Raw genomic sequence first — 57,671 nt, forward strand, 5'->3', positions numbered from 1 at the left:
GGAAAAACCGAGTCCAAAGCCGATATCCGCTGAATTCAGCGGGCTGTATGCCAGCGCCAGGGTCAGCTCCGGCCCCAGTTGGTTATTGCCGATAAGGTGTGCCACCGGCATCACATAATTAAACAGCCCCGTGCGCGGATCGACACGGCCTGCGGCGGTGCTCTGAAAATTCGCGGCCTGAGAAAAAAAGTCTGTGCTCATATCAAGTCACCTTATTTAATTTTTTATATTTTTTAATATTCAGAATTTCAATATTGTTATATCCTGATGTTAAATAGCCATTTTTAATAATTATTAAAATCACAAGAAGTTTATATACGATGTATTTAGTTAAATATTTTAAACAATAAAATTGCCAAAGTTAAATCCACAAAAAATTGACAAAGCACCCATCAACTCATTAAATTCACATAATTAACGTTAGTATAAAATCAAATAATTTCCATAATATTAAAACCAAATGAGAAATAAAAAACTCAAAGAGAATTCATTTATATATTAAAAATATCTTATTCCATTGTTATTAAAAATACATTTAGAAAATACAAATAAGTCACCCATGAAATATTAATATGTAATTAAAATGTTTTTTAAATTTTTCTCTTCAATACCCTACCCTTTTCAGAATACTAGCTATACTCAAAATATACTTTCAATTCTTAAAGTCATTAGTTGTAATTTCAAATAAATTAAGTAGAACAAACATTGCAAACATAATTTAATTTTTATTATAGACAGTTAAAAATTCTCCATAGGCACAAAACTCATTTTTTATTTTTTCTTGAACGAGGAAACCAAAATGAAACCACAACAAAAAAATAACAATCCAAGTGAAGAAATAAAGAACTTAATGGAATTTAGCATAGAATTATCCTCTGGCCATCAAAATGACACTATATATGCCAATGGCAATATGCAAGCAGGTGTTAGAATCAATATCAAAGCAAATTCCGCAGGTGGACACATTATTCATCTATCTGATGAACAACTAAATAGCATCGAATTAATTAACTACGTGACCAGTGAAAAATTAGTGGGGAAATGGTCATATAGCTCTGTTGAAAATGATTATAATCATACGTTTCGCCCTCCTTACTCTACTCCTGATGATAAAGACTTTTCTTCATCATATAAAAGTATAAAAGATGATAAATTAGATAATGATCCTGACATTCAAAAAAAATCATATTGGATTACAACAACAGAAGTTGCCCCAATCAAAATAGCAGCACAAATTACACTTGATGGAATAACATATGCAACGAATCAAGGTTATTTTGATTCATCCGCCGATATTAATGGCTACAGCCCCATTGTTTACCATGCCAGAAATCTTATGATACCACCGTCTGAAAAAACCAATTCTGGTATATACGACGTTACTGTAATTACAAAAGAGTATGACACTGAAATTGAGCGGCATACAGAGCATTATAATTGGGAACAATACAATTATTATGTCAGACCCAAACCAGACGTTGGCGGATTTAAGGTGAAGAGTGTTGAGATTGCTGACACCTATAATGATACCGAAGTTAATGATAATGATTACCACGGTTTCACTCACCGTACAGAATCTCAAAATCTCCATCTCTGCTTTTTATGGGGCACAGAAAAAATAGAAAAGAGAAAGGCAGGGAATCAAACTAGAGAAAAAAAATATAGTCGACCCGACTTCTATGACTCAAAAACTTATATAGCCACTCCGGAAGTCGAGATCCTGACGACACCAAACAACGATACCATTTCTATAAGTAGGCTATACTTTCAGTCACCAGAAGAGGGTTTCTGGGAAGATTTTTCCAATAACAAACCCAAATTTAAATTTATTGATGAGTATGGTAATCAATCTAATCAAATAAAAATCGAAATGGAAGATTATCAGAGCTTTTATCTAGAGGATTGGAAATATTAATCTACTTTTTCTTAAAGTTAGAAAAATATTATAAAATCTTGGATTCCTCTAAGAAGTGTGATTTCTAAGAAAGTCGGTCAGTTACTATAGTAGACACCTTTCTCACTAAAGGCGAGTACGCTATGATTTATATATAACTGACAGAAATAGAAAAATATCAGACTATTAGTTTAAAAGAAACCGATTTTACACAACGCTTTATTTCTATATTAGTAAGGTGCCGGATCTAAAGGTTAACTTGGTGGCAAACCGTTTAAATAATCGTTCTCGTAAAGTACGTGATTACAAAACACTGAATGATTTATTTTAAATAATTTCAAGCATTGCACTATGATAATTTAATAATTAATTTTACAAAATATAATTTTATACAAACCCAACATTTGATTTTTAATTAAAACACCTTTCACCCCTATAAATAGACGTTATTTTATAATTAAAAAAACAAAGCAACAAAAATAAATATCAAAAACAAGAGTCTACTTAAAAAATATTATTACATGAAAAATTTAATTTTTATTTTCAGGAGAAAACGAAATGACAAACTCACATAAATACAATAGCATCACAAAAAACAAAATAACTGACTTGCCAATTTTTGAAATCCACTTAATTGTAGGTGGCGAACAAGCAAATATATATGCCAACGGGAATATGCAAGCAGGTGTTTATATTAGAATACAAGCAAAGGATGAAGAGGGCAATATAACTCCCTTATCTAAAGAACAATTGAATTTGATTAAACTAATTAACTACAATGACGATAAAGAACTACCAAAATGGTGGTCATACAGTGATATTGAAAATCATTACAACCATACATTTCCTTCAGGGAATGTGATGACTAAAAAAGAGAAAGAATTTAATTTATCATATAGAGAAACAATATCCCATACGTTAAATGAAGATTCTATATATAATCAAAAAAAAACGTATTGGGTTACAACAACAAAAGTTGACCAAATCAGAATAGCAGCAAAAATTACAATTGATGGAAAAACATATTCAACAGATAAAAGTCGTTTTATAAATTACAATTCAAATGATAAAAGATGCGTTGCTATTATTAGTCATCAGTCCATAATTTATCATGCCGATAATCTTATAATACCACCGCCTGAAAAAACCAACACAGGTCTATACGATGCTACTGTAATTACAAAAGAGTATGACACTGAAATTGAGCGGCATACGGAGCATTATAATTGGGAACAATACAATTATTATGTCAGACCTAAACCAGAAGTTGGCGGATTTAAGGTGAAGAGTGTTGAGATTGCTGACACCTATAATGATACCGAAGTCAATGATAATGATTACCACGGTTTCACTCACCGTACAGAATCTCAAAATCTCCATCTCTGCTTTTTATGGGGCACAGAAAAAATAGAAAAGAGAAAGGCAGGGAATCAAACTAGAGAAAAAAAATATAGCCGACCCGATTTCTATGACTCAAAAACTTATATAGCCACTCCGGAAGTCGAGATCCTGACGACACCAAACAACGATACCATTTCTATAAGTAGGCTATACTTTCAGTCACCAGCAGAGGATTTTTGGGAAAATTTTTCCAATAACAAACCCAAATTTAAATTTATTGATGAGTATGGTAATCAATCTCATCAAATAGAAATCGAAATGGAAGATTATCAGAATTTTTATCTGAAAGATTGGAAACCATAGTCATGTTTTGGCATGAAGTGTATATCACACAACCTGTGGCCTGAAATAAAGCAGGTCACAGGTTTTTAATTAAGTAGACTTTCCAGTTGATTCTTTGCTGAGTTTATTCAGCCGGATGTAAATCCACCCATAATAACTGGCTATCAGTGACTAACGGCTTAATCGCACCTTCGCGTATATCATCAGGCAACCACCATGCACCTTGCCCAAAAGCCAGCTGCACATTGTTTGTGCCCGTTATTTCCCAACGCCCTTTCAGGACATAAAGCACACCGCTGTGAGATGTTGGTAATTTGCGCTCATCAGTCACAAAAGAAATTTCAGAAACCCACTCAGAATTACGGGTCATGATATTGAAACACTGAACAGAACCATCCAATAGTTCAGCATTACCCGGAGTATTACCGGAAAAATGGAAGGGAGCTATTTTTTGTACCAGTTCATGCTCAAGGAACCCTGGACTGGTTAAACGAAGCCCCTTACCTTTTAATAATACAATTGAACGATCAATCCCCGGGAAGTGCCCCAATACCCCATTTTTATGGATAGATGTGAAGCAGGCACGCCAGGCAAAATCATCAGCATTCGGCCAACAAACAATATCTCTTACTTCCCCGATGCCCCCAACCCATTGCTCTCTTGGTAACTCTGTATAATCGAAACACTTCATTCTCATGCTCCTATTTTTCCACTGCTTTTATATTTTATTTACACCTAAAGAGGCAATTTATGTCGAATTGTAAACTTCTCAAAGAATTTTATATGTCGCAATAGAAAAACAGTTAAAATGTGACTGATTACCCGTATTCCTTTAACAACATACGGCACAAACTTCCTAATGTTTTCATAGCAGCAGCCTGAGTTTCGTTCCATGCAAACGAAGTATTCAGACGGAAAGCATGATCAAACTGAGAACTGGTAGAAAACATACTGCCGGGCGCAATACTGATATTTTTGGCCAGCGCCAGCTGATACAGCCGCCTGGCATTGAAAGGCGGTTCAAATTCCAGCCAGATAAAATACCCGCCCCGTGTACTATTCACTTTGACGGAATCGGGAAAATATTCACTCACCGCCCGTAGCATCTGAATCTGCCTTTGCTCCAGTTGACGCCGTAGCCGTCGTATATGGTTATCATATCCCCCCTGAGACAGGTATTCAGCAATCGCCAGTTGAGTCGGGATACTGGCTGAAACAGTACTTGTCATCTGGAGTTGCTGAATTTTCAGGGCATGTTTTCCTGCCGCTACCCAGCCAACCCGGTATCCGGGAGCAAGGCATTTTGAAAAAGATGAACAATGCATGAAATTATTTTCTTTATCCCATGCCTTGACCGGCATTGGCGAGTTCTGATCAAAATAGAGTTCGCCATAAACATCATCTTCAATTAGAACAATTTCATTTTCATTCAGAATTTCCACCAGCCGTTGTTTGTTTTCTGCCGGCATACTGACGCAAAGCGGGTTCTGGAAGCGGGACATCAACCAACAGGCTTTTATCGGGTATTTTCCTGCCACTTCTTCCAGTACATCTAAATCAATCCCGGTTTTCGGATCCGTTTTGATGGCAATTGCTTTCAGGCGCAAACGTTCAATGGCCTGTAGCGCACCATAAAAAGCGGGTGATTCAATCACTACCCAGTCGCCGGGAGAAGTGACAGACTGAAGGCTGAAACTTAAAGATTCCATTGCGCCTGCGGTGATCACAATTTCATCAGGAGAAACATGCATACCCTGTGAGGCATAACGACGGGAAATATTGCGGCGCAACTGTTCATTTCCCGGAGGTAAATTCACCAGTGAACTATGGGGGGCAAAACGACGGGCTACAGATGCTAATGTCTTGGCTAATTTGGGCTCCACCAGCAAGGATGGGTCGGGAAAGGCAGAGCCAAAAGGTATGATTCTGGGGTCTTTACATGCCTGTAAAACATCAAAAATTGAGGCGCTGATCTCTACATTTTCGCTCAAATTCAGCCTGTTTCCCCCTTTTGCAGCGGCAAACGGCTTTATCCGGGGAGCGACATAATAGCCTGACTGTGGGCGTGCTACGATCCAGCCCTGACTTTCCAGTAATTGATAGGCCTGCAATACTGTCATCAGGCTCAGCCCTGACGATTTTACCGATTCCCGTAAGGAGGGTAGCCTATCTCCCACCAGCCAGATATTATCTTCTATCTGTTGGCGGATGGTCACTGCCAGTTGCTCGTAGCGTGTCATATACCGGGTCTTCCTTAGAGTGTTATAGGTCATTAACAGAGCATTACCACTATTATACACTTCGTCTTTCAAGTTGCCTCTTTGTTGACAACGCTCGCTCACCCCGGTCACATAGTTGTGCTCAATTCTTGCGATATTTATTTCAATAACAGAATGTTACCTATTCCAATAATGCGTACTCACTTTTCTCAGAGGATTATTTTCATTTCAGAAAACGGTTTTCAGGATAACAATGATCCAAAACCCGGCACGCAGGTATTCAGCCTAAGCTGCTTCAGGAGCATATAGGCTGTCGCTACAGAAGCTGAAATTACAGGTAAGCCCATACGGGCTTCTATCACAGGCACTGAGGCCAGTGAGGGCATTTGTACACAGGCAGAAGCGACTATCACATCCACATTGCTGTTCAGTCTTTTTGTTATTTCCGCGGGTGCCAGCGGATCCTGACGTCCGACCGCCAGATTATCCGCAATTTCCAGTGAAATACTGTCAATGACTTCAATACCTTCATTTTCGATATAATCGATCACCAGCTGCGTTAACGGTTTCATATAGGGTGTCAGTATTGAGATCCGTTTTGCCCCCAATGCGTGAAGCCCATCCACCAACGCGCCGGCACTTGTGATCACCGGTGCCGGATATCCGTTTTCTGATGTCCTCAAATGTAAACGTTTTTCAGAAATCCGGTGGTATCCTTTGCCCATACTCATGATTGCCACCAGACAGGCATATCCCAACACATCTACTGAAGCATCTGACAGCTCCAGTGCGCAGCGATCACTGTCTGCATCCATTGCCGCCAGTTCATCTTTGCTGACGGTTTTCATTCTCATACGACTGGAATGGAAGGTAAAACGCTCAGGCGCTACCGTTTCACGGGCACGTAAAATAGCCGGAACTTCTGTTTCCATTGTGGTATTTGAGGAGGGTACAATCAGCCCGACCCGAAAACGACGCTGTTCACTCATGGAATATCCTCCCGGATAGGATTACCCCCATCAACAACTGGATTAAAGTCAGTCTGTTCAGGTTCATCAGTAAATCTGACTGCATTCATAGCACGTCGGCTGACGGCCAGATCGAAAATATCAAAACGATTGTAATGCCCTGTAATATCGTGCATCTGGCGGGGCTGAATGCAGCGATTCAAATCAATTTCAGCATAAACAATCCCTCCTTTATCAATCAGAGGAGTGCCAATCACACGCCCATCCGGCCCGATAATTCCCGTAAACGCGCTATTACGACGTGCCAGCAGATGTTTTGCTTCAGGGTGGCTGGCAGTCATAGCCTGCACAATTTCCGGCGATATAGTGGAACAGGAAACAATAGTAAAAACTTTGCCCTCAAAGCAATGCGCGGCGGCCCGTAAACGAATGGCTTCTGCCATGTCATAATCTGGCGGGGCGACAGGCAGAGAAATGTAACTGGCGACATGCACCAGCTCCCCCTGTGATAGCAAAGTAAAACGCGCCAGTGGATTGGTATTCTCACCACAGGCCAGTACACCCAGTGGGCCAATACTGGTGTTATGTACGGTCAATGAAGAAGCATCACCATTCGCCCATGTCAGTTTTTCTGCCCATGTCGGTACCAGTTTACGATGCCGTCCCAAAATTTTTCCTTCGTCTGAAATGGTCACCAGAGTGTTATAAATTGTCGCAACACCATTGGGATTGCGTTCATTGATGCCAACAACAACATTGATATGATGACGAGCTGCGGCCTGTGCCACTTTAAGGATCTCAGCACCCGGTACTTCAATGGCCGATTTGCACAGCTTTTCAAACCACGGACTACCCTGCACAGGGTTCATGATCCAGTTCCAGTAGGGATAACCGGCAATAAAAACTTCAGGAAAAGCCACCAGACTGGCTCCGTTATTCGCTGCCTCATGAATCAGCCGGCAAACGAGATCAACCGTGGCTTCCGTATCCAGAAAGATGGGAGCAGCCTGTACCGCAGCTGCCTTGAATTTAGGAAGAGTCAGCATGTCAGATTCCTGTATGAGGTTTATACGGCGATGACGGGATGACGCAAGTCCCCGATTTTCTCAAGATGAGCTTCAATAACATCCCCCGGCCATAACCACTCTTGCGGGTTACGCCCGGCCCCTACGCCTGACGGTGTTCCCGTGGCAATAATGTCGCCCGGCTCCAGCACAATACCTTTACTGATATCAGCGATCAGGGCATCGACCTTGAATAACATATGGCGGGTATTGGAATCCTGTTTGGTTACCCCGTTAACTTTCAAGCTCAATGCGAGGTCATGCGGGTCGGGGATTTCATCGGCCGTCACAATACAGGGGCCAAAAGGCGCATAAGTATCCTGCCCCTTAGAATAGATCCACTGCCCGGCACGACGGCAGTCACGGGCACTCATATCAATAATCAGGCTATAACCGAAAACATATTTCAGGGCATCAGCTTCCGATACGCCTTTGGCCCGTGTTCCGATGATAACGGCTAATTCCACTTCCCAATCCAGTTGCCGGGTAATTTCGCTGTTATGCTCGATGGCATCCCCCGGCCCAATCACCGTAGAAGGAGGTTTAGAGAAGATAACCGGTTCTTTGGGCAGATCTTTTGCCGTATCCAGCGAACGGCTGGATTCTTCAACATGCTCAACATAATTCAGGCCAATGCCGAAAATGTTTTTACGCGGACGGGGAATAGGAGCAAGAATTTTGACATTTTCCAGTGGCCGGATGACACCAACCGGCCATAATCCGTCAAATGAATTCAGCAACATTGCAGTACTACTGATGGCGAGTGGCCCCAGTTCAATAAAATCCAGCATATTATCCGGTAATGAGCTGCCACTATGAGCCGCCAGTTTTGCCAGATCAACGACATTATTATTAACTATCGCCCCCAATCGAGCCTCAGCCGTTATCTCGGTACGATAAGTAATTAAACGCATTTTATTCTCCCACTCGCTGATGCCCGTGATTCTCATTCAGGGCTTCTTCATAATACAGCTGTAATGCCCGCATCACCGGCAAGTCGCTGAAACAAAACAGGCAGGCATCTTCGGTTTGTGATGCATTCGCATGTTCATGATATTTCCATGAAGGTACACAAAAGATATCCCGCTCCTGCCAGTCGAACCTCTGACCATCAATAATAGAATATCCCGCTCCTTTGGCGACCTGATAGATGAAACTACCGGTATGCCGATGAGCCTTACCAATAAATCCGGGGCGCAACAGCTGCATACTGGCTCCCAGAGTCGGCATAACATGCCCGCCAGTCAGAGGATTGGTGTAGTACATCAAGATGTCATCAAACGGTGATCCCCGTGATATGCTGGCATAACGTTGCAGAGCGGCGTAAGTTGGCTTCCATTGATATCTGAATAATGGGGAATAGGGTTTATCCCAGCCCACATTTTGTGGGCGTAAAGCAGGAGCGCCCCACAGCGCCACCGAGGAATCCACCGGTTCAGTCACAGCCTGACGCAGATCAGGGTGAACCTTATAAAACCCGGCTTCCAGAGTATTCACCAAAGGCATATCGAGTCCATCCTGCCAGATGCACGGAGAACCATCAGGCTCAACCCCGTGCTCATGCCAGGTTCCATTGGGTGTCAGCACAAAATCATTCGCTTCCAGCAACATCTTCTGACCATCAACAATCGTATAGGCACCACTTCCTTCCATGATAAAACGCAGAGCCGAAGAAGAATGAGCATGGGCCGAAGCAGACTCTCCCGGTTGCATAGTCTGAAGCCCGGAATAAAGTAAACCGACGGCAGGGCCTTCACCGGATTTACCGGGATTTTCCAGATAGACGACCCGACGACCGGCTTTTTCCGGAGTCACTAGTTCAGCGGATTTAAGAACATGTTCACGTAAGTCACGATAACGCCAGAGTACCGGAACGGAAGTGGACTGAGGTTGCCACGGCTCTATTTTGTTGGCGATTGTCCAGAGTGCCCCTGTGTGATATTTTGCCAGCTCTTTGTAATAGGCCAGCAATTCAGGGCTATCGGCGACATTGGCGCGCCCGAGGATATCTTCTCTGTACTGATCGTGGCTTTCTTGCCTATTCTTCTCATACTCCTGCACATTTTCTTGTTGAGACATTAGGTATCTCCTATACGGATAATAACTGCCATTTGAAAATCGGCCTGAAATTCAGAGGATACTCTTCTGGGCAAACTGGCGTTCCAGTTGCTCTTTGCCGTAAAGGTACGGTTCCGGCCAATTGATGTCTGTCCAGCCATATCTGGCACATTCATGCAGCAGCCATGCGGCATCGGATAAAAATGGGCGGGATAAAGCACACAGATCTGCCCGACCGGAAGCGATAATGCTGTTAATCTGATCGGCATCGGTAATCGCACCCACGGCGATAACAGGTACATTTCCTTCATTACGGATACGATCAGCCATTGGCGTCTGATACATCCGTCCGTAAACGGGTTGTTGTTCAGCGGCAACTTCCCCGGTTGAACAGTCCACCATATCAGCACCCGCCTCATAGAAAGTACGGGCGATGATGACAGCTTCATCAATGGTAGTGCCCCCCTTTATCCAGTCAGTGGCCGAAATACGTACGGATATCGGCAAATCAGCCGGCCAGACACGACGAACAGCGCGCAAAACCGCTAATGGGAAACGTAGCCTGTTTTCCAGTGCCCCCCCATATTCATCGTCACGCAGATTGGTGACAGGCGAAATAAAACTGGAAAGCAGATAACCATGAGCTGCCTGAATTTCCAGCCAGTCAAAACCAGCGGTGATAGCTCGGTGAGTTGCTTCAACAAATTGCGAAATAATTTCATTCATTTGTTTCTGAGTCACCGCAGTCGGCACCTGTGAAATGCCATGCAAATAAGGCATGGATGAAGCAGAAACCAGCGGCCAGTTTCCTTCCGGCAAAGGATGATTAACCTGTTCCCAACCCCGTTGAGTAGACCCTCGCCTTCCGGAGTGCCCAAGCTGAATGCCTATCCGTGCATCCGTATTCTGATGGATAAAATCGGTGATAGTTTTCCATCCCTGCACTTGTTGCTCATTCCACAAACCGGGGCAGGCAGGCGTTACCCGCGCCTGTGGTGAAATCGCGGTCATTTCGGCAATCACTAACCCCACGCCTCCCAAAGCTCTGCTGCCAAGATGAATCTGATGGAATGCCCCCGGAATACCTTCCACTGCCTTGTACAGCAGTGTTGGCGAAACCACGACTCTGTTTTTCAGCCTAATCCCTCGAACCTGATAAGGCGTCAGTATGGGAGGGATCAGCGGGGAAGATTGATCAGGCTGCCGATTGAACCAATATTCATAGTTTTCCAGCCATGATTTATCCCGCAGCCTCAGGTTTTCATGGGAAATACGCTGCGAGCGGGTAAGTAAAGAATAGGCAAACTGCTCTGGCGGAAAATCTTCATAACGGGCCACATTTTCAAACCATTCTGTGGAATTACGCGCCGCATTCTGGATTTTCAGCACTTCCACACTACGTACTTTCTGGTAATGAGCCAGCCCTACCGATAAATTCCCCTTATTGGCTTTCAGGCTGTTGGCAAGTTCAATGGCATCCTCCAATGCCAGTTTGGTACCGGAACCAATGGAAAAATGCGCGGTATGGGCCGCATCGCCCATCAATACAATCGGTACATTTTTGCCATTATCACCTTCTGGTTTAATCCAGTGTACCCAGTGGTTACAGAGGATCCGGGGGAAACGGATCCAGATTGCAGCCCCGCGTAAATGGGTAGCATTGGAGATCAGGCCATGCCCATCCAGCCATTGGGCAAAGATACTTTCACAATACGCGATGCCCTCCTCCTGCGACATTTTGTCAATCCCTGCAGCCAGCCACGTATCTTCCGTTGTTTCAACAATGAATGTGGATAACCCTTCCTGAAACTGGTAAGCATGAGCCTGAAACCAGCCATGTTCTGTTTCAGCAAACAAAAAGGTAAAAGCATCAAATACCCGATGGGTTCCCAGCCAGACAAACCGGCAATGACGCTGTTCAATATCAGGCCAGAAATCTTCAGCATGTCGGTTACGGATTTGGCTGTTGATCCCATCGGATGCAATCAGCAAATCAGCATGGTATTGGCGGGATACTACCTGCTCATCCTGAACCTGCGTCTCAAATACCAGCTCGACTCCCAGTTCCTGACAGCGATCCTGAAGAATATTCAGTAATTTTTTACGACCAATCCCAATAAAGCCATGACCACCGCTGCGGTTTACGGTTCCTTTGAAATGGATATCGATATTTTCCCAGCGGCTGAATGCAGCACTAATAGATTTGGCAGATACCGGATCAGCCATACTCAGGTTTTCCAGTGTGGCATCTGAAAATACGACTCCCCAACCAAAAGTATCATAGGGGCGATTGCGCTCAATCACGACAACACGGTTATCAGGATTTTGTAACTTCATCAGCAAACCGAAATATAAACCCGCAGGCCCGCCGCCAATACACACGATGTTCATATTTTTTTTGTTCATGCTGGTTCTCCTGTCACACCTCTTATGGGCACGGGTTAAGGCATGGTGATTGGATGAATGATTATTGGATAAATGACTGGTTAGATAATTAATGGCTGGTTAATTAATGGATAATAAAATTCATCGGGTATGGGTATTGCCTGATGCGTATCCAGTGAGGTCGTGACATAAGTCTGAATTGCACTCATCCTTAATTCGCCTTCCTGACTGAAACAGCGCTGGCGTAGCTTGAGTGATTTTTTACCAATCTCTTCAACATTCAGTTCCAGCCAGACTTTATCGCCCATTTTGCTGATCGCCTTAAACTCCGCTTCCAGATGTACTGTTGGCAAGCCGAAACGGTGCTTAGCAATGTAAGCGGCATATCCCTCTGGCGTTAGCTCATCGAACCAGTCTTCCAGTAAGTTGTTGAACATCACAAAATATTGGGGATAAAAAACAATTCCCGCCGGATCACATTCAGAAAACCGAATTTTGTGAGACTGTACAAATTTATGCAGGCTCATTACTGACTCCTCCTCCGTTCTTTTTCAGGATGCTAGTTTCAAGATACTGCTGATATTCATGCAACTGACGTCCATCCTCATCGGCCAGTGCGGCTTCACGTAATTGTCTCAGATTGTGTGCCGACAGCTTCTTCCGATGGCAATCGACAAAGTTCATCAAAGTCTGAAAATTTTTCAGACCACGGGAGTACGTATCACCATATCCCTTCAGCAGTTGCTGACACTTCACAACTTCCACAGCCAGTGCCGGATCATGTTTTGCTGCTGCCACGACTCGTCGTAGCCAGTTGTCAATTCCTGCTGTTTCACGTTGAAAACGCAGGGTACGGCGGCGTATCCGACGTAAACCCGCCAGCATGTAAAGCAGTAAATATCCCCATATTGAGCTGGTCTTAATGACGTGACCGCGACTGAACAGCTTTGTCAGTATCCGGTTTATAGTGTGAGGACGGGATAACCAGCGGCCAAAACCGGCGGGTAAGGTGTCACAGATTTCTTCTGTTCTGGGATGCAGAAATTCATTAATTTCGACGAGCTGATACCTGTTTGCCCGTACATCCTGATGAACCCGTTTGAAACGGCTGGCACGGGTTTTCAGATCCGCCACCCGGATGATGTCTTCGTAAGTCATCCAGAGTGCCAGATGACGAGCCGCTTCACGCAGTAACTGTTGATTACTCTCTCCAACTTGACTGACCAAATGTTGCAGCCGATCAAGATATAAACTGGCATATTCCGGATCCTGATAATCTATCAATCGTCTGACAGCTTTGAGCGCCATTTTATGGATACAGGGCGGTAGATTTTCCTCAATACGTAATAAAAGCGCGTTCACATCATTATTATTAATGGGCTTGTTATTAATGGAATGGCCATTGTTCGAACTGCTATGTTTAACAAAAGTGTCATGTCCGGCATCGTTTTTATGCGCCGAATCACTGCGCCCGGAATGGTGATTACAGCCAGCAGGTTGCCCACCGGAAAGGGTTGCCTGTGCCCGGCTCAGTCCCAGACCAAATGCCTGTAAACTGGGTTTTATCCCGACTCCGCTCCTGATAATCGCCTGTTCAAACTGAATACTGCTGAATGGCAGGAGGCCTGTGCCACAGAGTGCTCCAAACAGGACAGAACTCATGACGCTGCCACACTTTTCCGCCATCTGCGCCATATCAAAATGGATAAAACAGCGGGCTGCCTGCTGTGACTGTCGGATTAACCGACGGCTATCCACCCGTCCATCACCCATTGCTGATTTTTCTTGCATAGTGAAAGCCCGATGCGTTGAGGCGATCAGCGTTGTACGATCCGGAGTCACAAAACCGCGCTGGACTGCACGTCCGGCTTCCATTAATTCAGAAGCCAGCACAATATCCACATCACCGGCAGTCGGCATTAATGCCAGTACCGGAGCCGGCGCATCGGGATCGTCCGAACCGGGGAACAGTTCAACGTAATATATTGTGGCTCCCGTCCGTTGCGCGACACCGGGTACTGAGGTCGTCTGAGCAAAGTAGCCATATGCTTCGGCCAGACTGACAATCCAGTCAGCCAGCACACCGCCTCCCTCACCTCCCATTGCCAGAATGGCAATTTTGATTGGCTGGGTTTTCATTTTCATCATCAACGAATTCATGGATGGCGATACCAACATGGTTTCCCCCTCAGGAATGACAGCGACAGTTTGTTAAACCTTATTTTGTTCACGACGCCTTATATCCCGGCGTTGCAGATAATGGATGAAACGTTTGCGAATACGGTACAGCAGCCGCTCCCAGCGGGAGGGATTAGTCACAATTCTGGCTCTGAAAAAAGAGGGGCATAGCACAGCCGCATGGGCAATTTCCCCGCACAATCCACATCCCACGCAACTGTTCAATACAGTGACTACAGGGTCAGTACGTAACGGATCAGGGTTTGTCTTAATGGAAAGGGAAGGACAGCCGGACAGACGAATACAGGAGTGATCGCCTGTGCAGGTATCAGGGTCAACGCCAAAACGCTCATGTACCACTCTTCGCCCAGCTGCCAGCACTTCTTTGTTTTCTTTTTTTATCCGGCGCTGTTTATTCAGCATACATTCACTTTGCGCAACCAAGACTTTCGGACCCTGTTCTGTGGTTGTCAGGGCTTCCCGTAACGTTTTGATCATGCGTTTAAGATCATAGGTACGCCTGATTGTACGTATCCATTTCACCCCAACCCCTTTAACGGCTTTTTCGATGCCATGCCCCGTGCTACGACTGGCATTAAAGGCAGCTGAAGATGGAATATCCTGCCCGCCAGTGGCAGAGGTATAGCTGTTATCCACAATAATGGTCAGATTATCGCTACGGTTAAAAACACTATTGGCAATACCGCTCGTCAAACCGTTATGCCAGAACCCGCCATCCCCCATCACGGAAATTGCCCGCTTATCTGAGGCTGACGCACTCAGTGCTGAAGCACTGGCTGTACCTAATCCATACCCCATTGTGGTATTACCCAGATTAAATGGCGGCAGAATAGCAAACAGATGGCAGCCAATATCCGCACTAATATGGTGTTGCCCCAATTCCCGTTCCAACAGTTTCATCGCAGTAAAAATCGGGCGTTCCGGGCAACCGGTACAAAAACCGGGAGGGCGGGCATGAACCGCATTGCCTGATGTTTCATTTCTCGCATCCGTGCCTTCCGTTTCCCCACCCGGTAAAGTCACTGATGGAATTTGTACCTGACAGGCGGCGGCAGGCACTTTGGCTTCAATCCGGTCATAACGCTCCAGAAAAGCACGAATTCCTGCCAATACCGTGGCTGTATCATATTCCCCCGCCATCGGTAGTAGATCCTTACCGTGTAGCCGAACCGAAATATCGTGCTGATGCAGGATACTGGCGACATTCTGCTCGACAAAGTTGGGTTGCCCCTCTTCCAGAACCAAAATTGCCCGTTTACCGTGGCAAAAACGGGCAAACTCCTCATCAATTAATGGGTAAGCCACATTCATCACATACAGTGGAATAGAACTTTCACCAAATACATCCGCCAGACCCAGTAAATTCAACGCCCGGATCACGGTGTTATAACACCCTCCCTGTAAGGCAATGCCTATATCATCCGCACCTTCAGCAAAGAACTCATTCAACGCATGCTGCTGAATAAAGCGCACGGCGGCAGGCCAGCGTTCCTGAGTTTTCTCTTTTTCATGCAAAAAACTGGCTGGCGGCAGAACAATACGGTTGAGGTCACGGGTCGGGTTTTCCAGTGCATTTTCAACCCTGAATGCCGATAACTGATTATCAGCACAGACAAACCGCCCATGTACATGGCAGGCACGAATACGCATCTGCAACATAACCGGTGTATGGCTGGCTTCCGACAACTCAAACCCCATCTTCACCGCTTGCACAATCGATGGCAGATTAGGGCGTGGGTCAAGCAACCAAATCTGTGATTTCATTGCAAATGCGTGGCTGCGTTCCTGCATAATTGAGGAGCCCTCACCATAATCTTCACCCACTATGATCAAGGCTCCCCCTACAACACCACCAGATGCCAGATTTGCCAGCGCATCAGAAGCAACATTTGTGCCTACTGTTGCCTTGAATGTCACAGCACCACGTAATGGATAGTTAACTGAGGCAGACAATGTGGCAGCGGCAGTGGCTTCACTGGCGCTGTTTTCAAAACGAATACCATATTCAGACAGGATATCCTGTGCGTCAGCCAGAACATCCATCAAATGAGAAATGGGTGCTCCCTGATAACCAGCAACGTAGGCAACACCGGATTCCAGCAGCGCTTTTGTGACAGCGAGTATGCCTTCTCCGCTGAAAACTTCGCCCTGTTTCAATCTTAACTTTTCCACTTCCTTCACGAAGGATCGTTCTGCCATGTCCACCTCGCATTTTATGCATCTTTTTTAATGCCACTGGATTTCGAATTACATCGCGGCAACAGAGGAATAACTTCCCGATAGATAACCGTATATTGATAAAAATGATGACCGGAGTGACTTAAGTGCAACCAATAAATAAGTTCAGGCAACTAAAAAGACAGGTATATGTATACACAACGGATTTCAAGATGCGTCGCGGCGGCAAGAGAGTGAGTCCCCGGGAGCATAGATAGCTATGTGACTGGGGTGAGCGAGCGCAGCCAACAAAGAGGCAGTTTGAAAGACGAAGTGTATAGTAGGAGTATGGGGAATATGAACTAATGATCAATACATGGACTGTCATGCATTGATCATTTATGCAGTAGCCGGATAGGTCATGCAAAGAATGGATATACGCTTCATCTTTCAGTTTTCAATCACAAAATACAGCCACTACAGCAGGTATAGAGATATTGGCTATGAATTATCGCCATGAACACTGAAATATCCATTCATGAATATATTCACGATGATATAGCTTCCATTTAGAAAAAATGTGGATACTGCTTATCAGAACATTGTATATACCTTATTAATTTCAGGAGTTAGTCAAAACTACGGCCTGAGAAACGACGGGTATGACGTTATGAGGTTTCTGATAATGACGAGCAATCCGTGGCACAACTATTACGTTGATAATAAATACGTTGATAATAAAAGCTCCGATTCAAGGTGTACGGACTCCAGATGTGCTGTATCTGCGATTGAGTCTCACCTCAGTTCTCCGGAACATCTGCTTTTTTCCTCCCGTGATCTTGATGAAACAAGATCAATGGTCGGGCGGGTGATGAAGCCCCATCAGCTTAATATACTGGGTAGCAGCCGAAAACTGAATGCCAGAATGCACTACATCCCCTTTGGGGATTTTTCCATCAGCCGCCTGCATTATGGCGCAAATGTTGAAATTACACCGGGTGCGCTGGATTCCTTTTTTCTTATCCAAATGCCGTTATCAGGCTGTGCCTCGATTGAAAGTGGTGGTCAGTATATTGACTCAACACCGAATCTGGCCTCCGTGCTCAGCCCGGATCAACATACTGCCATGCGCTGGAATGCTGATAATGATCAGTTTATGGTGAGAATTTCCCGCTCATTACTGGAACGAACTCTTGTCGGGCAATTGGGGCATCCTTTGGATCAACCATTGATATTTGAACTGGGATTCGAATGGCAACGATGCCAGACATGGCGCTGCCTGATGCTCTATCTGCTTGAATGTATAGTTCAGGTGCCAGATATCCTGCAATATAAGCTCATTACTACTCAGATTGAACAATTACTTTCTGTCACCCTGCTTTCCGCACATCAACATAATTACAGTGGTGATCCCGCTAACCACAGAGGTTCTATCCGGCCACGGCATGTGCGGCGGGTACAGGAATATTTGCAGGCTCACGCCCACGAACCCATTACCGCTGAACAACTGGCTCAGGTCGCGGGAGTTAGTTTGCGCAGCCTTTATTCCGGTTTCAGGGAGTTTCTGGATATCAGCCCGATGCAGTATTTACGCAATCTGCGTCTGGAACATGTCCGTACAGAGCTACTGGCGGGGGAAGCAAGCAATGTTACAGGAGTTGCCCTGCGTTGGGGATTTGCGCATATGGGGCGATTCAGCGCTGAATATAAAGCACGTTATGGCGAGACACCGAGTGAAAGTTTGCGCCGCGGATAAATACTGATAGCGGCCCAGAATGTGATGACTCCAGGCCATAAATTAAAGGTTACATAATTCGATATTTACTGCGGATATCCCTGATTTGAGATTTAAGTTGTCCACAGCCACCCAGAATTTCCGTACCATCACTTTTATCTGATATGCAGCGGAAACCAGCTTCAGTAAGTGCTTTTGCAAAAGATGGCATTTCTTCGGATGGATTCAGTATAATCCCATCTATGCTGCTGACTTCGTTCAGGTATTTCAGCTTAATAATAAAGGTGTCTTTATCCACCAGGTCTTTTAACCGGGCCAAATCTTCCTGCGAGTCGTTTATTCCCTCCAACATCAGGTAATTAACAATAACAGGAACGCCGGTGTTTTGATGGTAGATTGCAAAGTATTCAAGCAGGTCTTTAGTGCTGAATTTTGCTTTTGACGGGATCAACATATCACGTTGTTCATCCGTGGTCGCATGGAGAGAAATGGAAATAGTATCCAGAGGAAGGTCATAAAGTTTATCTGCGGTATGGCGAATACCAACCGAAGTCAGTGTAACCCGATTAGCCAGTGATTGGCTTTTAAATTCAGTAACTGCTCCGCTGATCTCTTTCAGATTCAGCATCGGCTCACCCATACCAGCAAACAGAATCGTATTGAGTTCCTGATTATCTCCCAGTGATCCGGATTCTAATAAATGTTCACGACATAATAAGACCTGTTGTACTATTTGTTCTGTCGTCATATTCCCCAATGATTTCTGCCTGCCAGTTTCGCAGAACACACAGCCAACGGCACAACCATATTGGCTGGAAATACAAAGATAAGGCAAATGTTGTTCGGTATGCTTAAAGAACGTAGATTCAACACTTTTTCTTAAGTCTGAATCACTGGCTGACAATAAATATTTTTTAGAGCCGTTGTCTGACTCCACCACTTCACTAATTCTCATCTTCATACCTTCTCAATCTTTTCAACACGGTAGCGCATGTCAGAGACCCTGCATATTTTCGTATTGGATAAAGTCAGATCAGATTGCATGACATCCTGATGTCTTAACCGGATCAATGAATAATTTTTTGAATTTCGTTCAGTTAAAGTGTGGAAAAATAACAAACATGACTACCCAATCATTTTTCGGGATCATCGTTGTCGCGGGAAAAATAGGTTGTTTTGGCTACTGTGTTTTGTAAAGGCCACTGTTTTTTAAAGGTCACTCAAGAATCTTGGCATTGATTCTGTGGGCTATTGATACCAGGACGTACTAACTCAGAAATTCTGGCCTTAGCTACTGCTTAAATTGGGCGAAGAGATACAACGCATTAATCACAATCAGTATTTCTGTTTTAGCACAACCGAATGCAGCATAATATCATTCAGGGTTTTTCGGAAGGATTTTATGACAAAAATTCCATTTTATATCGATAGATAACTCCATTAACCTGATTATTAAAGATTTTTATTCCCAAATCACGCTTGTAACGTTAATTCCACTCAAATCTATCGCCCCTGCCCTCATCATGAATGGCAGGGATGAGCCGGCAATAGCTGTCAAATTATTCCCTTCTGGGTAAAGGTAACCCGTGTTGCTTCATTCAGATCCATAGCTTTCATAGCTTCCGGTGATACCCAGACAACTTCCTGAAACTCCTCGCAAATAATACTTCATTTTATATGGTTATTTATTTTAAGATACTCTGTAAAGGATAGAACGCAAGTACCAACATATTTTTTTAGATTAATTATGCTAAGAATAAATTTTTTTAAGTTTTTTATCGGAGGTGAAATTTATTTTTATTAAATTATCTGATAATGAGATATTTTTTTGAAAATTTAAATACTTTACGATGTTAAGCTTCTTGATTATTTTATTTTATTCTGATTGAAAATTTAACTGATGATTTTCTTCAGGCTGTCTGTTAGTGTATTTACACATTAATACAATATTGGTTACATTAGTTTTACATGGTGTGCTGGGAATTTTTCGATTGCTGAAATAAACGGAGAACTGCATGATAACGCTAAGGAATTGTTACAAAGAAGAAATTATTTCATATTGCGATATTTTTATTGAAGAATATAGCAATGACTTAATAAAAAATCATCAACTAAATCGGCAGCAAGCTTATAATAAAGCTGATAACATTATTAAATCATCATTTCCTGATTATCAACCTGAGAAAAACAATTCATTATACATTATTAATAAAAGCTTTTCAGAACAATCATGCAATATAGGGTATATTTGGATTTTAGAAACACCGGAAGAGAAATCCATATTTATTATGGACTTTTATATATTACAGGAATATAGAAATAAAAAGCTTGGTTTTGAATCACTACAGAAATTGATGTCAGAGGTTGAAATATTTGGTATTAAATCGGTCAACCTACGAGTCGAACCTGATAATATAGCTGCAATTCGGTTATATGAAAAAATTGGATTTTATGCTACAGGTATCAATATGTCTCGAAAAACCAACTAAAAGGATTTTAATAATAAATCTCCAGAGAAATGAAGATATTAATAGTGAATATATTTCCTGAAATTAGATGGTTTTATTAATGGCACAGTGTTTATGTTAAAAACGGAGAGCATGAATCTGGGAGGGTCTATAAAGCTAAAGACCACGAGAGCATTAATACTGATATGCAAGTCGCTGATAGTATCACGGATACCCAGATTGTTTCAGCGACTTGTTCTTTCATTCCGGCTTGACAGGCTCGATAAGAATAATCAAGCTGAAAAGTACGGTTACAGCATAAACAACGATAGCGCTGGTGACCACACTTGCTGATACCGTGTTTTTTAACGTCCTTTGTTTGCGTTTGGTGATAAAACCAACATATTACTTCCACTGTGGCCATGTATATTATTTTGCAAAGATAAGCATAATAGATAAAGAACAATACTCTGAATACGAGATTTTTTTCAGAAACAGGATGAATCCGACGAGTACACGAAGAGTGAAATATTTGGTGTGGCATCAATAATTTTACCGATGTATTGATACCAAGTTTATATTAAAATATTAGATTTAATTAATTTCACCATTTTTATTGTGATTAATATCACAATAAAGAGATAAATAATAAGTTACAGAATGATGAGAGTATAATTATTATAATCTGATAAATCTGAAATTTAATAAAACGCAAAAAAGATGATTTTATTGCTATAGAAAAAAATTATGTATATAACCAAGCAAGGAGATAATGATGAAAGCAGTTATTTTCGATATGGATGGTGTGCTGATTAACTCTGAGCCACTATGGAAAAAATCTGGCATGCTAGTTTTAAATCATTATGGTGTTCCAGTGACCTATGATGAAATGTTTAATATGACAGGGATACCCGTACCAGGTATGGTAGATAGAGTCTGCCAGCTTTATAATAAAAATGATTTAAATAAATCTGAAATTGTAAAAGATTTTTTCAACAAAGGGATTGAATTAATTCTTACAGAAAAACCAATTATGGATGGTGTAGTGGAATGCTTGGAACTATTAGCGCAAAAAAATATTAAGATTGGTATTGCCTCTGCTTCTCCGTTATCCCTGCTGTTAAATATAGTCGAACAATGTGATATCGCTAAATATTTTGACTATATCTCCTCAGCAGACGATATGCCATATAATAAACCCCACCCAATGGTCTATCTCAATGCTGCGGAAAAATTAAATGTTTCACCTAAAGAATGTATAGGAATAGAAGATTCAAAAACCGGTATGATTGCAGTTAAAGCAGCTTCCATGAAGTGCGTTGTTATACCAAATAGCATTGAGTACGATCACTCATACTGGGATGTTGCCGACTGGAAAATAAAAACCATTTCTGAATTAAAAAATATCATCTAATTACCCAGAATTAAACATAGCTCTCATTATTTAAGGTATATTGAGAACTTTTTTTTCAAAAAAACTTAATATTCAATATGTTTTTTTACCGGTTATATATACCCAATATTTAATTGCAACAAATCAGCGTCAGATAACTATCTGACGCTGATAATTATTGTTCTCAATTTTTTGAGTGAACAGCATTAAGTCGGATCTCCAGTTTATCCAAAGCCTGTGTTGCCAGCCGGATGCTTCCAAGGGTGCAAATGCACTGAGCTTCCTGCTCTATTTCTTCAGGGGATAAAATACCTGTACAAAGTGTGTACACAATGCGAGTAATAAAGAGCTGATGTAACTCATTCATGGGCATGTCGAGCTGTTTAGGATCAAGCTCAGGAGCCTGTACACTGAGTGGTATGTCTTTGCGGAGATGCTTAGCCTGAAATACCGATTCAAAACTCGCAGCTGCCCGTATGCGATCACCTAACCACCAATTCGATGCCGGTATTCCCTGCCATTGCAACAAGGTTGAAAGAAATGATGTGGCATCATATTGGCGTCCTTCTTGCACTGAACGAAAGACTGTCGAATTTTCTATCCAGGGTGAAATGAGCACCGTCGGGACACGTACCCCAAGCAAATCAAAGCCAAAACCTCCCTCAGTATCATTACGATAAGCATTATTGGTATAAGGAGGTGGAACGTGATCATAGATGCCACCGTGCTCATCGAAAGTGATGATCAGCAGTGTCTGATCGAAGTCGGGTCCCTGACGCAAAGCATTGTAGATGTCCGCCACCATTTTTAAGCCGGGTGCCATATCTGATGGAGGGTGACAGGAGTTTGGAACCATTCCTGATGAGTTTCCAAGCCATGCGGGTTCAATGAAACTGAACGCGGGTAATGTGCCTGCTTTGGCTGATGATATAAATTCACTAATATCAGTGTTGTAATGATCAGTTTCCTGATCAACTTCTTTGATATGCCCTTTTAAAAATAATTGATTAGTATATTTCAGTCCTCCCCATGTAGCGTGATAATAAAGTTTCCAGTCCTTAATACCGTGAGCCCATAACACATCCCAGACTGAGGGACGACGAGGAAACTTAGGCCACGAAATATAGGTGTCTCCGGATTCGAAGTTCTCCGTTTTGCTGAAAGATGATCCTGTTAGCGAAAAAGCGCGGTTCGGATCAGTAGGCCCCGGCAAAGAGCAGAACCAAGTATCCGAAACCGCATATTGCTTCGCCAGCAGACTCATTGGTTCCAGCATACTAGGGTCGTAATAATGCATAACCTCATCAGGCGATTTTCCTCGGGAACCATAACTCTTGACGAAACCTTTCATTTCTGGAATATGCCCAGCATTGGGATCTGCGCCATCAAATAATTGTTGAATAATACCTGAGTATGAGTGATCGGGATCACCTTTGGGGTAATCTACACTTTGTACAGAGAATTTGGTCTGATAATAGCGCTGACCATTTTTGTCTGCATTCCAGTTCGTATTACTGGCGCCATCAAAAGGCTTATCAGACCCAATAAATTTCCCGACTTTATCCACGGTATAAAGATCACCGCACATATGGTCTAAGGAGCGATTTTCCAGCATCAGATAGACCACTTTTTTGATCCGTTGCCGCATCCAGGGAATTGTGCCCGGGCCATCAGCTCCGCCCTGTACTCCTGTTGGCAACTCTAATGGAACAAGCGGTGTTAGACCAAACAGTACGGTGTCAGCAGGTAAGGCACTCTCCCAGACGGTGATCGTTTTTGAAGGTAAACCCGGATGTGCCAGCGTTGGATCAACAGGCCACAAGGTAATATCGCGGGAATCAGGATCCCAGCCGACAATTCTGTCACCCATCGTGCAAAGTTTCGTGCTCTGGTCAATTGTCCACTGCATACCGGGAATTTGTGGTTCAGGCAGAATATCAGAGGCATTTCCGCCATCAAACATCCACGTCCGGCACTGACCATCATTCCTGTCCCGGCTGACGACATAACCTGCAACGGGTATTAAATCCGCATTCGTGATTGTTTGCCAGTGTCCGGTAATATTCTGTGGGCTATCGGCAGTAAGCATCAATGTATTACTGAATGGATCGAAACGCCGGCATTGATAGGCACCGGTATCTGGCTTGTATAACAGCAAGTAATTGCCTAAAGGAATAATTTCTATCGAAGGATCCAGCTCAGCACTCAGGTCTCCTTGTGTTATCAGAGACGGCAGAAAATCTGACTGAGCGATATCGACTTGCCACAAACGGAACTGGTTGGATGAGATTTCCCTGTCGATAACATAGTTACCAATGGGAATAAGTTGATGCCCTGATTTCACTGTCTGCCAATTGCCTGACTTAACTAAATGAAGCTCAGCAATATCAGAGTCAATAAACTGGTAAAGATTCCAGTCACCGGTTGAGGGTGTCCATTGGACAAGGAATTCATATGTAAGGGACATTGAACTTTCTCTCTATTGTTGTGTGTTAGTCAGGTAATAGCATCTTTTATTTAAAATATTTGATGCTATTTAGAATGATTTTTAATAAATGCTTTCATTTAATTTATTGTTTTTATTAAATGTAATTTAAGATCATTAACTCAAGGTCATTTTTAATGAAAAATTAATTTAATTAAAAGTATAGTTGCAAATATAAAAATATAAAAATAAACAACAAAAAAAGAGCGGTTAATTTATTAGGATTTATATAAATGAATATATTAAACACTTACCAATCTATTAAAATAAATAGATTTTAACACTCAAAGCCAATGCAATAGATGTAAAAATAAATATATTAATAGTTATATCACACCTCATCGACCTGAGTGGACAATGGTGGGGTGATTTCCTGAACCCCACCACTTCAAAACTACCCTAACGGGCAATTGCCACACTTGATTTGATATGTTTAAGGTGGACAACAATCGTAAAGGTCACAACGACCAATAATGACCATGCTCCCCACTTCCCTGCATGAACAACAGACCAAGCGCCTAACTGATTAGGATATTGCCAAACCCCAAAAAAGGTTCCGAAGTTTTCCGCTAACCAGATAAAAAAGCCAATTAATATAAACGATAATAATAGCGGCATTTTTCGTTCTTTATCCAATGGCGTATAAAAAATAGTGCCACGGGCATACAACCCAAAAATAAAAGCCGTCAGGTACCAGCGATAATCATCAATATAATGATGGCTAAAGAAATTGATATAAATAGCCAGCGCTACCAATGTTGCCATCCAGTACGGTGGATAATGCTCAATGCGCACTTTAAAGAAGCGCCATGACTGTATAATAAAACTCCCGACAGCGGCATACATAAAACCTGTAAACAACGGGACTCCCCAAAGTTTCGTGAACGCGGCATCAGGGTATTGCCATGAACTGATAGAAGCTGATGTTTTAAATAACTCCATGATAAAACCAACTAAGTGGAATACACATATCGCTTTAAATTCATCCCATGTTTCAAGCTTAAATCGTATTAACAGTGCCTGAAAGGCTACTGCAAAGACCAACAGCACATCATAACGCGGTATATCCAAGATACCTTTTACCGGCACTAAAAATAAAGCTAAAAAAAAGAAACCGGCAAATAAACACGAACGGGCATTAATCAAACCAAAGAAAAGAAACTCTAAAATAAACCGTTTAACACCTGTGCTATTATTGGGCTTATGCTCCATTAATATTTTGTCAATTCTATTCAGAACATTAAATTTCTGGTACATACTTTCCATTCAATTAACCTATTGTTGTTAATTCACTACAGTAATCCCTATTTCACGTCACAAATTCTAACAAAATATGGCATGTTATACACTTCGTCTTTCAGGTTACTTTTTTATTATCTGCACTCGCTCACCCCTGCCACCGCGATGCATCTTGAAATCCATTGTGTATAAAGAGCTAATATTGATTTTTCTGGTAATCACCTGCTCTTTTATCCCGAATGACAGGCTTAACTGTTGTGTTCGTAAGGTTCACTAAAACAGAAATCACAGACTTCCTTACAAACATTTCTCATCTATTTAATCTTCAATCAGCAAAAACCTCTATAATGCTGCACTAAAAGCAGCCGCTTCTGTTTCCAGAAAATAAACAACCAATACGTTAAAAAAACAAAGATGATAACTTGATGTAAATCAATTTAGTCATTATTGACGAAACGAAAAGTACCAGCCTCATCCAATATATCCAGCATAAAAATAGTTATACCAGATAAAAAATAACATATCCCGTAGCTAAAATGACCAGAAAAACTTCACAATCATGAGTTATGATCATGCAGTAATAAATAAAAACAGAATCATTCACTGATAAACATTAACTATTTTTCATGAGGAAGGATGTTGAAAGATTGCGAGATTATCTGTAATGATACCATGATGAATTATACCCACTAAGTCGTAAATGACAGTCTGAAATATTACGGAATCAATTACAAATAACTTGTAAACGGAATACATTCGTATAATTTATTATGAGAGCATTTAAGGGTTCTTTGAATTCGGGTTTTTATCCTCTTCACCCTTCTCAGGAGGATGTGTTTTACGAGCAGGCACTTTATGAAAATAGTCCAATACACAGCCTTAGCTGGTATACGTCATTAGAAGAAAATATTGATATAGCGATTTTACAAAAAGCATGGGATCTACTGCACCAGCATATTGATACATTACGTCTGCGAATAGCGATAGATTCAGATAATGAGGCTATACAATATATTCCGGATCTGAGTAAACCCGAATTAATCAGGTACCATGATGCCATAATGCAGCCTGAACCCGAAAAGCACGCTCTTACCTGGATGAGGCAACAAACCTATATTCCTGTCAATTACTTAAAGACAACTCCCTATCAAGTGACATTAATCCGGCTGAATAATGAAAAATGTTATTTATTCACGCAATTCCACCACATTATGATAGATAGCGTTGGATTATATCGGCTTCATGAGTATATCTATCAGTTATACGGCTGCCTTAAACAAGGCCTATCGACAGCATGGTTATCAGATATTCCGCAATATTTAACATCGATAGAGAACTCAAGGGATTATTTAAATAGTATTCATTATAAGAATGATAAAATTTATTGGATTGACTTTTTAAGAAAAAAAGAAATACATCACTTACCCCCTCACTATAAAAATAATGAAAGCGGTTATCGCTCGCTGGCACTGCCATTTTCAGCTAAAGAAAGTTTACTGGCTTTTTGTCGTCAACATAAAATGAATTTACTGGCTGTCTTTTCCAGCCTTGTCACCATCATGATGGCTGAACTCACAGGACAAAAAGAGCTGATTTTTAATACCATCACACATGGCAGAAGAACAGAAACAGAGAAATATGTCGTTGGCATGCAGGCCAATACGTATCCCGTACATTGCCATATTTCGCCAGCATCCAGTGTCATTGAACAAATCAGAGAAATGGAATCAGCTCTGAAAAACAGTTACAGACACAGCCAGTTCCCTCAATCACATCTTGCCCGACTAGCAAATCAACAGGGTTTTTCTTTACCCGGTATTTTTATTGCCTATGACCGTTATTCAGCATCAGCTACTGAAATTAACCAGAATCAGCATTGCCATATCGATGGAATATTTAATATTTATCCCATCGCATTCCGCCTGAAAGATCACGGTTATGATCAGGAATTAAAAATAACGATAGATTATTTGCAGGCCTATTTTAATGATGCCGATATTCAAAATGCGCTTGAACGGCTGGAAAATTTATTGGCTGCTATCATTGAGACGCCTTCTGTTCCAGTCAATGAATTACCTATTTTATTAGAGCAGGAACGTCAAACATTATTACATCTCGAAAAACAGGCTGATATCGCGTATCCACAGGATAAAACCCTGCAACAACATTTCGAAGCTCAGGCAGCCATAAGGCCGGATAATGTGGCGGTCATGTTTGAAGATGAAACGCTGACCTATCGCCAGTTAAATGAACGGGCGAATCAACTCGCAGTTGTTATTCGTGAACGTTATCAGCAGCAGCATAATCAACCGATGCCGGCTGAGACACTGGTTGCAATCTATCTGGAACGCAGCACGGAAATAGTGATCAGTATTCTGGCGGTGTTGAAAGCAGGCGGCGCTTATGTGCCTGTCTCACCAGATTATCCATCGGAACGGGTTCGGTTTATTCTGGAAGATACCAGCTCCTTCTGTGTGATCACTCAGCAAAAATATCAGCCTGTATTGAATAAGTGTACACCGGAACAAACTGTTCTGATTGCCGTAGATGACCGCAGCGTGACCGAAAATCGCTCCACGGAAAATCCGGTATGTACTGGGCAGGCAACCGATCTGGCTTATGTTATCTATACCTCCGGCACTACCGGGCAGCCAAAAGGCGTGTTACAGACACATGCTAATGTCGCCCGTTTATTTGCCAGCACACAGGCAGATTATCAGTTTAATCAGGATGATATCTGGGTGCTGTACCATTCCTATACCTTTGATTTCAGCGTCTGGGAGTTGTGGGGAGCACTGCGCTATGGCGGGTGTGTCATTATTCCGACAACAGAGTGCACTAAGGATTTTGAACAATTCAGCCGTCTCTGTTCTGCACGGAATGTCACGGTACTGAATCAGACACCGGGGGCATTTTATGCCTTTATCGAGGCTTCATTAAAGGCCGGCGCTGCATTTCCCCATCTTCGCTATGTCATCTTTGGTGGTGATAAGCTGAATCCGGTACAACTAAAGCCCTGGTGGGATTTTTACGGCGATCAGTCCCCTGCCCTCATCAATATGTACGGGATCACCGAAACCACTGTCCATGTGACCTATAAAAAATTAACTCAGAGCGATGAAACTGCCGTCTCCTGCATCGGGCGACCGCTGCGTGATATGTCTGCCTATATCCTGAATCATTCCGGGCAGCTTGCTCCTATTGGCGCACCCGGTGAACTGTATATCGGCGGTGCCGGGCTGGCACAGGGCTATTTAAACCGGCCGGAATTAACGGCTGAACGCTTTGTGGAGAATCCGTTTGCCACGGATAAGGAGAAAAAATCCGGTTACACCCGCCTGTATAAAACCGGCGATTTGGCCCGCTGGCTACCAAACGGGGAACTGGAATATCTGGGGCGTAATGATTTTCAGGTCACAATCCGCGGTTATCGCATTGAACTGGGGGAAATTGAAAGTGCGCTCGCTTCACATCCACAGGTAAAACAGGCGGTCGTGCTTGATCGAGAATATGAGGGTAATAAAGTTCTGGTCGCTTATCTGGTTAGCCATGAAAAACCTTCAGATGATGCTTTAATCAGCCACTTATCTGCTCTCCTGCCTGACTATATGCTGCCTGCCAGTTTTACCTACACTGAATCCATCCCTCTGACTCAGAACGGTAAAGTCGATCGACGGGCATTGCCAGAACCCGCCTTCGGCAATAAAGCCGGTTCTGTTTCTCCGCGTAATGAACTGGAATCCCGGCTTTGTGATCTTTGGCAGACCGTTCTGGGCGTGAAAGAGGTGGGGATTGAAGATAATTTCTTCCGTCTTGGCGGAAATTCTTTGACAGCCATTAAGCTGATCAGTGCCATTCGCCAGCAATTAGGGCTGGAAGTTTCATTAAGTCAGTTTTTTGAGTTTAAAACCATTGCCGGGCTTTCAGCACAGATGCAGAAAGCAACCGGTATAGTTATTACTCATATTGAACAGGAACGTTATCCGCTGTCATTCGCTCAGGAAAGAATGCTGTTTATCGAGCGTTTTGAACAGGGAACTTATGTCTATCATGTTCCTTACCTCGTGCAACTGGATGACAACACGGATTTGTCATTATTGGAAATCGCGATTAATCGAGTGGTTGATCGTCACCCGATAATGAAGACGGTATACCGCACCGATGCTCGCGGGCATGAATATCAACAAGTACTGGCAGAAAACCTCAGACTCAGATCACAATCCTGTCAGGATATGCATACCCTTTTACAATCAGTACGTGCCGAAATCGCCACCCCGTTTGATCTGGCCGCTGAGCCAAGTCTGCGTTTGTGTCATTATCAAGTGGCTGAAAGCCATTACTTATTGTTCCTTTGGCATCATATTGCCACTGATGGCTGGTCCACCGATATTTTTACCACCGAACTGGCAGAAAATTATCACGCACTTCTGCAAGGGCGTGCCAGCCAATTACCGGCACTGGAAATCGGCTATGGTGACTATGCACGATGGCAACGGGAATATTTACAGGGCGAAGTACATGCACAACAACTGGCTTACTGGCAACACACGTTAGCGGGCTTTGAAACGCTGGATTTGCCAGCAGACTACTCCAGACCGGCACAGGTCAGTTATCAGGGACGGGATTTTGCATTTACTCTGAACCCCGTTCTCTCCGAACAGTTGCGGGCGCTGGCCAAAACAGAAGAAACTACGCTGTACACCGTTCTGCTCAGCGCCTTTTATGTCATGCTGGCGAAGCTATCCGGGCAGAATGATATCGTGCTGGGAACCCCGACGGATAATCGCCACCATCCCCAGACTCAGCCTCTGATGGGCATGTTCATCAACTTACTGCCATTGCGGGCACAGTTAGCACAGACCGACAGTGTAAAAACACTGATTGGGCAAATTCATAAAGTCATTGCCGGTGCCAAAGATCATCAGGACATGCCATTTGAACAACTGCTTGACGCGCTGGTGATGGTACGGGATACCGCCCGCCACCCGATTTTTCAGGTTATGTTTGGCTTACAAAGTTTTGGTGAAAGCCTGACAGACAACCCTGCACTGCCGTTCAGCCCGCTCGATCTGGATGATTCTTTATACAGCCCGGCTAAATTTGATTTGAGCCTGTTCTTATCCGATGGGCAGACCTGTCTTACCGGTAGCCTCAATTATGCCGTCAGTCTGTTTAGTGAAAACACTGCCGGACGATTGGCTGACTATTATCAACGTGTGCTAGCGGCTTTTGTCGAAGACCACCAGCAAACACTGGCTAACATTAACATCCTATCAGAACAGGAATGCCAGACTCTGCTGCATCACTGGAATCAGACTGATGCTCCGTATCCACAGGATCAAACGCTGCAACAACTGTTTGAAACTCAGGTGGAAAAAACACCGGATAATGCAGCGCTGGTATTTGAAGGCGAAACCCTGACTTACCGTCAGCTGAATGAACGGGCGAACCAGCTGGCCTGTGTTATCCGGGCATGTTACCGACAGCAGCATCATGAAGAGTTGCAGGCAGATATGCCGATAGCACTCTATTTCGATCGCAGCCCGGAAATGGTGATCAGCATGCTGGCGGTGCTAAAGGCCGGTGGGGCTTATGTTCCCATTTCACCGGCCTATCCTGCCGAACGGGTCCAGTTTATTCTGGCTGATACCGCGGCATTCTGCATACTGACTCAGCAACATCATCTGACAACACTGGCAGCATATTGTCAGGCACTGCCTGAACAACCGACACTGATTGCGTCAGATGACCAGACCATCACCGCAGATCAGCCTGTAGAAAATCCGGCACGAATCAATACTTCCACCGATTTGGCCTATATCATCTATACCTCCGGCACAACCGGGCAGCCCAAAGGGGTCATGATTGAACACAACAATGTGGCTCATATGGCGGCGGCACAAGCAAACATTCTGGATACCTCGAACATAAAGAAAGCCTTAATGTTTGCTGCTTATGTGTTTGATGGTTCAGTTTTTGAATTATTCCCCGGCCTATTCAGAGGGATCACGCTTTACCTTTGTAGTGAAACAGAACGGAATGTTATTTCAGTTGCCCAGCTCATTCAGCGTGAAAGTATCGAAGCGGCAGCCTTACCCCCCGCTATGCTGAAATTACTGACTGATACTGAGTTGCCTTCTTTGCGGGTATTGGTGACAGCGGGAGAAGCGCCTTCCTCCGATTTCATTAAACACTTCAGCCAGACCAGTCGCGTACTGAATTCTTACGGCCCGACAGAAGTCACGGTATGTGCGACTGAAAAGCAGTTTCAGCAGGGTGATATCCCGGCTAATATCGGCAAGGCCATTAATAACGTCCGTCTTTACGTTCTTGACGAGCAAGGTAATTTATCCCCTGTCGGCACACCGGGCGAGCTGTATATAGGCGGAGCCGGGCTGGCTCGGGGATATTTAAACCAGCCTGAACTGACCGCTGAACGTTTTGTACCTAATCACTTTGCTACCGCAGAAGACAGAACAAAAGGATATACCCGCCTGTACCGAACCGGAGATTTAGTCCGCTGGCTACCAAGTGGTGAACTGGAATATCTGGGACGCGATGATTTTCAGGTCAAAATCCGTGGCTATCGGATTGAACTGGGTGAAATTGAACGGGCACTGACTTTACATCCACAGGTAAAACAGGCGGTAGTCATTGATCATGAATATGACGGCAACAAAACACTGGTTGCTTATCTGGTCATTGATGGTGAACTTACCGATGAGGTATTAATCCGCTATTTATCCTCCCGTTTGCCTGAATATATGTTGCCAGCCTGCTTTAACCATATTGATGCAATCCCTTTAACAGTGAATGGCAAAGTGGATCGCCGGGCATTACCGGAACCAGTTTTCGGCAATAAAATGGGCTATGTCGCCCCCCGTAATGCACTGGAAACTCAGCTTTGTGCTATCTGGCAGGACGTTCTGGGGCAGGAACAGGTAGGTATTGAAGATAATTTCTTCCGTATCGGAGGGAACTCTCTGACCGCCATTAAGCTGACTGCGGCTATTCATCGCATTCTGGCAACTGAAACCTCACTCACTCAACTGTTTGAGCTGAAAACCATCGCAGAACTGGCAACACAAATGAGGGAGAAGAGTTATACAGTTATCCCCCATCTGGCACAGGCGCACTATCCTTTATCCTTTGCGCAGGAGCGCATGTTATTTATTGAACAATTTGAACAGGGCAGCAATGCTTATCATGCGCCTTATCTACTTCAACTGGATAACGAAATTAGTCTCCCTTTATTGGAAACTGCCATCAACCGGCTAGCTGAACGCCATTCCGTGATAAAAACAGTCTACCGTCCTCATGATGAAGGCCAGATTTACCAGCAGGTGCTGGACAGGGATCTGAAAATAACCTCCCAGTCCTGCGAAAATATGGATGAACTACTGAATACTGCGCGCACCGAGATAGCACGCCCATTCAACCTGACTACAGAACTCAGCCTGCGTTTATGCCACTATCAGGTCGCTGACAGTCACTATTTACTGCTGTTATGGCACCATATCGCTATTGATGGCTGGTCTATCGCTATTTTTATGGCAGAACTGGCAGAAATTTATGAGGCTCTACGGGATAACCGTCCCTTCCAACTCACACCACTGGAGATCACTTACGGTGATTATGCTGTCTGGCAGCGTGATTACTTACAGGGTGACAGGTATGAACATCAGCTGAATTACTGGCAACAAACGCTGGCAGGTTATGAACCGCTGGCTTTGCCTGCTGACAATCCCAGACCTGCTCAGGTCAGCTATCAGGGACGGGATTTCAACTTTGTACTGGACACCCGGCTTTCGGAGCAATTGCGGACACTGGCAAAAACACAGGAAACCACCCTCTATACCGTGTTACTCAGTGCCTTTTACGTCACATTAGCGAAACTCTCCGGACAGGACGATATCGTTCTGGGGACACCAACGGATAACCGCCACCATGCCCAGACTCAGCCCCTGATTGGCATGTTCGTTAACTCGATGGTTTTAAGGGCACAACTTGAACAAACCACCAGCGTAGAAAATCTGATTCAGCAGACCCATCAGTTAGTTACCGAAGCCAAAGCGCATCAGGATATGCCATTCGAGCAGTTGCTTGAAATACTCGGCATTGAGCGCGATACCTCGCGCCATCCGATTTTTCAGATCATGTTCGGCTTACAAAATCCCGAAGAAAATCTGCCACAGGGAACGCATCTACCCTTCAGCCCGGTAATACTGGAAGAGCCTCTGTACAGCCCCGCTAAATTTGACCTGTATCTGTATTTATCCGATAGCCAAAGCGGGATTTCCGGCTGCCTGAATTATGCGGTCAGTCTGTTTAATGAAACGACCATTATGCGGCTGGCAGATATTTATCAGCGGGTACTGGTGGCTTTTGTGGCAGATCAGAAACAGCCGCTATTCGGGCTGGATATCCTGTCGGGACAGGAACGCCATACTCTGCTGCATCGCTGGAATCAGGCTGAGATGGACTATCCGCAGGATAAAACCCTGTCGCAGCTGTTTGAAGCACAGGCAGACAAAACCCCAGACAATGTGGCACTGGTATTTGAGGACGAAACGCTGACCTATCGCCAGTTAAACGAACGGGCAAATCAACTCGCAGCTGTGATCCGTGAGCGTTATCAGCAACAGCATCATCAACCGATGCCGGCTGATACGCTGATTGCACTCTATCTGGCACGCAGCCCGGAAATGGTGATCAGTATTCTGGCAGTACTGAAAGCGGGAGGCGCTTATGTGCCCGTCTCACCGGAATACCCGCCTGAGCAAGTCCGGTTTATTCTGGAAGATACCCAGACTCCTTGTGTAGTGACTCAGCAGCGGTATTTAGATGCGCTGAAAGCATGCACACAAACAGAGATGGAACAGCCCGCCCTGATTACGGCAGATAATCCGGCTGTGGCACAAAACCCGTCAACGGAGAATCTGGCCTTCACGCATCAGGCAACTGATCTGGCCTATGTTATCTATACCTCCGGCACCACCGGGCAGCCAAAAGGCGTGTTGCAGACGCATGAAAATGTCGCCCGCTTATTTGCCAGCACACAGGCAGATTACCAGTTTAATCAGAGTGATATCTGGGTGCTGTATCATGCTTACACTTTTGATTTCAGTGTCTGGGAATTATGGGGTGCATTGCTCTATGGCGGACGCCTGATTATCCCGACCATTGAGTGCACCAAAGATTTTGACCAGTTCAGCCGCCTTTGTTCAGCTCAGAACGTCACCGTACTGAACCAGACGCCGGGCGCATTTTATGCCTTTATTGACGCTTCACTGAATATAAAAGCAGAATTCCCTCATCTGCGTTATGTGATCTTCGGTGGCGATAAACTGAATCCGATACAACTGAAACCCTGGTGGGATCATTACGGCGATCAAACGCCTGCCCTCATCAATATGTACGGGATCACCGAAACCACTGTCCATGTGACCTATAAAAAATTAACCCCAAACGATGCCACCACAGTCTCCTGCATCGGGCGGCCACTACGTGACATGTCTGCCTATATTCTGAATCAATACGGGCAACTGGCTCCGATTGGTACACCGGGCGAGCTGTATATCGGTGGCGCAGGACTGGCTCGGGGCTATTTAAACCGACCGGAACTCACCGCTGAACGTTTTGTGCAGGCTTCTTTTGCCTCGGAGAAAAACAAAGAACGCGGTTACACCCGTCTGTATAAAACCGGCGACTTAGCCCGCTGGCTGCCAAATGGGGAGCTGGAATATCTGGGGCGTAACGATTTTCAGGTTAAGATCCGGGGTTATCGTATTGAACTGGGTGAAATCGAAAGCGCCCTTGCTTCACATCCACAGATAAAACAGGCCGTCGTGATCGATCGTGAATATGACGGCAACAAAACGCTGGTCGCTTATCTGGTCATCAATGGTGAACTTGCACATGATGCATTAACCCGTTACTTATCCTCCCGTCTGCCTGAATATATGCTGCCTGCCAGCTTTACCCCCATTGAGGAAATTCCTCTGACCAAAAACGGTAAAGTTGATCGCCGGGCATTACCGGAGCCGGTTTTCGGCAATAAAACAGGTTATGTTGCTCCCCGCAATGCGCTGGAAGCTCAACTGTGTACCATTTGGCAGGATGTTCTGGGACTGGAACAGGTTGGGATTGAAGATAATTTCTTCCGTATCGGAGGCAACTCCCTGACCGCCATTAAGCTGACCGCCGCGATCCGCCGCATTCTGACAACGGAAGTCTCTCTGGCACAACTCTTTGAGCTGAAAACCATCGCAGGTCTGGTCACGCAGATGGAGAAGCAGACTTATACGGTTATTCCGCATCTGGCCCTGAATCGTTATCCTTTATCCTTTGCGCAGGAACGGATGCTGTTTATCGAACAGTTTGAACAAGGTTCCGATACCTACCATATTCCTTATCTGGTTCAGCTGGATGATGAAACCTGTCTGCCTGTATTAGAAGCCGCCATTAATCGTCTGGCTGAGCGCCATTCAGTAATAAAAATGGTGTACCAGCCTGATGATAACGGCCAGATTTACCAGCAGGAAATGGATTGTAATCTGGTTATTCAATCCCGGTCCTGTGAAACGATGGAAACGCTGCTGAGTACCGTGCAGGCTGAAATAGCCACACCATTTGATCTGTCTGATGAACCTAGCCTGCGCTTGCGTCACTATCAGGTCACTGGCAGACACTATTTATTGCTGTTGTGGCACCATATCGCCTTTGATGGCTGGTCTGCCGATATTTTCATCAATGAACTGGCGGAGATTTACCCTGCCCTACGGGATGGTCGTGACTACCAGCTTACACCTCTGGAGATCAACTACGGAGATTATGCCGTCTGGCAACGCCATTATTTGCAGGGTGCAAACTATGAACAGCAGCTTGCTTACTGGCAACAAACGCTGGCGGGTTATGCTTCACTGAATTTGCCCACTGATTATCCCAGACCTGCGCAGGTAAATTATCAGGGGCAGGATTTCAGTTTTGAACTGGATATCGCCCTCTCGGAACAGTTGCGGACACTGGCAAAATCACAGGAAACCACTCTTTATACCGTGTTGCTGAGTGCCTTTTACGTCACGCTAGCGAAACTCTCCGGACAGGACGATATTGTTCTGGGAACGCCAACGGATAACCGCCACCATGCCCAGACTCAGCCTCTGATTGGCATGTTCGTTAACTCGCTGGTTTTAAGGGCACAGCTTGAAAAAACTACCAGCGTGGAAACGCTGATTAAGCAGACGCATCAACAGGTGAGTGAAGCCAAAGCGCATCAGGATATGCCGTTTGAACAACTTATTGATGCCCTGAACCTTGAGCGTGATACTTCACGTCACCCGATTTTTCAGGTGATGTTCAGCGCTCAGAGTGAACCTCAATCAAGCGAAACCCGTCTGCCATTTTGTTCGGTAACTCTGGATAAACCGCTATACAGCCCTGCCAAATTTGACCTGAGCCTGTTTTTATCCGATGGAAAAACCGGCATTACGGGTTGCCTGAATTACGCGATCAGCCTGTTTAACGAAAACACCATCACGCGGCTAGCAGCCAGTTATCAGCGGGTACTGAGCGCTTTTGTGGCAAATCAGCAACAAGCCTTATCCAGAATTGATATTTTATCTGCGCAGGAGCGACATACCCTGCTACACGGCTGGAACCAGACGGCTGCCCCATACCCGCAGGATAAAACCCTGCCACAGCTGTTTGAAGCACAGGCCGACCAACATCCCGAAGCCATCGCCGTTATCTTTGAAGACCAAAGCATCAGCTACAGAGAACTCAACCGGCGTGCCAATCAGCTGGCTCATCATCTGATTGCGCTGGGAGTACGCCCAGATGACCGGGTCGCTATTTGTCTTGAGCGCAGCCCGGAGATGATTGTGGGATTACTCGCTATTCTCAAGGCAGGCGGGGCTTATGTGCCGCTCGATCCAACCTACCCGACGGAACGGCTCAGCTTTATGCTGGCGGATGCAGCCCCGGTCGCCCTGCTGACTCAAACCACACAGGCGGATAAATTATCCGGCTCCGTCACCACGGTATTGCTCGATGAGCAGGCCCAATTCCTTGCCACCCTGCCGGATACGGATCCTGATACGCAGGCCTTAGGACTGACATCCTGCCATCTGGCTTATGTCATTTACACATCCGGCTCTACCGGGCAGCCAAAAGGCGTAATGGTGGAGCATCGCAATGTCCTGCGACTGATTATCAATAATGGTTTTGCTGATATAAACTCTGCTGACTGTGTTGCTCATTGCGCTAACCCATCATTTGATGCCGCTACATGGGAAATCTGGTCTGCCCTGCTTCACGGCAGCCGCTTGTATATTGTGTCTTCATCGGTCTTGCTCGACCCTCTTCGTTTCCGCGACATCCTGATTAAAGGTAAAGTGACCGCATTATGGCTCACCGTAGGCTTGTTTAACGAGTACCTTGACCCTCTTCTTCCGGTATTCGGACAACTACGCTATCTACTTGTCGGGGGCGATGTTCTAAATCCGCAGAAAATAAAACAGGTACAGTTGGCAGAAACCTCACCTGTTCACCTGATTAACGGCTACGGCCCAACAGAAACAACCACCTTTGCCGCCACTTATACAATGACGGATACGGTTGATGTAACTCAATCTATCCCTATCGGTCGTCCGATTGCCAATACCCGGATTTATTTACTGAACACAGATGAACAACCCGTGCCCATTGGGGCAATAGGAGAACTTTACATTGGCGGAGACGGCGTTGCCCGGGGTTACCTGAACCAGCCTGAACTGACAGCAGAACGTTTCCTGACCGATCCGTTCTCGCCTGAATCAAATGCCCGTATGTACAAAACCGGCGATCTCGCCCGCTGGTTACCGGACGGCAATATTGAATACCTTAGCCGCAACGATTTTCAGGTGAAGCTACGTGGGTTCCGTATCGAACTGGGCGAAATCGAAAACGCCCTGACCGCCCACCCACAGGTAAAACAGGCTGTAGTCATTGATCGGGAACATCACAATCATAAGGTGCTGGTAGCCTATCTGGTGACGGAAGGTTCACTATCCAGTGACAGCCTGATGGAATATCTCTCTTCCCGCTTGCCTGAATATATGCTGCCTGCCAGCTTTAGCGTTATAGAATCTATTCCGCTGACGCTGAACGGAAAAGTGGATCGCCGCGCCTTGCCAGAGCCAATCTGGAGCAATCAGGAGCACTATATTGCACCCCGCGATGCACTGGAAACTCAACTGTGTCATATCTGGCAGGATGTGTTAGGTCTGGAGCAGATTAGCGTTGAGGATAATTTCTTCCGTATTGGCGGCGATTCGATTGTCAGCATCCAGCTGGTTTCTAAACTGCGTCAGGCCGGTTTTACCCTTCAGGTGAAAGCCATTTTTGAGGCACCCACGGTGGCGCAATTAGCCCGATTACTAGCTCAGACCGTTTCTACTGAGAAAGTCATTGCCGAACAAGGGTTGCTAACCGGAGAATTTGATCTGTTACCTGTCCAGCAGACTTTCTTTGACTGGGATTTCGCCGATGCACACCACTGGAATCAGGCCTTTATGGTTCAGATACCCGGTCATATTAAATCTGCGCAGGTTGAACAAGCACTGATAATACTGGCTGAACGGCACGATATGCTACGTACCCGTTTTATTAAGACCGAAAACGGCTACCACCAGCACTATTCCGCAGAAATACCGAATTCACCTTCTCTTTTACAACACGTTGATATCCGTGAGTTCAATCAGGAAGAGCTGCATCAACAACTCACTCAATGGCAAAGCGGGTTCGATTACCATAACGGGCCATTATGGCAGGCTGCTCATCTGATTGGCTACGCAGATGGCAGTGCCCGGTTATTTTTTGCCTTCCACCATCTGATTATTGATGCCGTATCGTGGCGGATTATTGCCGAAGATATGCGTTTACTCTTGCAGGGTATGGCGTTGCGCCCAAAAACCAGCAGTTATCGCCAATGGGTAGCCGCAGTACATCACTACTCCGAACAGCATCAGAATGAGATTACCTACTGGCAACAGGTGATGGCGGGCCATGTTGCTAAACCAGCGCAGGATAACATCACCCGTCACCCGCTAAGTCTTTCTGTGGAGACGACAGACATTCTGCTGCATGAAGCCAACACGGGTTATCACACTGAAATTAACGACTTACTTCTGAGTGCGCTGGCGCTGGCTTTACAGGAAGTCTTCGCGCAATCCGTTAATCACATTACGCTGGAAGGGCACGGGCGGGAACATATCGATAACACGCTGGATGTTTCTGAAACCGTTGGCTGGTTTACCACGCTGTATCCGGTTCAGTTACAAACACAGCCTGATATTGCCGAAACCATTATTCATACCAAAGAGATGCTGCGTGGTATTCCGAACAAAGGGATCGGTTACAGCACACTACATCAGGCGGGGTATCTGACCGGTGATTTACCGGCTATCAGTTTCAACTACCTCGGTCAGCTTGGAGGAGCCAGCCATCAGGATTGGAGCATCACCAGTGATGATTGCGGGAATGCGATAGCCAGCGAAAATAGCAGCCATTTATTACTGGGCATCAATGGCGCAATTCAGGCCGGAAGACTGCAATTCAGTGTGGATTCCCGCCTGCCGCCAAACCAGACCACAATGTTTATCGCCACATTTGAGCAAATGCTCAACCGCGTTATCGCCATTGCTCAGGCACAGACGCAATCAGGAGGGATAAAGACGCCCAGTGATTATGGTATTGAAGGGCTTTCAGTCAGGTCATTAAATCAGCTTCAACAGCAGTATCAAATTGAAGCACTGTATCCCGCCACCAGCCTGCAACAAGGTTTTGTCTACCATTATCTGGCTCAGCCGCAGGATGATGCCTATCGCGTACAATGGTTGCTGGATTATCACACCAATGTTGACATTGCCGCCTACCAACAGGCCTGGGCGCTGGCTTCGCTCCGTTTCCCTACTCTCAGAACCGCCTTTGACTGGGAAGGGAGAATATTACAGGTTATTACAACCGAGGCCAGTATTGGTTCGGCCAACTTCAGAAGAGAAGACCTCAGCCAATTATCAGAAGCCGAACTCAACCGGGTGATTGACGAAATTCAGCAAACTGACCGTACCCTGCCGTTTGATTTAAGTCAGCCCGGTTTGGTTCGTTTTACGATGATTCAACAGCGTCAACAACTGACTACCGTGCTTGTTACACTGCACCACAGCATTATCGACGGCTGGAGTACACCGATTCTATTACAGGCTGTACATGAATATTACAACGCCATCATTCAGGGCGAACTACCTGAAATCACAGTGGATCAAGCCTATCCGGCTACCCAGCAATATTATCTGGATCATAAAGCAGAATCAGACCGTTACTGGACAGAGCGTAAACCTCAGTTTCAGGGAGCCAATGATTTTTCAGCTTTACTGAGCCATTCCATTGATTTAACACAGATAAAAACCGTTGAAAAACCCGCTGCACAGTTACTGACTCTACAAGACAGCGCCTATCATCAGCTTAAAGAAATCTGCCGGACTCAGGGCGTAACCCTGAATGTCGCTCTGCAATTTGCATGGCATAAACTCCTGCACAGCTACACGAGTGATGAACAGACCATTGTCGGTACAACCGTATCCGGCCGTGATGTGCCCGTGGAGGGTATTTCGGACAGTGTTGGTCTGTATATCAATACATTACCGCTGATGGTGCAATGGGATCACACCGACAGTGTAGCAACGGTTTTACAGGCCATTCAGCAGGATATTGCTGCTCTCAACAGCCACAGTGATATTACCCTGTCCAACCTGCAATCTGACGGTAAGCGGTTATTCCATAGCCTGCTGGTCTTTGAGAACTACCCTGTTCCGGCGGTAAGTGAAGATATAGCCGGTATCGAACATACCCTGACATTCCGTAAAGCAGTCGAAAAAGTCGATTATCCGGTGCTGATAATGGCCTATGAACACGATAACAAGCTGGTTATCAAATTCAGTTACGGGGAAGACTGGCTGACAGAAGAACAGGCGCAACATTTACTCTGTCAGCTTGAACGTATCCTGTATGCGGTCGCCAGTAACCCACATCAGCCACATACGTCAGTATCTTTCCTCAGCGAAGAAGAGCGTCATACTCTTCTGTACCGCTGGAATGAAACCGCGGCTCCTTATCCACAGGATAAAACCCTGCCACAACTGTTTGAAGCTCAGGCCAGCCAACATCCCGAGGCCATCGCCGTGATCTTTGAAGATCAAACCATCAGCTATGGCGAACTTAACGCTCGAGCCAACCAGCTTGCTCATCATCTGATTGCGCTGGGGGTGTGTCCTGATGACCGGGTAGCTGTTTGTCTTGAACGCAGTCCGGAGATGGTGGTGGGATTACTCGCTATTCTCAAGGCAGGCGGGGCTTATGTCCCGCTCGATCCGGCCTACCCGACTGAACGACTCAGCTTTATGCTGGAGGATTCAGCGCCGGTCGCCCTGCTGACTCAAACCACACAGGCGGATAAATTATCCGACTCCATCACCACGGTATTGCTTGATGCTCAGGCGACAGAGCTTGCCACCCTGCCGGACACGGATCCTGATACGCAGGCATTAGGGCTGACATCACACCATCTGGCTTATGTCACCTATACTTCCGGATCGACAGGTTTACCTAAAGGCGTCATGGTGGAGCACCGTAATGTTCTGCGCCTGATTATTAATAATGGCTTTGCCGATATCGGGCCGGATGACTGCATCGCGCATTGCGCCAATATTTCATTTGATGCTGCGACATGGGAAGTCTGGTCAGGGTTAATGAATGGTGCCCGTATCCTGCTGGTACCGGAGAAAACCCTGCTACAGCCAGCCGAATTTGGTCAGTGTCTGTCAGCCGCCGGTGTCAGCGCGCTGTTTCTGACCACGGCGCTGTTTAACCAGTATGCCGACCTGATTGCTCCTGCACTGTCAGGGCTGCGGTATGTCCTGTTCGGCGGTGAAAAGAGTGATAATCGAGCCGCCATGCGCCTCCGGGCAGAATATTCTCCTCAACATTTACTGCATGTCTACGGGCCAACAGAAACGACCACGTTTGCCACAGCCTACGATATGCCACAGATGGAAAGCGGAAAACTGCCCATCGGGAAGCCTATCAATAATACGCGCATCTACATTCTGGATAATCAGGGACAGCCTGTTCCCGCAGGTGTGCCCGGTGAAATCCATATTGGCGGAGGCGGTGTCGCCCGAGGCTACCTGAACCGGCCTGAACTGACAGCAGAGCGTTTCCTGACCGATCCGTTCTCTCCGGAACCGAATGCACGCATGTACAAAACCGGTGATCTCGCCCGCTGGTTGCCGGACGGTAATATTGAATACCTTAGCCGCAACGATTTTCAGGTTAAGTTACGCGGGTTCCGTATTGAACTGGGTGAAATCGAAAGTGCCCTCACATCCCATCTACAGGTGAAACAAGCGGTGGTGATTGACCGGGAGCATCATGGTCATAAAGCGCTGGCCGCTTATCTGGTAACAGACGGGCAGATCTCCGATGAAAGCCTGCTTGACTACTTATCGGCACACCTGCCGGATTATATGTTACCGGCCAGTTTTACCCGGATTGACGCTATTCCGCTGACCCTGAATGGCAAAGTAGACCGCCGCGCCTTGCCTGATCCGGTTTGGGGAGATCGCGACAATTATGTTGCCCCCCGCAATGCACTGGAAACCCGGCTGTGCACTCTCTGGCAGGAAGTTCTAAGGCTGGAGCGGATAAGTATTGATGATAACTTTTTCCGCATTGGTGGTGATTCGATTATCAGTATCCAGCTGGTCTCGAAACTACGGCAGGCGGGTTTCACTCTTCAGGTTACCTCAATTATCGAGGCACCGACGGTGGCTCAGTTAGCCCAATTACTGATGCAGGATACCTCTACCGATACAATCATCGCGGAACAGGGAATATTAAACGGGGAATTTGACCTGTTACCTGTCCAGCAAATGTTCTTCGACTGGGCACTGCCAAATCCGCACCACTGGAATCAGGCCTTTATGGTTCGGTTACCCGGTGATATCAAATCCACGCAGATTGAACAGGCGCTGATGGCACTGGCTGATCGGCATGATATGTTACGCGCTCATTTTGTCAGAACAGAACAGGGCTATCGCCAGTGTTACCCGGCCAAAACGCCATCTTCACAGCTCCCGTTACCGCACGGTGATATTCGTGGATTAGATAAGGAAACGCTCAATCAACAACTGACTGCATGGCAAAACCACTTTAATTACGATAATGGGCCATTGTGGCAGGCGGCTCATCTGACCGGCTACACAGATGGCAGCGCGCGCTTATTCTTCGCTGCACATCATCTGATTATTGATGTCGTATCATGGAGGATTATCGCGGAAGATATCCGACGGATATTGCAGGGTGAAACCCTGCCCGCCAAAACCAGCAGCTACCGGCAGTGGGTGAAGGCCATCCGTCAGTATGCCGAACAGCATCAACAGGAGATTACCTACTGGCAACAAGCGCTGGCAGAAACTTCTAGCCACACAGCCTCTGATAACCTCAGCCAACATACCCTGAGTATTTCTGCTGCACTGACGGGCATTTTACTGCGGGAAGCTAACGCCGGTTATCAGACCGATATTAATGATTTATTGCTGAGCGCACTGGCACTGGCTCTACCGGAAGTGTTCTCACAATCCGTTAACTCCATCACGCTGGAAGGCCACGGACGCGAAAATATCGACCATACACTGGATGTTTCTGAAACCATTGGCTGGTTTACTACCTTGTATCCTGTTCGTCTGGCAATACAGGAGGATATCGCTGAGACCATTATTCACACCAAAGAGATGCTGCGCACCGTACCCAATAAGGGGATAGGTTATGGCGCATTACGTCAGGCGGGTGCTCTGGCCGGGGATTTACCGGCCATCAGTTTCAACTATCTGGGCCAACTAGGAGGTGAACGCGAACAAGACTGGGCACTGACACGTGACGATACGGGCAGCACCTCGGCAGACGAAAATCACAGTCATCTGCTGCTGAACATCAACGGGCTGGTTCAGGCCGGTCAGCTACAATTCCAGATCGGTTCCCGTTTAACTGCGGATCAGACACAGACATTTATCGCCGCCTTTGAACAGGCGCTCCGATCTGTCATCACCACCGCCCAGAAACAAGCGCAATCCGGTGGGATAAAAACCCCCGCAGATTATGGTATCAAGGGGCTTTCCATCAAGCTGTTGCGCCAGCTTCAACAGGTGTATCAGATTGAAGCCTTGTACCCCGCCACCAGCCTGCAACAGGGTTTTATTTATCATCATCTGGCCCAGCCACAGGACGATGCTTATTGCGTTCAGATATTGTTGGATTACCACACTCAACTCGATTTTGCGGTCTACCAGCAAGCATGGGCACTGGCTTCACTGCGTTTTCCTATCCTCAGAACCGCCTTTAACTGGACGGAAGAGGTATTACAAATTATTACTGAGGAAGCGAGTATCAGTACCGCCAACTTCAGCATGAAAGATATCCGCTCATTGCCGGAGTATGAACGACACACAGCCATCAGTACAATTCAACAACGGGATCGCGCCCTGCCGTTTGATTTCAGCCTTCCCGGATTAATTCGCTTTACCCTGATCCAACAGCATGAGCAACTGGTCACGGTGCTCACCACCCTGCACCATAGTATTATTGATGGCTGGAGTAATCCGATTTTATTGCAGGCAGTACATGAGTATTACAACGCTATCATTCAGGGAGACATGCCTGAAATCAGGGTAGATCAAGCCTATCCGGCTACTCAGCAATATTATCTGGATCATCAGGCCGAATCAGATCGCTACTGGGCGGAGCGCAAAGCGCAATTTCAGGGCACCAATGATCTTTCAGCACTGTTAAGCCACCGTGTTGATTTGAGCCAGATAAAAACCATTGAACACCCCGCTGAGCAGGGGATTATTTTACAGGGCAGCGCTTATGAGCAGCTGAAAAATACCTGCCGGGCGCAGGGCGTGACGCTGAATGTGGTCCTGCAATTTGCCTGGCATAAACTGCTGAACAGTTATACCGGCGATGATCAAACTATTGTCGGTACGACGGTATCCGGCCGTGATGTGCCCGTAGAAGGTATTGCGGACAGTGTCGGCCTGTATATCAATACTTTGCCGCTGATGGTGCAATGGGATCATACCGACAGTGTAGCGGCGGTTTTACAGGTGATTCAGCAGGATATCGCCGCCCTGAACAGCCACAGCGCGGTATCGCTTTCTGGCCTGCAATCTGACGGAGAGCGGTTATTCCACAGCTTACTGGTCTTTGAAAACTATCCGGTTCCAGTAGCAGATGAAAATAACTCGGGCATCGAGCATACCGTGGCATTCCGCCAGTCGGTGGAAAAAGTGGACTATCCGCTGTCACTCATGGCCTATGAACAGGATAACCGTTTAGTTATCAAACTCAGTTACGGTGAAGACTGGCTGACGGAAGAACAGACTCAGCGCCTGTTGGATCAGCTTGAACGCATTCTGTCTGCGGTGATGTATGCCCCAGACCAACCTCATACTGAAATCACCTTCTTCAGCGAGGAGGAACGCCATACCTTGTTGCACAGCTGGAACCAGACCAATGTAGCGTATCCACAGGATAAAACCCTGCAACAGCTGTTTGAAACACAGGTGGAAAAGACACCGGACAATGTGGCACTGGTGTTTGAGGACGAAACCCTGACCTACCGCCAGTTAAACGAGCGGGCCAATCAACTGGCTCATGTGATCCGCGAATGCTATCAGCAACAGAGTAATAAGATGATGCAGGCGGATACCCCGATAGCCCTTTATCTTGACCGCAGCCCGGAAATGGTTATCAGTATTCTGGCGGTTCTGAAAGCCGGTGGCGCTTATGTGCCTATTTCCCCGGAATATCCCGCCGAACGGGTACAGTTTATTCTGTCGGATACGGCTGCTGGTTGTGTACTAACCCAGCAACGACACCTCATTACACTCAAAACTTACTGTCAGTCACACAAAGAACAGCCGTTACTGATAACAGCTGATGACCCGGCAGTCACGGTAACTCAGCCCGTGGAAAATCCGGCTCAGATAAATTCAGCCTCTGACTTAGCCTATATTATCTATACTTCCGGCACGACGGGACAACCCAAAGGCGTGATGGTAGAACATACCAGCGTCAACAACCTGAGCCAGTTTATTATCCGAACCCATTCACTGTATCCACAAACCAGGACGCTGTTTTTCGCCAACTACGTTTTTGATGCCTCAGTGTTTGAGATTTTCCCGGCACTGATCGCAGGAGCATCTCTATATATTGCTCCTGCCGCAGTGACAGTGAATAGTGAGCAATTGCTGGCATTTATCAATGCCCATGAAATAACCCGAGCATTTATCCCAACAGCCTTAATGAATCATTATTCCGCTGATTTATTCCGCTCTTCCCTGCAAATTATCCATACAGGTGGAGAAACTCTGAATGCCCTGAATTTGCCACCGGCAATCACTGTATTTAATCAATACGGCCCGACAGAAATCACTGTTTGTGCAACCCAAAACTTATTGCAGGGAGATGATTTATCCATTGGCAGCGGTATTGATAACACATTCCTGTATGTTCTTGATCGTCATGGTAATCCTGTACCTGTTAGCGCACCGGGGGAGCTATATATCGGTGGTGCGGGTGTCGCCCGGGGATATTTAAACCAGCCAGAGTTAACCGCTGAACGCTTTGTGGTAAATCCATTTGCCACAGATGAAGATAAGCTTCAGGGCTATACCCGCCTGTATAAAACGGGCGATCTGGTACGCTGGCAGCCGGACGGCAAACTGGAATATCTGAGTCGAAATGATTTTCAGGTTAAAATTCGAGGCTTCCGCATTGAATTGGGTGAAATCGAAAGTGTCCTGTCCTCCCATCCGCAGGTGAAACAGGCGGTCGTGATAGATCATGAATATGACGGAAATACTGTACTGGTTGCTTATCTGGTGACAGACGACAGAGTGCCTGATGACACCCTGCACAACTACATTTCTTCCCGTCTGCCTGAATATATGCTGCCTGCCAGCTTTACCCGTATTGAGTCCATCCCGTTGACTGTGAATGGGAAGCTGAACCGCCGCGCTCTGCCAGAACCGGTCTGGGGAAATAGTGATCACTATGTTGCCCCGCGCAATAAGCTGGAAACCCAGTTATGTGCCATCTGGCAGGACATTCTGGGACTGAAACAAGTCGGTATTGAGGATAATTTCTTCCGTATCGGCGGAAATTCACTGGTAGCCATTAAACTTACCTCCGCGATCCGCGATACCCTGCAAATTGATATTCCGTTAAATATTTTGTTTAGCGGTAAATGCATTTCTTCGTTATCGCAATGGCTGGAAACAGATGCAGACCATGCTCAACCCGGTTTACTGAATTTCTTCACACCAGAGTCAACCGCGACCAATAAGCTATTTATGATCCATCCGGCCAATGGCGGCAGTGAAGTTTATGAATCGCTGGCAAGTGCACTGTCTGATAACTATAACTGCATCGGCATTAACAACTATAACCTCAGCACGGATAATCCAACGGATTCACTGTATCAGTTGGCTAAGATTTATAGGGAATTAATGCTGACAGAAACTACTATCGATCAGCCTATTTATATTCTGGGCTGGTCACTCGGCGGGCAATTAGCGATGGAAATCGCCTTTCAGTTAGAGCAGCTGGGGGCAACAAAAATTCAGCTGTTTTTATTGGATACTGTACTCAATAACGAGGAAATAAAAACGCTCAGAGATAAATTAGATATTTCAGCAATAAATGAAGTAGTAACTGAAAACTTGCAGAAACTGGGTGCTACAAATAGCTATATCAACAAGATACTGGAGATTATGCCATTTGAAAATTCCATCGCCAATTGTGAATTAAGCGGTAAATTAAACCAGACCAACATTACTTTGTTTAAAGCCGGTCAGGTAAACTCATTAAATAAAGGGGAAATTGAGCTACAAATAGGCCAGTTGATCATAGAGATACCGGATAATAATATTTCTCAATGGTCAGCTAATCCAATAATAGTTCAGCAGGTTACTGATTATTACCACGAAAATATGATTGATGCGGTTGACCCTATCAGTGCTGAAGCCGTTAATTTATTAGGTAGTAAGGAAGAAGTACTGTTGTAAAATCACTGTTACTGACGAGGCTGGTATTGCCAGCCTCGTCAGGAGGCTACGTAATGTTGGTGAGCTGACTACATGCCAGTAGCTGTTAATATCCCTCATCGATCTTTCAGCTATGAGTCAGTAATTGCTATATTATTTTCCTCAAAAAATAACATAGCTTCTAATGTAATTTATGTACACCAACATATACATATTTTGTGTGATACAAAATGAATGATTCTGATTATCACTGACTACCAAAAACAAATTTAAATCAATAATAATAATCTTCCCTTACTTCGCTATTAATAGCTAGAGATGACTAATTAGCTCGATTCTGTTACCAAACGGGTCATAAACATGAAAGCGATTAAACCCTTCAATGGGTACATCATCCTGACATGTGTACCCGGCATCAGTACACAATTTTCGTAGCTGATTCAGGTTATCAACCAGAAAAGCAGGGTGTGCTTTAGTTCCGGGATAAAAATCTTCCTGTACCCCTAAATGAACTTGGACCTCACCACTGATAAACCAACAACCACCGCGTTTAGCAAGGTTTTCTGGTTTTTGTATCTCAGTTAACCCGAGAATATCGATATAAAATTTACGCGCTGTATCTTCTTCTCCTTTAGGCATTGCGAGCTGAACATGATCTATTTTTAATAAAGTCATGATAAGTTCTCCTGAAAAATAGCGGGTATATACCAATAGGTTTCCTCGTGACGGCAAGTGTGACAATTGGCAATAACAAACTCAACAACCATCGACTTTATTCGGTTGTTGTTGAGTACTTGATCATATTATTTGTAATATAAAGATTAATGTTTATTAATATGAAACCTTTTAAATCACCTTCAACAAATATCACTTTGTTATCATAACCATGCTAAAAATTAATGAGAAATAATAATAAAATAACACTATAATTTACATGTAACCATTTTTATATTAACGATAAATTATAGTGATTTTTATTTATAATTCGTGTTTTTTGCTATAATAAAAGGAACAAAGCTAAACTCTTCCACCTGATAAGTTAATGGGAAATAAAAAAACACAAAATTAACACAGATATATCTATAACGCCCTATTAATTAAATAAAAACAGTTAAAGTCACTCTGTAAAAACATCTGACTTCATCAATGATGTAATTTTATTTTTATCATCATAATTATATAGAGGTTTTTATGAAAAAAAATAAAAAAACAGTAAATTTTGATTACACAGATAATAAAAAAATCACATGGGAACCGACGACATGGATGAAAAACATCGATGACAAAAAGTCCACTGCTTTATTATCCATTCCAGGAACTCACGAATCATGTGCAACTTATTCACCAGAAGGAGATGTATTAGGAATAATTATTTGCCAGAATCAATCTGTGGAACAACAACTACAGGAAGGAATAAGATTTCTGGATATAAGATGCAGAGCTATTGATGGTGTATTTACAATTCATCATGAAATGGTTTATCAGAAAATAAATTTTGGTGACGTTTTAATTGAATGTATTAATTTCTTATCATCACACCCTTCAGAAACTATTTTCATGCGGGTGAAACAGGAATACTCTACAGTCAGCGATAAAGATTTTATTGCTATTTTTAATGATCATTATGGAAAATTCTATCCATACATGTATCTGGATTCAGATATTCCATCCTTGGGACAGGTCAGAGGAAAGATAGTTATTATCTCAAATGTCTCAGGATTACCGGGGATTCCTTGGAATGTATTTAAAATACAAGATGATTATGATGCAGATGATGCATTTGAAAAATGGGAAGCTATCTGTGAGCACTTCAGTTTAACTATCAAGAATCACTCCAGTGGCGGTAAAGATTTTTTTATTAATTTTTTAAGTATTCAAGGGAATCCTCCTCATTGGACAATAAAAAAGATGTCTTATAATATGAATGGTTCTTTTATTACGATGTTACAGGAAGGCGTCAACGTATCTGGACTTGGTGTTGGAATCATACCGATGGATTTTCCCAATTTAACAGATAATGTTATTGGTGTAATAATAGACAGTAATTTTTAAAAAAATGAATAATCTTAATAAGATTGAAACTCAATGACGCCAGTGTATTACTTACTGGCGTTTATTATTATCAGATTGTAGTTGTAAGATCAGGATGAGTTAAATAAATTATAAACGTAAAACGTTAACAGTCTCTAATCTTCAGTTTCTATTCTTGAATATCTAAAATGAAACCATATCTGCCGGATTAAATGTACTCATTACTCCCAGAGCACCCTTAATCAACGGAATAACCACCGGAGAGAAATAGGAGCCCAATGGAATGCTCGTGTGGTCAATGCTGGTCAGCATGTTAAAATCCCGATTACGTCCGGTGAAATCGTCACTGATTGCTTTACCAATGCGTACCGTCTGCGCTACACCATGACCACTCCAGCCATGTACCATATATACAGGGGTGTTATCATCACTTTTACGGGCATCAGCTGCACCATTCAGGGTCAGGTCACTAATCCCGCCCCAGGAATATTCCAGTTCTGGTTTCTCCAGCTGCGGAAATACAGTTCTGATACGATCAAGCAAATAGTTGTTTACATCACGGGATGACCAGGAGTTACCCGTGCCCTGCCCGCCAAACAGCAGGCGGTTGTTGCGTACCGAACGATAATAATCTATCTGTAACTGTGTATCGTAAACGGGCAGATCTGATGGGAGTAATTCTTTGATGGGCATCGGCAACGGTGAAGTAACCGCCACATAGGTGAAAAAAGGCACTGTAGTGGAAGAGCCTGAGATAAATTCCCCCGTAGAGGCATGTACCCCAAGTACCACGGCTTTACTCGCCCTGATAGTTCCCTGACTGGTTTCAATAACCGCTCCGCGCTCTTCCTGCCTGATACCGGTCACTTTAGTATTGTCATATATTCGTCCCCCAAGCCCGGCAAAACCATATGCCAAGCCCCGTAATAACGCGAGGGGCTGAACCTGTCCGCTGATACTGTCGATATTGGCACCATGATAAATATCCGAGCGCACATACTCTTCTTGTAGTTCGAATGGGCCAATAACCTTCACCATTTTATCGCCCAATCGACGACGTGCATCGGCATTAGCCACTAATGGCCCCATATGACCCGGATGGATCGCCGCCGTAATATGGCCATATTTACGGTCACATTCAAAACCGTAACGTGAACGAAGTTCATCCACGAGATCCATTGCTTCAACCGATGTAAATTGCCATAAACGTCTAGCTTCTTCAGGTGAAAATTTTTCCAGTATAGTTTCAGCTGACCAGCGGGCAATGCCGGGAGTCATCTGCCCCCCGTTACGTCCGGAAGCGCCTGAACCAATATTATCTTTTTCAACCAGAATGACATCCACACCCGCTTCAGCCAGATGTAACGCCGTGGAAGCACCCAGCAATCCGCCACCAATAACAACAACCTCACAGCTTTGATCACCGGGAAGACTGCCAAAGGCCGGCCAGTCAGCCAGAGAAGCCTCATAGTAGTTAGCTGGCATGTCGATAGCAGCTATGTCTCTATGCCAGTTCCAGATGCGGGGATCCAGCCCCAGACGACTGGGTCTGGCCTGTGCATCCTGTAATAGCTTTGGCCGGAGTTGTTCAATACCGGCGGCCAGAGTATCAACCTTGGTTAATTCTCCGGCAAGTAGGGATGTTGTGGGAAATAGGGATGAAAGTACGCCCGCACCTGCAAGCGTTGCTGCATTAGAAATAAAATCTCTTCTGTTCATTGTCATTTTAGCGCTCCTGTATGACCTGAAATCACCCGTTAACCTGATCCGGGGTATTTTCTTGTGAGTGAATCCAGCTCTCTGAGCCGTATTTATTGCTACCCGCCGATCCTTTCAGAGTGGCGAGAATCAATAAAATAACAGTGCCAACAAACGGGATAAGATGTAAAAGTAGCCACCAGGCACTACAGTTGATATCGTGCAATCGACGTGCACCTACTGCCAGCGCTGGTAAAAATGTGAGTAGTAGATAAATGGCGCTGAACCAGCCCATATAGATTTCGGGATTAGCAACAGCAAATAATCTTTCCAGATAAGAAATGATAAGAACTGCCAGAATCTGAAACAAAATGAAATACCAAAAATCCTTACGCTGTGCTCTTCCCCTGAAGCAGGCATAATTCTTTAATACGTTTAAATACCAATGCATTATTCTCCTCTCTTATAAATCTTCTGGTTCCACCTGACCTCCATGTGTGTTTATATTTTTGCGATTTACTATGCTGTTCCCGCGTCGGGCGGATACCTTTATTACGCGAGATTAGATTTCTGCCCGAATGATATTTCAGTATCCATATGTTCTTTATATTCAGTCAGATAATCGGTAATCCGGGTAATCATCTTCTGTGCCAGCCGGTAACAGGTAAGACTCTATCCCTTGTACAACGCGGTCAATATTGTACATCAAATGGCAATAATTTCATTTAAAACAATTTCTTTACGTTACGAAATCACTATTAAAGGCACTCATCTGGCCTGAATTGTGAGTCTCCGCTTGTGTAGCAGAGGTTCGGTTCGGGTAGTCTGCTCAAGCAGGATATATACACTTCGTCTTTCAAGTTGCCTCTTTGTTGTCTGCTCCCGCTCATCCCAGTCACCGTTTTTATAAACATACGGTTTCTATGCTCCTGAGAATTATTGAGAGGCTCCTTCCTCTCAACGTTCAGTAAGCAAGGCTGAGAGTAACGCTAAAAAATGCCGTAACGATGTAATGCTTGCTCATCCTCCGGTACCGGAGTGATAGCATCCCAAAGTTCAGCGACTTTACCATTCTCAACGCGCCACAATTCAAAGTAGCTATGACGTTCTCCGGCGATACTTCCTTCCGAATGAGTCAGAACAAACTGGCCGTCAGCAACGGTGCGGTGGATTTTTGTATAATGCAGCCCTTTTCCTTCATCTTTCAGTTGCTGAAGAAATGCAATAACCGCTGCCGCACCATCAGATATATCCGGGCTATGCTGACGGAACGCCTCACCATTGGTGTAGGTGATAAATTCACCATAGTCTTCTTCGATCAGAGCACGTCTGAAGAAATTCACCACCAGCTTACGATTTTCTTCCCTGTCATGGTTGCTGCCCGCTTCAGTCGGGCCATCTAACTGAGTCCGACCGCTGGCATTAGGTGCGGCCTGTGGCACTAAACCGTCCCAGTGTTCCACGATTAAACCATCAACAACCCGATACAAATCGAAGCCAACCAACGGCTGAGTATCTAATCCCGTAAAACGGCCGTGGATAGCAACCAGATCACCATCCTGTAATACGCGGTAGGCTTCGTGGTGAAGCTCAGGATGTGTCTGAACCAGTTCACGCAGGCCGGCAAGCCCATCTCTGACCAGCGGGGAATGTTCGATGAAATTCGGCGAAAAATAACGTTCAAGGACTCCTACATCACGTTCAGTAAACAGTTCACGGTGAGCACGTGCTACTAAATCCCGTGAAGCTATAACCTGATTGATAGCCTGATTCATTATGGATACTCCCGCATTAGTCGTTAGAACTCATCACGTGTTTGATACGCGTATATTCATCGAAACTATAAGCCGACAGATCTTTACCGTATCCGGAGTGTTTAAAACCGCCGTGTGGGGCTTCTGCCGCAAGAGGAATATGGGCGTTGATCCAGACCGTGCCAAAATCAAGCTCACGGGACAAGCGCAATGTTCGAGCATGGTCACGGGTCCAGACACTGGAGGCTAACCCGTATTTCACGTCGTTGGCTTTCTCAATCGCTTCTTCTTCTGTTTTGAATTTCTGTACCGTGATAACCGGACCAAAAATTTCGGTCTGAATCATTTCATCGTGCTGCTCCAGACCGGTGATTACCGTAGGTTCAAAGTAATACCCCGGACGTTCAGCCTGACGCCCCCCTGTTTCGATACGGGCATAAGCAGGCCGACGCGCAATAAATCCCTTAACCTGTTCCAGCTGGCGAATATTGTTAAGTGGCCCGTATAGCGCGTCTTCATCTTGAGGATCGCCAAATCGCGTTGCTTTAGCTGCCGCGACTAATTTCGTCACGAAGGTATCGTAAACAGATTCATGCACCAGCACACGCGAAGCGGCTGTGCAGTCCTGACCGGCGTTGAAGTACCCCGCAATAGCAATGGTTTCCACCACTTTGTCCATATCCGCATCGGCAAAAACAATTACCGGTGCTTTACCGCCTAATTCCAGATGTGATCTGGTGAGATTGGCTGCTGCCGAAGAAGCGACCTGCAAACCAGCCCGCACAGAGCCAGTGATGGAAACCATAGCCGGGGTTTTGTGTGAAACAACCAGAGCGCCTGCGCTGGCATTACCCAGTACTACGTTGAACGTACCGGCAGGAAAGAACGGGGCAGCCAGTTCAGCCAGCAATAAAGTGCTCTCCGGCGTAGTATCACTCGGCTTAAGTACAATAGTATTGCCAGCGGCCAGAGCAGGTGCAATCTTCCATGCTGCCATCATTAATGGGTAATTCCATGGAGTAACCTGCCCCACTACACCCAGCGGCTCGCGTCGGATACTACTGGTCATACCGGAAAGATATTCCGCTGTTGCCTTACCTTCCAAAAAGCGGGCTGCACCAGCGAAAAAACGGATATGATCAGCCGAAGTTGCCACTTCCTCAGAGGCAATCAAATGTTTGAGCTGCCCGGTATTGCGGCTTTGCACCTCAACCAGACGTTCAGCGTTTTTTTCTACCGAGTCAGCCAGTGCTAACAGTGCTTTCTGGCGCTCAGAAGGGGTACTCCGGCCCCATACTTTAAATGCCGCTTTAGCAGATGCATAAGCATTATTAACATCTTCAGCATTCGCATTAGGAGAACGTGCATAAGATTCACCCGTGACCGGGCTGATCAAATCAAAATATTCAGAGCCTTTAGATTCAATATACTGTCCATTAATAAAATGCCTGAGAGTGGCTATCGACATGCTTATCTCCTGATAGGGTTAATGTATAAAATATAACCTATGAATTAATATATTTAATGGTTATGCCGCAGTCAAATATGTATAAAAAATGTAAAAACATGTGGGCCATTAGATACATACGTGTAACTTTCAGGCATTTCCGGCAGGAAAATTATGCAAATCTGTGAGAAGGATCGAAGATTTTAGGCATGTTGAGGTGGGTGTAGCTGAACCAATAACTGGGTACAGCTTAAAAGTCGTGGTGAGACACTTAAATAACTTTAATTATCGATTGTTTTTTGAGCTACGTTTGTTCGTGGGACTTCTTTATACTAACGGAAATAGGAAAATAGCCTATTTGCTATTATTCATTGTCATTTCAGTTCTCTATTAGTGATGAAGTAATAAGAATTCTTATTTTAAATATTTTCATCAAAAAAGGGGGCGATATGAACGTCTTATTTAATATAAATTTTGATGGACTTATCTTTGATAAGCCAGCTCTGACCAACCTATTTGATCGGAGAACATCAAAATGCACCCTACTTACTATCTGAATGCCCGTGTAAAGGGCAAAATTCACGCTGCAAGACTAATCATGCAGCCTGAACAAACTCGTCAGATGAGTTGCCATGCTGGAACTTATGTTCCTGGTTGTATTTCTAAGGGATACCAGCCGCTCGTCGCAGACAAAACACTCTCTTGCCAGCTCCGAATATTTATTCTTACCTTTTTTATTTCAAGAATACGGGAGGCTTATTATCATGAATAATCATGAGGTTATTATGAGCCACGCTCCTATAAACCCTCAATTATTTCCCTGGATAGTTCGAATAATCGTTACTTATACGCCAATAGGTTCGCCAATCAGGCGTCGTGTAGTAGGAAGCGGTATAGTCGTCAGCCCTCACTGGGTATTAACAGTTGGTCATCTAAATCCACACGACATCGATAATGATGAAGAGCAATTCTTTTACGTATATCAGCTCCGACGTCATGGAAGACCTCTTACAGAGCCAAGCTGGTGGCACCCTGATTACGAACCCGGTTTGTATGTCGATGAAATTAGAAACAGAGGTAGCCTTGGAGACTTCATGGCTCTTCACTTAGAAGATCCCCTTGTATTAAGGTCGTATGCGCCGTTGGGTCTGTTTTATCAGCTACCTATCACCGAGGGAAACCTTGAGCCACAGCAGGTCACGGGATTTGGCTTTGCTGGTCTAAGCAGAGATAACCCTTTGCTTGTACCAGACACCTTTCACTCGTTTCTCGCTACTACGGAAAGAGTCCAGCCTGATGAATATCATGGGGGGCGTGAAGTACTGGCCGCCTTCGAACCCAGATGGGGGTCATCGGCTCAGGGCGACTCTGGCGGGCCTATCATGTTCAATGATCCGCAGCACGGTCTTGTAGTTATTGGACTCATCACTGGAGGAGAACCACTAGGTGTGTCCCCTCCAAGCCATACGACTTTTGTTCCTTTAGAAGATAACCTCTCTTTTATTGAGAGCCTTAGGCTGGAATCAATCTCGTTAGGGCAGCCAATAATAATAAGCAGCTTTTTCCGCTTTACTCTTGGATGGAGCATTGCTCGTTGGCAAGGACCGGGAGGGTCTGGAGGATCTGGCGTAGCCAATAGTGCGATATCAGATGCTGATTTATCTGGTTGGC

At 44.9% G+C, this 57,671-nt stretch carries 27 protein-coding genes and 2 pseudogenes (1 of these 29 running past the window's edge); 8 read left to right on the forward strand and 21 right to left on the reverse strand.

Annotation, left to right across the window (positions count from 1 at the left end):
* Window positions 1-201, reverse strand: a 201-nt coding sequence (locus AACS90_RS05080; RefSeq protein WP_153043661.1) for a hypothetical protein, incomplete at its 3' end; no start/stop codon positions are given.
* A gap of 598 nt (window positions 202-799) precedes the next feature.
* Between AACS90_RS05080 and AACS90_RS05085 the strand changes: the two genes are divergently transcribed.
* Window positions 800-1,915: a hypothetical protein gene (locus AACS90_RS05085; protein WP_099121961.1), complete on the forward strand. Its 1,116-nt coding sequence runs from the start codon at window positions 800-802 to the stop codon at window positions 1,913-1,915.
* Window positions 1,916-2,452: 537 nt separating this feature from the next.
* On the forward strand, window positions 2,453-3,598 hold the full coding sequence (locus AACS90_RS05090) for a hypothetical protein (protein ID WP_099121962.1): 1,146 nt from the start codon (window positions 2,453-2,455) through the stop codon (window positions 3,596-3,598).
* A 103-nt stretch (window positions 3,599-3,701) separates the two neighbouring features.
* Here the strand turns inward: AACS90_RS05090 and AACS90_RS05095 are convergent, their stop codons facing one another.
* The 10 genes from AACS90_RS05095 to AACS90_RS05140 all read right to left on the reverse strand — a co-directional run bounded on the left by AACS90_RS05095 (window position 3,702) and on the right by AACS90_RS05140 (window position 16,669).
* Entirely contained in the window at window positions 3,702-4,268 is a 567-nt protein-coding gene (locus AACS90_RS05095; protein ID WP_228865096.1) for a HutD/Ves family protein, read from the reverse strand.
* A 127-nt stretch (window positions 4,269-4,395) separates the two neighbouring features.
* Window positions 4,396-5,817 carry an aminotransferase-like domain-containing protein gene (locus AACS90_RS05100; RefSeq protein ID WP_099121964.1) on the reverse strand — a complete coding sequence of 474 codons (1,422 nt, stop codon included), beginning with the start codon at window positions 5,815-5,817 and terminating at the stop codon, window positions 4,396-4,398.
* A 221-nt stretch (window positions 5,818-6,038) separates the two neighbouring features.
* Window positions 6,039-6,785, reverse strand: coding sequence for a maleate cis-trans isomerase family protein (locus tag AACS90_RS05105; protein ID WP_099121965.1), 747 nt, complete (start codon window positions 6,783-6,785; stop codon window positions 6,039-6,041).
* The gene (locus AACS90_RS05110; RefSeq protein WP_099121966.1) at window positions 6,782-7,810 is read right to left on the reverse strand and encodes a carbon-nitrogen hydrolase family protein; all 1,029 of its coding nucleotides are present in this window, start codon (window positions 7,808-7,810) and stop codon (window positions 6,782-6,784) included. The genes AACS90_RS05105 and AACS90_RS05110 overlap by 4 nt, the downstream gene beginning before the upstream one ends.
* A gap of 20 nt (window positions 7,811-7,830) precedes the next feature.
* A complete protein-coding gene (locus tag AACS90_RS05115) occupies window positions 7,831-8,742 on the reverse strand; it encodes a fumarylacetoacetate hydrolase family protein (protein ID WP_099121967.1) in 912 nt (303 codons plus the stop codon).
* Window position 8,743: 1 nt separating this feature from the next.
* Window positions 8,744-9,907, reverse strand: a complete 1,164-nt coding sequence (locus AACS90_RS05120; RefSeq protein ID WP_099121968.1) for a cupin domain-containing protein — start codon at window positions 9,905-9,907, stop codon at window positions 8,744-8,746.
* Window positions 9,908-9,958: 51 nt separating this feature from the next.
* A complete protein-coding gene (locus tag AACS90_RS05125) occupies window positions 9,959-12,292 on the reverse strand; it encodes a bifunctional salicylyl-CoA 5-hydroxylase/oxidoreductase (RefSeq protein WP_241538234.1) in 2,334 nt (777 codons plus the stop codon).
* A gap of 80 nt (window positions 12,293-12,372) precedes the next feature.
* On the reverse strand, window positions 12,373-12,798 hold the full coding sequence (locus tag AACS90_RS05130) for an acyl-CoA thioesterase (RefSeq protein WP_099121969.1): 426 nt from the start codon (window positions 12,796-12,798) through the stop codon (window positions 12,373-12,375).
* The gene (locus AACS90_RS05135) at window positions 12,785-14,449 is read right to left on the reverse strand and encodes an indolepyruvate oxidoreductase subunit beta family protein (RefSeq protein ID WP_241538235.1); all 1,665 of its coding nucleotides are present in this window, start codon (window positions 14,447-14,449) and stop codon (window positions 12,785-12,787) included. Before AACS90_RS05135 ends, AACS90_RS05130 begins: the two co-directional genes overlap by 14 nt.
* A gap of 33 nt (window positions 14,450-14,482) precedes the next feature.
* Complete coding sequence (locus AACS90_RS05140; RefSeq protein WP_099121970.1) at window positions 14,483-16,669, reverse strand: thiamine pyrophosphate-dependent enzyme; 2,187 nt, start codon at window positions 16,667-16,669, stop codon at window positions 14,483-14,485.
* Window positions 16,670-17,312: 643 nt separating this feature from the next.
* Between AACS90_RS05140 and AACS90_RS05145 the strand changes: the two genes are divergently transcribed.
* Window positions 17,313-18,383: an AraC family transcriptional regulator gene (locus tag AACS90_RS05145; protein ID WP_099121971.1), complete on the forward strand. Its 1,071-nt coding sequence runs from the start codon at window positions 17,313-17,315 to the stop codon at window positions 18,381-18,383.
* A gap of 49 nt (window positions 18,384-18,432) precedes the next feature.
* Here the strand turns inward: AACS90_RS05145 and AACS90_RS05150 are convergent, their stop codons facing one another.
* Together AACS90_RS05150 and AACS90_RS05155 are read right to left on the reverse strand one after the other, a co-directional pair.
* The gene (locus tag AACS90_RS05150) at window positions 18,433-19,317 is read right to left on the reverse strand and encodes a radical SAM protein (RefSeq protein ID WP_339373605.1); all 885 of its coding nucleotides are present in this window, start codon (window positions 19,315-19,317) and stop codon (window positions 18,433-18,435) included.
* 599 nt (window positions 19,318-19,916) lie between these two features.
* Window positions 19,917-20,018 (reverse strand): annotated as a pseudogene (locus tag AACS90_RS05155) (nucleoside triphosphatase NudI); the annotation flags it as partial.
* 359 nt (window positions 20,019-20,377) lie between these two features.
* Between AACS90_RS05155 and AACS90_RS05160 the strand changes: the two are divergent.
* Window positions 20,378-20,851 carry a GNAT family N-acetyltransferase gene (locus tag AACS90_RS05160; RefSeq protein ID WP_099121973.1) on the forward strand — a complete coding sequence of 158 codons (474 nt, stop codon included), beginning with the start codon at window positions 20,378-20,380 and terminating at the stop codon, window positions 20,849-20,851.
* 143 nt (window positions 20,852-20,994) lie between these two features.
* Here the strand turns inward: AACS90_RS05160 and AACS90_RS05165 are convergent.
* Window positions 20,995-21,233, reverse strand: a pseudogene (locus tag AACS90_RS05165) (IS1/IS1595 family N-terminal zinc-binding domain-containing protein); the annotation flags it as partial.
* Between the two features lie 348 nt (window positions 21,234-21,581).
* Here AACS90_RS05165 and hxpB point away from each other — a divergent pair.
* Entirely contained in the window at window positions 21,582-22,223 is a 642-nt protein-coding gene (hxpB, locus tag AACS90_RS05170) for a hexitol phosphatase HxpB (protein ID WP_099121974.1), read from the forward strand.
* 163 nt (window positions 22,224-22,386) lie between these two features.
* On the opposite strand, the gene AACS90_RS05175 is transcribed toward hxpB, so the two are convergent.
* Together AACS90_RS05175 and AACS90_RS05180 are read right to left on the reverse strand one after the other, a co-directional pair.
* A complete protein-coding gene (locus AACS90_RS05175) occupies window positions 22,387-24,669 on the reverse strand; it encodes an alkaline phosphatase family protein (RefSeq protein WP_099121975.1) in 2,283 nt (760 codons plus the stop codon).
* 417 nt (window positions 24,670-25,086) lie between these two features.
* Window positions 25,087-25,953 carry a DUF817 domain-containing protein gene (locus AACS90_RS05180; protein ID WP_099121976.1) on the reverse strand — a complete coding sequence of 289 codons (867 nt, stop codon included), beginning with the start codon at window positions 25,951-25,953 and terminating at the stop codon, window positions 25,087-25,089.
* 743 nt (window positions 25,954-26,696) lie between these two features.
* On the opposite strand from AACS90_RS05180, the gene AACS90_RS05185 reads away from it, so the two are divergent.
* The gene (locus tag AACS90_RS05185) at window positions 26,697-49,091 is read left to right on the forward strand and encodes a non-ribosomal peptide synthetase (RefSeq protein WP_099121977.1); all 22,395 of its coding nucleotides are present in this window, start codon (window positions 26,697-26,699) and stop codon (window positions 49,089-49,091) included.
* Between the two features lie 291 nt (window positions 49,092-49,382).
* On the opposite strand, the gene AACS90_RS05190 is transcribed toward AACS90_RS05185, so the two are convergent.
* The gene (locus AACS90_RS05190) at window positions 49,383-49,745 is read right to left on the reverse strand and encodes a VOC family protein (RefSeq protein WP_099121978.1); all 363 of its coding nucleotides are present in this window, start codon (window positions 49,743-49,745) and stop codon (window positions 49,383-49,385) included.
* A 516-nt stretch (window positions 49,746-50,261) separates the two neighbouring features.
* On the opposite strand from AACS90_RS05190, the gene AACS90_RS05195 reads away from it, so the two are divergent.
* Window positions 50,262-51,122 carry a phosphatidylinositol-specific phospholipase C gene (locus AACS90_RS05195; protein ID WP_099121979.1) on the forward strand — a complete coding sequence of 287 codons (861 nt, stop codon included), beginning with the start codon at window positions 50,262-50,264 and terminating at the stop codon, window positions 51,120-51,122.
* 162 nt (window positions 51,123-51,284) lie between these two features.
* Here the strand turns inward: AACS90_RS05195 and AACS90_RS05200 are convergent, their stop codons facing one another.
* The 4 genes from AACS90_RS05200 to AACS90_RS05215 form a co-directional block, all read right to left on the reverse strand.
* On the reverse strand, window positions 51,285-52,826 hold the full coding sequence (locus AACS90_RS05200; protein WP_099121980.1) for an NAD(P)/FAD-dependent oxidoreductase: 1,542 nt from the start codon (window positions 52,824-52,826) through the stop codon (window positions 51,285-51,287).
* A gap of 25 nt (window positions 52,827-52,851) precedes the next feature.
* A complete protein-coding gene (locus tag AACS90_RS05205; protein WP_099121981.1) occupies window positions 52,852-53,250 on the reverse strand; it encodes a DUF805 domain-containing protein in 399 nt (132 codons plus the stop codon).
* 538 nt (window positions 53,251-53,788) lie between these two features.
* Window positions 53,789-54,574 (reverse strand): nuclear transport factor 2 family protein, encoded by a 786-nt coding sequence (locus AACS90_RS05210; protein ID WP_193757188.1) that lies wholly within the window; start codon window positions 54,572-54,574, stop codon window positions 53,789-53,791.
* A 16-nt stretch (window positions 54,575-54,590) separates the two neighbouring features.
* Entirely contained in the window at window positions 54,591-56,015 is a 1,425-nt protein-coding gene (locus tag AACS90_RS05215) for a gamma-aminobutyraldehyde dehydrogenase (protein WP_206601842.1), read from the reverse strand.
* 770 nt (window positions 56,016-56,785) lie between these two features.
* Between AACS90_RS05215 and AACS90_RS05220 the strand changes: the two genes are divergently transcribed.
* Window positions 56,786-57,671, forward strand: partial view of a trypsin-like serine protease gene (locus tag AACS90_RS05220; RefSeq protein WP_193757189.1) — the start only. Its footprint extends 1,301 nt past the window's final position; 886 of the gene's 2,187 nt are visible here — the first part of the coding sequence; the start codon lies at window positions 56,786-56,788; its stop codon lies off the right edge, out of view.

The organism is Xenorhabdus sp. KK7.4, from assembly GCF_963876465.1.
Classification (GTDB): domain Bacteria; phylum Pseudomonadota; class Gammaproteobacteria; order Enterobacterales; family Enterobacteriaceae; genus Xenorhabdus; species Xenorhabdus stockiae.

What these genes read in the sequence shown, in the direction of transcription:
- AACS90_RS05085 (WP_099121961.1), top strand. Translation starts at nt 800, where the DNA reads ATGAAACCACAACAAAAAAATAACAATCCAAGTGAAGAAATAAAGAAC.
- AACS90_RS05135 (WP_241538235.1), bottom strand. Translation starts at nt 14,449, where the DNA reads ATGTTGGTATCGCCATCCATGAATTCGTTGATGATGAAAATGAAAACC.
- AACS90_RS05090 (WP_099121962.1), top strand. Translation starts at nt 2,453, where the DNA reads ATGACAAACTCACATAAATACAATAGCATCACAAAAAACAAAATAACT.
- AACS90_RS05125 (WP_241538234.1), bottom strand. Translation starts at nt 12,292, where the DNA reads ATGAACAAAAAAAATATGAACATCGTGTGTATTGGCGGCGGGCCTGCG.
- AACS90_RS05105 (WP_099121965.1), bottom strand. Translation starts at nt 6,785, where the DNA reads ATGAGTGAACAGCGTCGTTTTCGGGTCGGGCTGATTGTACCCTCCTCA.
- AACS90_RS05150 (WP_339373605.1), bottom strand. Translation starts at nt 19,317, where the DNA reads ATGAGAATTAGTGAAGTGGTGGAGTCAGACAACGGCTCTAAAAAATAT.
- AACS90_RS05185 (WP_099121977.1), top strand. Translation starts at nt 26,697, where the DNA reads ATGAGAGCATTTAAGGGTTCTTTGAATTCGGGTTTTTATCCTCTTCAC.
- AACS90_RS05160 (WP_099121973.1), top strand. Translation starts at nt 20,378, where the DNA reads ATGATAACGCTAAGGAATTGTTACAAAGAAGAAATTATTTCATATTGC.
- AACS90_RS05175 (WP_099121975.1), bottom strand. Translation starts at nt 24,669, where the DNA reads ATGTCCCTTACATATGAATTCCTTGTCCAATGGACACCCTCAACCGGT.
- AACS90_RS05100 (WP_099121964.1), bottom strand. Translation starts at nt 5,817, where the DNA reads ATGACACGCTACGAGCAACTGGCAGTGACCATCCGCCAACAGATAGAA.
- AACS90_RS05130 (WP_099121969.1), bottom strand. Translation starts at nt 12,798, where the DNA reads ATGAGCCTGCATAAATTTGTACAGTCTCACAAAATTCGGTTTTCTGAA.
- AACS90_RS05180 (WP_099121976.1), bottom strand. Translation starts at nt 25,953, where the DNA reads ATGGAAAGTATGTACCAGAAATTTAATGTTCTGAATAGAATTGACAAA.
- AACS90_RS05110 (WP_099121966.1), bottom strand. Translation starts at nt 7,810, where the DNA reads ATGCTGACTCTTCCTAAATTCAAGGCAGCTGCGGTACAGGCTGCTCCC.
- AACS90_RS05140 (WP_099121970.1), bottom strand. Translation starts at nt 16,669, where the DNA reads ATGGCAGAACGATCCTTCGTGAAGGAAGTGGAAAAGTTAAGATTGAAA.
- AACS90_RS05095 (WP_228865096.1), bottom strand. Translation starts at nt 4,268, where the DNA reads ATGAAGTGTTTCGATTATACAGAGTTACCAAGAGAGCAATGGGTTGGG.
- AACS90_RS05190 (WP_099121978.1), bottom strand. Translation starts at nt 49,745, where the DNA reads ATGACTTTATTAAAAATAGATCATGTTCAGCTCGCAATGCCTAAAGGA.
- AACS90_RS05145 (WP_099121971.1), top strand. Translation starts at nt 17,313, where the DNA reads ATGACGAGCAATCCGTGGCACAACTATTACGTTGATAATAAATACGTT.
- AACS90_RS05115 (WP_099121967.1), bottom strand. Translation starts at nt 8,742, where the DNA reads ATGCGTTTAATTACTTATCGTACCGAGATAACGGCTGAGGCTCGATTG.
- AACS90_RS05200 (WP_099121980.1), bottom strand. Translation starts at nt 52,826, where the DNA reads ATGACAATGAACAGAAGAGATTTTATTTCTAATGCAGCAACGCTTGCA.
- AACS90_RS05205 (WP_099121981.1), bottom strand. Translation starts at nt 53,250, where the DNA reads ATGCATTGGTATTTAAACGTATTAAAGAATTATGCCTGCTTCAGGGGA.
- AACS90_RS05195 (WP_099121979.1), top strand. Translation starts at nt 50,262, where the DNA reads ATGAAAAAAAATAAAAAAACAGTAAATTTTGATTACACAGATAATAAA.
- AACS90_RS05120 (WP_099121968.1), bottom strand. Translation starts at nt 9,907, where the DNA reads ATGTCTCAACAAGAAAATGTGCAGGAGTATGAGAAGAATAGGCAAGAA.
- AACS90_RS05210 (WP_193757188.1), bottom strand. Translation starts at nt 54,574, where the DNA reads ATGAATCAGGCTATCAATCAGGTTATAGCTTCACGGGATTTAGTAGCA.
- hxpB (WP_099121974.1), top strand. Translation starts at nt 21,582, where the DNA reads ATGATGAAAGCAGTTATTTTCGATATGGATGGTGTGCTGATTAACTCT.